Source organism: Marinobacter flavimaris (assembly GCF_002933295.1).
Classification (GTDB): Bacteria; Pseudomonadota; Gammaproteobacteria; order Pseudomonadales; family Oleiphilaceae; genus Marinobacter; species Marinobacter flavimaris.
Window position 1 is genome coordinate 338,256 of the sequence record NZ_PSSW01000005.1, and the last position, 56,100, is coordinate 394,355.

Consider the following 56,100-nt stretch of genomic DNA (forward strand, 5'->3'; position numbering starts at 1 on the left):
AGCACGTTGACGTTGCCATTCGTTTCTTCAAAGACCCAGCTGCCAACAAGATCGCCGGATTGGGAACTCTGGAAGTGATTAACCGCATCTTCCGTCGCGATCAGCGTCTTGCCGGTCGCGTTAATGGCAGTGTTGGCCTGGGTTTCGAAGTCTGTCTCGCTGACAGAGGGATCGAGATCAATGTCTTGCAAAGCGGTATGTACATCTTCCGTAATGGTGATGCCGTTGCTGGCATCGCCATCGGAATCCAGGGTCTGCAGCAGACGCAGAATGTTCACGACAGTCTGGTCGGAACTCCAGTCGGTAGCACCGCTGCCCATGTCGGCCGGGGTGATGCGGCCGGTGGCTTCGACGGCCGGCAGGTCGATGCCGCCGATGCTGAAGACCACGGTATCGCCGGCTTCGTAATTGTACTCGCCCAGTGCGTTGGTTTGGCCGGATGTACCGCTTGGAGAGGTGGTGTAATTGACGCCAGCAACTGCGGCATCCACGAACACGCCGGTTTCGGCTGTGGTGCTGGTGTCACCCGTGTCGTTGTTATCAACAGCATCAGAAGAACCACCGCTGCTACCACCGCAGCCGGTCAGAATGAATGCAGAGGAAATGGCTGTCGCTAGAGTCAACTTCTTGAATTTGCTCATAATCCTGCCTTTTTTAAGAATCGATTGATTTGGCAGTTCGAAACTAGCATCGGGTTTGCATCAAGACATGCCCCATTTTGGGGATAAGGATGCACGGAATGGCCGGTTCCATGGTGTTTGTCGAGTCGGAGCTTTGGTAAGTGCTTTGAACCAATAGCGTTTTTGTCATCTGTAATTGTTTGTTGATCAAGTGTAAAAGCATCAAAACACTTGCAGATTTCGACGGAGGCTCTCGTGTCAGGCCAATGCCCGGACCAGCATGGACACCAGTTCGGTCTGTTTGCGATAGCCGTTTTTCGCCAGCAGGCTCTTGATATGTTGGCGGGCGGTGTGGATGGAAATCTGCTTTCTCTCGGCGACATCGCTGGCGCTCAGGCCCTGGGCCAGAAGAGCGGCGACAGCGGCTTCTGTCGGTGTGCAGTGGAAAAGTGCCTGCAGTCGTTCCTGGTCCGGTTCCAGTGAGGGGTCAAAACTGAACAGCTCTGCCAATACGCCGTTATTCTCGGCACTATCGGCGATCAGTGGCGTCAGACAGACGGCGATAGGTTCTTGGCCGCGACTGGTAAAGACGGTTTGTGACGAAAGAATGCCCTTGTGAGAGAGGACAGTGCAGGTGGTGATGGCATCCTGAAGCTTGCGGGTCATCTGGCGGTCGGTGCTCTGCAGTCTCCCGGAATCGTTAATGGACATGCTCCCGCTGTTTTCCATAAGCGCATGGGCCGCGTCGTTTGCCTGCGCAACATTGCCCAGTGCATTGAAGACAATGAGCGGTTTTTTCACGTGGTTGAGTGCTGTCGCAAGGTTTTCATTGTCGCTGCGCGTCTCATACAGCTTCAGGTGCAGAGCAACAGCATTCTCGATATGAGGAGCCAACAGATTCATCTGCAGAAGTTCGTTATCGGTGTAGGGGCCGAACTCCTTGTGTCGGTTGGCCATGAACACCACGCTGTTCCCGTTTTCCTGTGTGACAAGCATCCCAGCACTATCGCCCATGCCGACCTGCTCGGCCCAGGCACGGCTTTCCGGGCCCAGAATATCGAGAATGGTGCGACTGGTATCACCGCGAAGAAATGAGTCGAACTGGCGTGGGGGAAGTTGGCGATAACGGGTCAGGGCTTCATCCCGTTCAGGCAGATCACTGTTGATATACCACTCTTCAAACCCTTCCGGATAGCCAAATGTCCAGCCATAAACCATACGCTGTGGATTGCTCGACAGGCCGAGAATTCCACCTTGCAGGGCTTTGAAATGGTGTTTGAAAGCATCAAAGAAAGGCTGGAAGCCGGTGTTGTCATGTAGGCAACGGTAAAGGGTGCTGACAAGCGTGTTATAGGCCTGAAGATCCTCACCTCCAAGCGAGGGGAAAGGGAAAGCGAGTTCTGTGTTGGAATCCGGAGAACCGGGAATACTGACGTTTGTCACAGCGACAAATTCCTTTTGAATAAATCACCAACGCCCTGCTAATGGGCGATATGGTGGGCGACATAAGTCTTGGCCAGTCCAGGAAGAAGTAAGGTTGCTCAGCGTTAGCTTAGCGGAGCAATGGAGCCAAAAATGTAAAATAAAGCAAAAGCTTTTGAGGTGCCAGGTACTGAAAAGCATTGGCTTGTTCGGAAGGGTAAATCAGTTCATCTGGCCAAGCAGTCGCCAGAACTGTCTCTGGAAAAACGCCGTCTCCTGTTTCAGTGAAAACAGCTTCGGCGCAAACAGCCAGGTCTGGGTAATCCCCATCAGATAGGTGTAACTCAGCAGCCCCAGATCCTCAGGATCTTCCTGCGTACTGATCAGACCCCGCTCAGCGGCCTGGCCCACCAGATCCCGGAACATCGTAATAATCGACCTGGTCAACGCCCGTTCCCGCTTCAGCGTCCGGCTCATGGCATCGGTCAGTTCGGTCTTGTTCAGCAGAATCTCGAACGACTGGCGATATTTACGATCATTGGCCAGCAGGCCCAGCCAGCGCTCGATGAAATGGTCCATGGCCTCAATGGGCGTTTCCCGCATGCCGGCACATTCCGCAACCAGCGCTTCCAGTGGTTCCTGGGAGTAAGCCAGCACGGCCTCGTACAAATCGTCCTTGTTCTCGAAATGCCAGTAGATTGGTCCACGACTACAACCGGCTTCTTTGGCGATACGACTCAAGGTTGTCAGTGAGTAACCGTCCCGGCTGAAGAGCTTCAGAGCAGCTTCCAGGACCGTTTGGCGTGTCTTTTCGGCATCTTCCTTGGTACGGCGCATAGGTCTTTTTCTCGACGCTTCACTCAGGGTATGGGGGTGTGGGCTGATGGCTTCTCCAAAACTGTGCGGAGCCATGGATGGCGGAGCCCAAGCGCCCCAGGGATGGGCCGAAGGAGCGTGTTTTGGAGAAGCCATCAGCCCACACCCATGCTCCGAAGCCCACAAAAAAGGGCACGACTAATCGTGCCCGATCCTAGCAGAGTTTTAGAAGACGATCGCTCAGATCTCCCCGTCTGCCGCCATCTGCATGTAGCTGTCGTTAAACCGAAGCTTCACATTACCGGTGTCACCCATGATCGACCCATCCGGAAACTCGATGCCGACAAAGTCCGGGCTCATGGCACCCTGACCCAGCAGCCCCTTCTCGAAGGAGAACTGGCGAACGCTGTCCATGGCGTCCAGGGCTTCATTGCTGTTAATGAAATCCACTGACATCTGCGGTTCCCAGAACATCTTCATACCGGCCAGTTGAGCCTCATAACCGGCCTGGTCGGTGCCGGAGAGCTCTCCGAGAAATGCTCGCGCTTCCTGACCTTCTTCACTATCGGAGGCGAGGATGTTCATGGTTTCGTACCAGGCACCTACAAGCGCCTTGCCCAGCTTCGGGTTGTCGGCCAGGGTTTCCGTGTTCACCAGCGTCAGATCCTTGATGTGACCCGGAATCTGACTGGAATCGAACAATTTGGTCGCGCCCGGGTAGGCTTCCACTTCCGCCAGCAGCGGGTTCCAGGTAGCCACATGGCGGACATCGTCGGTCTGGAACGCGGAAACCAGATCGGCATCGGAAATGTTCACCACGCTCAGATCACGCTCTTCGAGACCGACGCTTGCCAGTGCCCGTGCCAGAAGATAGTGCGATACGGAGAGCTCAACCAGGTGAACGGTTTCACCCTCCAGCTCTTCGATGGTCTTGGCATCCTTGGATACGAGGCCGTCGTTACCATTGGAGTAGTCGCCCACGATAAGCGCAGTCGTGTCCACGCCGGAGGCGGCCGGAATCGACAGGCCATCCATGCTAGTGGCTACCACACCGTCAAACTGGCCGGCGGTGTACTGGTTGATGGACTCGATGTAGTCGTTCACCTGCACGATATCCACCTCGATATCGTACTTGTCCGCCCACTTCTTCATGATTCCGTAGTCCTCGGCATACTGCCAGGGCACCCAGCCGGCATAGATGGTCCAGGCGATGCTGAAGGAATCCTTTTCCTGGGCCATTGCACCCATGGACAGGGAGGCCGTGAACAGACCGGCCGCCAGACGTTTGGTGATGTCGCGTGTATTCATGGTGTCTCTCCTCGGGCCTTGCCCGTGTTTGCAGGTTTGGTCTTTCTTCAGTTTTTTGGGGTTGCTGGCATTACTCGGTAATCTCTTCGACAATCACGACCGGCGTTCCGGGCGAGACCGCCTGTCCCGCTTCCCGGCGCACGTCTACCACGCGTCCGGTTACGGGGCTCAGTAATTCGATTTCCATTTTCATGGATTCAATAACCGCCACCGGCCGCTGGGCATCGATGGTGTCGCCTGGCTTGACCAGGCACTCCCAGAGGTTACCGGCTACGTGGCTTTCCACCGCGTGCTGGCCTGCTGGCAGGTTGGCAATGTCGTCTTCGCCGGTGTCCTCGATCGGTGCTTCGGAGCTGAAGTTGATTTGGCCCGACTCGATCCAGCGCTGCAGCTCCTCATCGAAGGCCCGTTTGCGCTTGGCTGTGAAGGTCTGAATTTCGTCGTCGTTGTTCGCCAGAAACTGCTCGTAGTCCTTCAGATTGAAGCGGGTTTCCTCGACCTTTATCGGGTAGTCGCCATTGGGAAAGTCCCGCCGGATTTGTTGCAGTTCTTCGGCACGGACCTCGTAGAAGCGCACCTGGTCAAAGAAACGGAGCAGCCAGGGCTTGCCGGGCTCGAACAGGTCGGTCGTGCGGTAGCGGTTCCACATCTGCAGGGTGCGACCAACAAACTGGTAACCGCCCGGGCCTTCCATGCCGTAGATGCACAGGTAGGCGCCGCCGATGCCTACGGAATTTTCCGCGGTCCAGGTCCGGGCCGGGTTGTATTTGGTGGTCACCAGCCGGTGCCGGGGATCCAGCGGGGTAGCGACCGGCGCGCCCAGATAAACGTCGCCCAGGCCCATCACCAGATAGGTTGCCTCGAAAAGCGTCTTTTTTACCTCATCGATGCCGTCCAGTCCGTTGATGCGGCGGATGAACTCCAGGTTGCTCGGGCACCAGGGGGCATCCTTGCGCACCGACTGCATGTATTTCGCGATGGCGGTCTGGCAGGCTTCGTCATCCCAGGACAGGGGCAAATGAACGATGCGCGCGGGCACATCCCACTCGGGCTGTTTTTCCAGTTCCTTTTCGGCGCCGATCAGCAGATCCAGCAGCGTGCGCTGGTTCAGTTTCTGGCTATCGTAATGCACCTGCAGGGATCGGATGCCGGGGGTCAGTTCCAGAATGGCATCGTGATTCTGCTCGCGCAGCCACAGCATCAGCGCATGGGCGCGGAAGCGCAATCGGATATCCAGCTCCATTGGGCCGTATTCCACCAGCACGTAGTTGTCGCCGGCGGCCCGATAAACCACGCCGGTTTCGTGTTCATCGTCACTGAGTGACGCCAGAATCGGAGAGGTTGGCGTGATCGGTTTGATATGGGCGGTCGCTGCGGTCAGGGTGGCGATGGACTCGTCGAGGGCTTCCCGCAGGGCCACAGCCTGGTCCTGACTTACCGGAACAAATCTAACCTTGTCACCGGCTTTCAGCTGGCCCAGTTTCCACAGGTCAGCGCTGATGACCGTCACCGGGCAGACAAAGCCGCCCAGGCTGGGGCCATCGGGACCGAGAATCACCGGCATATCGCCGGTGAAATCCACGGTGCCCACGGCGTAAGCGTTGTCGTGAATGTTGGACGGATGCATGCCGGCCTCTCCGCCGTCACTGCGTGCCCACTGCGGTTTCGGGCCAATAAGTCGTACGCCGGTGCGGCTCGAGTTGTAGTGAATCTCCCAATCGCTGGCGAAGAAGGTGTCAATATCTTCGTCAGTAAAATAATCCGGCGCGCCATGAGGCCCATAGGTAACGTGCAGTTTCCAGGTCTTGCCGATGGTCGGTTTAAGTTCTGCTGGCAACGTGGTCAGGGGGGCAGGTTCCGAATCTGCCAGCGCCAGCACATCGCCGGCCCGCAAGGCGCGACCACAGTGGCCGCCAAACTGGCCAAGGGTAAAGGTGCTGCAGGAGGTCAGATACTCGGGGCAGTCCAGCCCACCGCGGAACAGCATGTAGGCCCGGGCGCCGTCCGCCGTGGTGGCGCCCAGCTTCAGGGTAGCGCCGGCGGGCACGTCGATCACCTGCCAGGAAGCCATGGGCTGATCATCCAGTGTGGCGTCCAGCTGGGCGCCCGTCAGCGCAATCTGGGTGGCGCGGTTGAAAGTGAGCACCGGCCCCTTAAGGGTGATTTCCAGGCCTGGAGCCCCTTCCGGATTACCCAGCAGTCGATTGCCAAGCCGGAACGAATAATTGTCGAAAGGACCCGACGGTGGTACGCCAATTTCCCAGTAGCCGATGCGCCCGGGGTAGTCCTGGATGGTGGTCAGGGTGCCGCCACTGAGCACATCCACGGTGGCCGGCTGGTAATCGAATTCGTTCAGGGTTCGAGTAAACAGTCTGCCCTCGGCAAAGCGTGGGTCGTCCAGCACCTGGTGCACGTATTTCAGGTTGGTCTCGATGCCATAGAGCTGACTGTCGTCGAGTGCCTGCATCAACCGCTGACGGGCAGACTCGCGATCGGCCTCATGCACAATCACCTTGGCGAGCATGGGATCATAGAGCGGCGACACCTCTGTGCCCGGCTGAATCCAGGTATCGATTCGCAGGCCATCCTCGTCGGGCCAGGCCACGTTGGTGAGCAGACCGGCGCCGGGCTGGAAATCCTTGTTGGGGTCTTCCGCATAGATCCGGGCCTGGATGGCGTGGCCAGAAGGCGCAAGTTTGCTGCCCAGTTTCGCCAGGTCGGGCAGGGTGCCTGCGCCCAGTTCCACCATCCATCGGACCAGGTCTACGCCATAAACCTGCTCGGTCACACCGTGCTCCACCTGTAAGCGGGTATTCACTTCCAGGAAGTAGAACTCGGTGGTGTCCGGGTCGTAGATAAACTCCACGGTGCCGGCGCTGCGGTAGCCCATGCTTTCACCCAGCTGACGGGCTGTCGCGTGCATGCGGGAGCGGACGTCGTCAGATAGCCCTGGCGCCGGAGCTTCCTCGATCACTTTTTGGTTGCGACGCTGGGCCGAGCAGTCACGCTCGCCCAGTGCCAGCACCTGACCTTCGCCATTGCCAAACAGCTGCACTTCCACATGGCGGGCGTGTTCCACGAATTTTTCCAGGAACACGCCGCTGTTGCTAAAGTTGTTCTGGCTCAGGCGCTGGACCGACTCGAAGCTCTTGCTGAGATCGTCCGGGCCGTAGCAGCGGGACATGCCAATGCCGCCACCGCCGGCGGTGCTTTTCAGCATCACCGGGTAGCCGATGGTGTCGGCGGCTTTTAGCGCTTCCTCCAGATTAGTCAGCAAGCCGCTGCCTGGTAGCAGTGGTACGCCGGCGCTTTCAGCCAGTGACCGTGCCGTATGCTTGAGACCGAATTGCTCCATCTGCTCGGGTGTCGGGCCCAGGAAGACCACGCCTTCGGCGTCACAGCGTCGGGCAAAATCGGCGTTTTCGCTCAGGAAGCCGTAGCCGGGGTGGATGGCGCCGGCACCGCTCTTGCGGATTACCTCGAACAGTTTGTCCTGATCCAGGTAAGTGGTCGCTGCCGGGCCGTCTCCCAGGGAATACGCCTCGTCCGCCTGCCGTACGTGAAGCGAATCGGAATCCGCTTCGGCGTAGACGGCAACCGAGGTCAGCCCCATGTCACGCAGCGTGCGAATAACCCGGCAGGCGATGGCGCCGCGGTTGGCGATCAGGACCTTTGAGAATCTGCCGCTCAGCTCCATACCAGCACCTCAATCGGTGTCGGGTTCCAGCCGTTGCACGGATTGTTGAGCTGCGGGCAGTTGGAGATCATCACCAGAACGTCCATCTTCGCTTCCAGCTCCACGTATTTGCCGGCATCGGAAATCCCGTCCGCGAAGGTGAGTCCGCCGTCGGCCGTGACCGGGACATTCATGAAGAAGTTGATGTTGTGGGTGATGTCCCGTTTGCTCATGCCCAGTTCTTCGTGTTCGGTGACGGCCACCAGCCAGCTGTCCCGGCAGGCGTGCATGCACTTTTTCTCAAGGGCATAACGGGTTGTGTTGCTCTCGGCCGCACATGCACCGCCCAGGGTGTCGTGACGGCCGCAGGTGTCGGCGGTGATTTCCAGCATCACGTTGTTTTCAGAAGACATCAGCTTCGAGCCAGCCGTCAGGTAGACGTTGCCCTGCTCGCGGATGGTGTCGACGGCGCTGTAGCGTTCGGTCGGATTATGGGCGTTGTAGAACAGGGTGTCGGCGGCCTGGTTGCCCTCCAGATCCAGAATCCGGATGGTTTCGCCGGCGTTCACCACTTTCAGGAAATACTCGCCTGCCGGTACGGTTTCACGGAAGGCGGCGTCTTCAGGCTTCAATACGCTTTGCTTGATCATGTCCGGCCTCCGTTACTGGAACAGGTGGTACAGGGCGTTATTGGCGAAGGCCCGGGTGGCCTCGGGGGACGACGTCTTGCAGGGATCGGCATCGGTTACCGGGGCCGCCTTGAACAACTGGTACCGCAGCGGATGGCTGGGGTACTCGCTGGCCGGGTTCATCGGATGCGGGCAGGTGTGCAGCACTACGATGGTGTCCATCTCAAAGCGCAGGTCGACGGTGGCGCCGGCGTGGGAGTGGCCCTCGGAGAAGGCCATGTTGCCGTCGTCATCTGTTTTTACTTTGCTGAACCAGTTCAGGTTGGCGGTCAGGTCTTTCTTGCCAAGGCCGTACTTGGCCAGTTCGTTCAGAAAGCTGTTGAAACCGTTCCGGTGGTAGTGATTATGGGCTTCCTGATACGTCTTTTTGCCCCAGCGCTTTTCCACCAGATCTGCGTTGCAGGTGCCAGCGACGGTATCGTGCCAGCCAAGATCATCGCGGATGATGGAGGCAAACACCCGGCCCATGTCCGAGAGCAGCACGTGGCCTTTGGTGAGCAGGAAGGTGTGCTGGTTCTTCAGGGTGTCCGGCATGTTGTACCGCTCGAGCGGGTTCTCGGGGTTGTACATCAACATGCCGACGTTGGTCCCGCCGGTTTCGTCAATCAGGCGCAGCACATGGCCACGGCGCACGATAAAGGACCAGTGGGATCCGCCGGGAATCAGATCGTCGTAGAGGGGGGTTGCGGTTTGCAACATGGCCTTTTCCTCCTGGTTAGGGCATTTAAAAAGCGAGAGGCGTCAGTAACTGAGCGATCCTCCCGGGCTTTTGTCCCGCCGTGTAACCTTGGAAAAGGTCGTCAACTCTCGGACCAGCCGTCTGCACGGATTGATGGCAGACCGGAACCCTAGTTGACCATTGGTCAGATTGTGGCGCGTTGATTGTGGTTTCAGTAACCGACTTCTCGCTGCGTAATGGATACTCTGCAGAGTCCATGCCAATCGCTAAATTACTGTTTTTTATTGTGGTGGGATTTGAGGTGTCTGACAGGTCTGCTTCTTGCCTGGGCGAGCGCACTGTTTTTGTGCATCGAGCAGTGCCTTTCCTGTGCATTTATTTTCGGAGAGTGATTTCGGAGCCGCGCCAATGGTGGCATGGCCTTCGAGCCATCTACTACCAAGGGAGGAGTTTTTCGCCTCCATCGCACCATTCAACTTTCCGGGTTTGGCGTCTACATTGAATGGGTAAACGCGAAAGGCCGCGTTGCCCTGCGACAAACACAACAAGAGGTCGAGATCATGATCTACGCACAACCAGGAAAGGATGGCTCCGTCGTTTCTTTCAAATCCCGTTACGAGAACTACATCGGTGGGGAGTGGGTTGCCCCGGTAAAAGGCCAGTATTTCGAGAACATCACACCGGTCACTGGCAATGTGATCTGTGAAATTCCGCGCTCCAGTGCCGAAGATATTGATCTGGCCCTGGACGCAGCGCACAAGGCGGCACCTGCGTGGGGCAGGACCTCTCCCACCGAGCGTTCCAACATCCTGCTGAAAATTGCGGACCGCATCGAGGCCAACCTCGAGAAGCTCGCAGTCGCTGAAACCTGGGACAACGGCAAGGCCGTGCGCGAAACCCTGAACGCCGACATTCCCCTCGCGGCTGATCACTTCCGCTACTTCGCGGGTTGTCTTCGTGCCCAGGAAGGCCACATGGGCGAGATCGACCACAATACCGTGGCGTACCATTTCCATGAGCCGCTGGGTGTCGTTGGCCAGATCATTCCATGGAACTTCCCGATTCTGATGGCGGCCTGGAAACTGGGCCCCTGTCTGGCTGCGGGTAACTGCACCGTGCTGAAGCCTGCCGAGCAGACGCCTGCCAGCATCCTGGTACTGATGGAAATCATTGGTGACCTGCTGCCGCCGGGCGTGCTGAACATTGTTAACGGCTACGGCATCGAGGCCGGCCAGGCCCTGGCCACCAGCAAGCGTATTGCCAAGATTGCCTTCACCGGCTCCACCCCGGTTGGCTCCCACATCCTCAAGTGCGCGGCTGAAAACATCATCCCGTCCACAGTGGAGCTGGGTGGCAAATCCCCGAACATCTACTTCTCCGACGTGATGAAGGCCGAGCCGGAATTCATCGACAAGTGCGTGGAAGGTCTGGTTCTGGCGTTCTTCAACCAGGGCGAAGTCTGCACCTGTCCGTCACGGGCGCTGGTCCAGGAAGACATGTTCGAAGAGTTCATGCAGAAGGTGGTTCAGCGCACCAAGTCGATCAAGCGTGGCAACCCGCTGGACACCGATGTTCAGGTAGGTGCCCAGGCGTCGAAAGAACAGTTCGACAAGATCATGTCCTACCTGGCCATTGGTAAGGAAGAGGGCGCTGTGGTGCTGACTGGCGGCGACCGCGAGCATCTGGATGAAGAGTTCAACAATGGCTTCTACATCCAGCCCACCCTGTTCAAGGGTGACAACAAGATGCGCGTGTTCCAGGAAGAAATCTTCGGACCGGTCGTGGGCGTTACCACCTTCAAGACCGAGGAAGAAGCCCTGGCCATCGCCAACGACACCGAGTTTGGTCTGGGTGCCGGTGTATGGACCCGCGACACCAATCTCGCCTACCGGATGGGCCGCAACATCCAGGCCGGTCGGGTGTGGATGAACTGTTACCACGCCTACCCGGCTCACGCAGCCTTCGGTGGTTACAAGAAGTCTGGCGTTGGCCGTGAAACCCACAAGATGGCGCTCGAGCACTATCAGCAGACCAAGTGCATGCTGACCAGCTACGACACCAACCCGCTGGGTTTCTTCTGAATCAATGAGCGGTAAGCGGGCCTCCCACACGGGCCCGCCTGTGAGTCAGCACAGCGGATGTGCACCTTCATTCCCCGGTGTCTGGCCGGGGCGACTCTCTGACGAGAGTTCGGGTTTTTCTGTCACTCTCTTTTGGCCCTTCCCAGGGCCTTTTTTATTGGGGCGGATTTTGGTGTCAATGCGCTTTATCGCCCCAGTGAGTAGAACTCTGCGTTAGGCCGCATGTTTGTCACGTTTGCCATCCGATTGGAAAGCCCGAAGAACGCGGCGATGCCGGAGATGTCCCAGATATCCTCGTCGTTGAAACCATGACGTTTGAGTTCCTCAAAGTCCGCGTCACTCACTTCTTGGGCTTGTTGCGAAACCTTTATGGCGAAATCAAGCATGGCTTTCTGGCGTTCAGTGATGTCGGCCTTTCGGTAGTTCACGGCGACCTGGTCTGCGATCTCCGGGTTCTTTTCACGGATGCGCAGAATAGCGCCATGGGCCACCACGCAGTACTGGCACTGGTTCAGGTTGCTGGTAGCGACCACGATCATCTCGCGTTCGCCCTTGGTGAGGTTGCTGTCTTTTTCCATCAGGGCATCGTGGTAATCAAAGAAGGCACGAAACTCGGCGGGGCGATGTGCCAGTACCAGAAAGACATTGGGGATAAACCCCGACTTTCCCTGAACGGCAAGAATCTTCTCCCGGATGTCCGCCGGGAGTGATTCAAGCGACGGAACCGGGAATCGGCTTATTGGTTGTTCGTTGGACGAGCTCATAACAATTCCTTTAATGGCGGTTTTATGGTTCAAGAAGTTTCGGTTCAGCCTGCGACCGGTACGACGATACGCCCACGAACCTTGCCGTCCAGCAGTTGGCTCGCACCTTCGATGGCGTCTTCAAAGGGTATTTCCGTGATCATGCGCTCGAGCAGATCGATGTCGAGATCCTCCGACAGGCGCTTCCAGGCTTCGAGTCGCTCAGCTTTGGGCGCCATCACGCTGTCCACGCCACACAAGGTCACACCCCGAAGAATGAACGGGGCAACGGTGGACGGGAAGTCCATGCCGGCCGCCAGACCACAGGCTGCGACGACGCCACGGTATTTCATGCCGGCACAGACATTGGCCAGCACCTGTCCACCGGCCACATCAATGGCGCCGGCCCAGGTCTCGCGCACCAGGGGTTTGCCTGGTTCACTCAGCTCAGCGCGATCGAGGGTGTTTCCGGCCCCCAACGACTTCAGATAGTCTGCTTCCTCGGATCGGCCGGTCACCGCGGTCACGGAATAACCCCGCTTGGCCAACAGCGCCACCGCAATGCTTCCAACGCCGCCGGTTGCCCCGGTCACCAGGATGTCGCCGGAATCAGGTGTTACGCCATTCTTTTCCAGTGCCATGACACAAAGCATGGCGGTATAGCCGGCGGTGCCAATGGCCATGGCCTGTCGAGGAGAAAACGCCTTGGGCAGAGGAATCAGCCAGTCACCGGAAACACGGGCTTTCTCGGCCAGGCCGCCCCAGTGTTTCTCGCCAACGCCCCACCCGTTCAAGACAACCGGGTCGCCTGCCTTGAAGTCTGCATGCGTGGAGCTTGATACGGTGCCGGCAAAGTCGATGCCTGGAATCATCGGGTACTGTTTCACGATCGGTGACTTTCCGGTGATGGCCAGAGCATCCTTGTAGTTCAAGGTTGAGAAGGCTATATCCACGGTAACGTCGCCTTCCGGCAGTTCCGATTCTTCTATGGATGTCAGTGACACTTTTTGGTCGCCGCGTGATCCTTCAATGAGTATGCCTTTAAACATGTTGCCTCCGTGTTTGGGTAATGAGGATGGTTTTTCGTCCCGGGTCATGAGCCGCGAAGTAGCGACAAAAATCCCTGGGCGAACCGATCCAGTGGTTCTGGGGATTGATCCAGCTTTGCGCGCAACACCGCGCCCTCCCAACCAATCCAGAAGAAGTGCGCCATCTGATCGCACTTTAGATCCTTGGAAATCTCACCGGCCTGCTGGGCCTCTCTCAATACCCCAGCGGTGCGGCACTCCCAGTCCGTGAAAACGTCCTGTAACAGAACACGGAAACCCTCGGGCAGGGCGGTCATTTCCTGTCCCAGATTGCCGATCAGGCAGCCGCGGCGATACTCGAACCTGGCCATGCCCGTTTTGGCATCCTCAACAAACGCTTCGAGCCGCTGCAGGGGAGTGAGGGCGCGATCTTCAAACCAGCGATCAAGTTTGCGCGCAAAATAGCGGCCGTAGGCTTCGATCAGGATCCGGCCGAAGGCTTCTTTATTGTCGAAGTAGTGGTAGAAGGAGCCTTTCGGTACGCCGGCTTTGCGAAGTATTTCGTCGATGCCGGTGGAGGAGTAACCCTTCTCCGTCAGCACTGACAGGCCCACGGTGATGAGCGTTTCCCGGGTATCCCTGAAATCGGCATTTTCAGTCTTCGGGGGGCGGCCCCGTTTTCGCTTGATGTCTGCTGTCTGGTTCATCGTCTTGACTCAATTTAGACCGATCGTCTATTTAATTATCAGAATAAACTAGACTGGTCGTCTAATAAAATCAAGTGAAGTTGCTATGGGGTGCAGCCAGGGCGGAATGGGATTCGCTCTCCCAAGTGGGAGCGATGCTACTTTGTGGTGGCCAAAAACAGTTCCAAAGTACCATATTGGCCCCTTGCCCCGGCCGATAGGATGGGAACTGGGTTATCGGCAATGTCGTTGATTCACCCTCAATGCGCTAACAATCATGACAATAGAGGTGAGCATTATGTGGACCAAACCAGCCTACGAAGATCTCCGCATCGGTTTCGAAGTCACCATGTACTTCGCCAATCGCTGAGTGCTGAAGCGGCCAGCCTCGAGCTGGCCGTTTTGCTTGTGGAGTGACCCACCATGTTGATTCACGTTCTGGGCTCCGCTGCAGGCGGTGGCTTTCCCCAGTGGAACTGTAACTGCGCCAACTGCGACGGCTTCCGGAAGGGTACCCTGAACGCCCGGGCCCGTACCCAGTCTTCCATTGCCATCAGTGAAGACGGCGAGCACTGGATCCTGTTTAACGCGTCCCCCGACATTCGCGCCCAGTTGGCTTCCTTCGAAGCGATGCAGCCGGCACGTGCTTTAAGGGATACCGGCATTGATGCCATTGTGCTGATGGACAGCCAGGTGGACCACACCACCGGCCTGCTGTCCCTGCGCGAGGGTCTTCCGATGGATGTCTGGTGTACCGAACAGGTGCATGAAGACCTCAGCGGTGGTTTTCCGCTGTTCACCATGCTCAAGCACTGGAACGGTGGCCTGAACTGGCAGCGCATCGAGGCATCCGAGCAGACGCCTTTTGCCATTCCCTGCGCACCGTCCATCGAGCTGACCGCCATTCCGCTGCTGAGCAACGCACCCCCGTATTCACCGCGCCGGGACAACCCGCATCCGGGCGATAACATTGGCCTGTTCCTGAAAGACACCCGCACCGGTCAGACAGTCCTTTATGCCCCGGGCCTCGGCGAGCCGGACGACCGTATTCTCGGCTGGATGCGCCAGGCCGACGTGCTGATGGTGGACGGGACCGTCTGGCACGACGACGAGATGATCCGCCAGGAAGTAGGCACCAAGACCGGCCAGGCCATGGGTCATCTGGCCCAGAGCGGCCCGGGTGGCATGATCGAGGTGCTCGACACCATGCCGGCCCAGCGCAAGATCCTGATACACATCAACAACACCAACCCGATCCTGAACGAGGACTCCCCGGAGCGGGCGGAGCTGACCCGCCACGGCATCGAGGTGTCCTGGGATGGAATGCACATCGACCTTTCGGGGCAGCCATGAACGCCAAAGCCAACACCGCCATGAATCGGACGGATTTCGAGCAGGCCCTGCGCGCCAAGGGCCAGTACTACCACATCCACCACCCGTACCATAAAGCCATGTACGGCGGGCAGTGCACGCCCGAACAGATCCGCGGCTGGGTGGCCAACCGGTACTACTACCAGATCAAGATTCCCCAGAAAGACTCCGCCATCATGGCCAACTGCCCGGACGCTGGTGTGCGCCGGCTCTGGCTGCAGCGGATTCTGGATCACGATGGCCACGACGGCGATGTCGGCGGCATCGAAGCCTGGTTGTCCCTGGCCGAGGCGGTGGGCCTTAGCCGGGAAGAGGTGATTGACCAGCGCCACGTTTTGCCGGGTGTCCGCTTTGCCGTGGACGCCTACCTGAACTTCGCCCGCCGGGCGACCTGGCAGGAGGCGGCCTGTTCGTCACTGACCGAGCTGTTTGCCCCGGAAATCCACCAGTCCCGACTGGACAGCTGGCCCGCCCACTATCCGTGGATTGAAGAGAGCGGCTACAGCTACTTCCGCAAGCGTCTGTCCGAAGCCAGAAGAGACGTGGAACATGGCCTGACCATTACCCTCGACCACTTCACCACAGAGGCACAGCAGGCCCGGGCCCTGGAGATTCTTCAGTTCAAGCTGGACATCCTCTGGACCATGTTGGATGCCATGACCATGGCCTACGGCCATCGCACCCCGCCGTACCATACCGTGACCGACGAACAGGTCTGGCACCGGGGGCTGTAATGGAGGTGGGTATGAATGAGGTGCCGCGTTTTCGTCGAGGGTTCCGGTTCCAGTGGGAGCCGGCCCAGGAGAGTTATGTGCTGCTTTATCCGGAAGGAATGGTGAAGCTCAATGGCAGTGCCGGTGCCATTCTCAATCAAGTGGACGGCCAGCGTACCGTGGCCGACATCGTCGCCAGTCTGGAGCAGCAGTTCCCCGACGCCGGCCCGCTTGGCAAGGACGTCAGCGAATTTTTGCAGGACGCCCGGCACCAACACTGGATTGAACTGTCATGAGCACGACCAACCCCCACAACGCCGGGCCGCCCCTGTGGCTGCTGGCAGAGCTGACCTATCGCTGCCCGCTGCAATGCCCCTATTGCTCCAATCCGCTGGACTTTGCGCAAACCCAACAGGAGCTGACCACCGAGGAGTGGGTGAGTGTGCTTCGACAGGGCCGCACGATGGGGGCGGCGCAACTGGGTTTTTCCGGCGGCGAGCCCCTGGTCCGCCAGGACCTCGCGGAGCTGATCGCCGAGGCGCGGCACCTGGGGTATTACACCAACCTGATTACTTCAGGGCTGGGCCTGACGGAGGCCAAGGTGGATGCCTTTGCCGAGGCGGGGCTGGATCATATCCAGGTGAGCTTTCAGGCGTCCGATCCGGAACTGAACAACGCCGTGGCCGGCTCCCGAAAGGCCTTTGACCAGAAGCTGGCCATGGCCCGGGCGGTGAAGGAAGCCGGCTATCCCATGGTGCTCAACTTCGTGATCCACCGCCACAACATCCACCAGATGAACGACATCATGGATTTGTGCGAGCGCCTGGGGGCGGACTACGTCGAGCTGGCCACCTGCCAGTATTACGGCTGGGCCTTCGAAAACCGGGAAGGGTTGATGCCTTCCAAAGCGCAGCTGGTGAAGGCAGAGCAGGAAGTGAACCGGTACCGGGAACGGCTGCAGCAATCCGGTTCGGCCATGAATCTGATCTTTGTGACACCGGACTATTACGAAGAGCGCCCGAAAGCCTGTATGAACGGCTGGGGTAATCTGTTCCTGACCGTGGCCCCGGATGGCACCGCACTGCCGTGCCACAGCGCCCGTTTGCTGCCCATCGACTTTCCCAATGTCCGAGACATGGATCTGCAAAACATCTGGTACGACAGCCCGGGGTTCAACCACTACCGCGGCGACACCTGGATGCCCGAGCCTTGCCGTTCCTGCGATGAGAAGGAGAAGGACTTCGGTGGCTGTCGCTGTCAGGCCTATCTTTTGACGGGCAAAGCGGATAACGCAGATCCAGTATGCAGCAAATCGTCGTATCATGATCGAATACTGGCAGCGAGGAAAGCTGCCGATCATGCCACGGCCGGCCTGACTGAACTGGTATATCGAAATGCGGATAATTCACGGCTTTTCTTCCGGGGTTAACAACTCCGCCATCAAGCCTGCACTGGTCGGCCATCACCACGACAAAACGGTACTGAGTGCCTACGAGGCCTGCTCGGCGCATGTCCAGCGTGGGGAACTTGCGGTGGCCCCGGCGGGTGTGTTCTGGCTGGAGACGGATCCGGCACGCGGCTGCAATACGCTCTGGCACCTTTCCGATCAGGGGCCTGTTCGCCTTGGACCTGATGATCTTGGCATCCGCAGCCGGGTAAATGGCTATGGTGGTGGCGCCCTGGCGGCTGCCGACAGCGGTGTGTTCGTGGTTGGCGAGGATCAACAGATACGGTTTGTCAGTCTGCCCGACGGCCAGTGCCACAACCTGACCGATGACCCCGGAGCGGCCTATGGTGGGTTGGTCGCTGACCAGTCCCGTCGACGGGTGCTCGCGGTACGGGAAGCAGAGGGCAAGCAGCAGCTGGTTGCCGTCTCCATGCTGGGCGAGCGTTCGGTGCTTCATTCCGGCCTGGATTTTTACAGCGCGCCGGCGGTCTCGGCCGATGGCAGTCAGGTTGCCTGGACCAGCTGGCAGTTGCCGGATATGCCCTGGCTGCGTTCACGGCTGTGGACCGCAAATTGCTCTGAAGATGGATTGCTGGATCAAGGCCGGGAATGGCCCACACCTTCTGAGGCGTCGGTACAGCAGCCGGTGTTCGATGGCAACCAACTCTGGGTTTTGTCAGACCACGGGGGTTGGTGGCAACCCTGGCATATTGATACTTCGGGCGAGGGCGCTTGGCACGCCACCGAATCGCCAGCCCGGGATCATGGCAACGCGCCCTGGCAGTTGGGTGAATCCCACCACTGCCCGACAGGCAGTGGCAGTTGGGCCCGGGTTCGTTACTGCAATGGGACCGGCGAGCTCTGGCTAAGCTCCGGCGAAACGGGTGAAGCAATCCGGGTTGCCCGGGGCTTTGGCGACTTCCGATGTCTGCAGTCGGCTGGCGAGCATCTTTACTGCATCGGGCGAGCCGCCACCCGCCTGGACGCGGTCCTCCAGATTGATCTCGAGACCGGCCAGGCCCGCACCATTGCCGGGGGCGAGGAGGCCATGCCAGAGCCGCGGGCGGCACTGCCGCTGGATATCGAGATTCCGGCTCTGAACCCGGGTGAAGCTTCTATCCACGGATTTTTCTACACTCCGAAGCTGGCCACGCCAGACGTCCCTCCACTGATTCTGATTGCTCACGGAGGACCCACTTCGGCGGCCTATCCGGTGTTCAATCCCCAGGTTCAGTACTGGTGTCAGCGGGGCTTTGCCGTCGCTGAAATCAACTATCGAGGCAGCACCGGCTTTGGTCGTGAGTTCCGCCTGGCCCTGGAAGGTCGGTGGGGTGACGTGGATGTCGCGGATATGGAACGGGCGGCAGACCACCTTGCCTCCTTCGGCCTGGCTGATGGGAGACGGGTGTTTATCCAGGGTCGCAGCTCCGGGGGTTACACGGCCCTGATGGCGATGATCCGGAGCAGGCGTTTCACCGCTGGCGCGAGCATGTTCGGCGTAACGGATCCCATGCGTTTACGGGCCATGACCCATCGGTTTGAATCCGGTTATCTGGATTGGCTACTGGGGTCGCCAGAAAAATACCCGGAGCGGTGGCAGGAGAGAACGCCCCTGTTGCACGCCGAACGCATTACCGCGCCCATGATCTTTTTCCAGGGCGGACAGGACCGGGTTGTGGTGCCTGAGCAGACCCGGGCAATGACCGAGGCCATGAAAGCCGCGGGCAGGGCGCCGGAGCTGCACTGGTTTGAAGACGAGGGGCATGGTTTCCGGCGACAGGCCAATCAGGCCGGTATGCTCGAATGGATGTTCAGCTTCTACCGAAAGCATAGCCAAAAGGCCAATGATCAGGCGGAGAACTTGAGTTAAACTCTCGGCTATTCCTATAACAACAAACGGTCGAGTGCAGTCTGATGAGTCACGATATATCCAGCTTGCGAAAGTTTGTCTCACCGGAAATCGTATTTGGTGCCGGCTCCCGGAAGTCCGTGGCCAACTTCGCCAGTAATTTCGGTGCCCGGCATGTCTTTCTGGTGTCCGATCCGGGTGTGGCTGCCGCCGGTTGGGTCGATGAGATCGTGACGCTGCTGACCGATGCAGGTATCCGCTCCACCGTTTATACCGGTGTTTCACCAAACCCCAAGGTGGATGAGGTGATGACCGGGGCCGAGCTCTACAAATCCAGTGAATGTGATGTCATTGTCGCCATCGGTGGCGGCAGCCCCATGGACTGCGCCAAAGGCATCGGTATCGTCGCCACTCATGGTCGCAGCATCCTGGAGTTCGAGGGCGTCGACACCATCACCAATCCGTCACCGCCCCTGATCCTGATTCCGACCACGGCGGGCACCTCGGCGGATGTTTCCCAGTTCGCGATCATTTCCGACCCGAACCGCCGTTTCAAATTTTCTATCATCAGCAAGGCCGTTGTGCCAGATGTGTCCCTGATCGATCCGGAAGTTACCGAGACCATGGACGCCTACCTCACCGCCTGCACCGGCGTTGATGCCCTGGTGCACGCCATCGAGGCTTACGTATCCACGGGCAGCGGCCCGCTGACGGACACCCATGCGCTTGAAGCGATCCGGCTGATCAACCGGAATCTCGAGCCGCTGGTGGACAACACGGCAGATCCCTATCTCCGGGAGCAGATCATGCTGGCCTCCATGCAGGCAGGGCTGGCGTTCTCCAATGCCATTCTCGGGGCAGTACACGCCATGTCCCACAGCCTGGGTGGTTTCCTGGATTTGCCTCATGGTCTGTGTAATGCGCTGCTGCTGGAGCACGTGGTGGCTTACAACTTCCAGTCTGCCGAAGATCGTTTCCGCCGCGTTGCCGAAGCCATGGATATCGATACCCGTGGAATGGCCAAGCCGGAAATCAAAAAACGGTTAATGAACCGCATTGTAGAGCTCAAGCGTCGGGTTGGGCTGGAGGCGCGTCTCGCCCAGCTGGGTGTTTCGGTGTCCGACATTCCCCACCTGTCCGGCTTTGCGTTGCAGGACCCGTGCATTCTCACCAACCCCCGGAAGTCGTCGCTGCGGGATGTCCAGGTTGTCTATGAAGAAGCCCTCTGACAGCAAGGATGGCGAACAGGACAGTAGCTACGGAATTGGCGATCTTCTCGGGCTGGGCAGCCAGTCCGTCCGCAAGAACTATTACCCGGCTCTGCAGGAACGCATTGACGAGCTGGAGCAGGAACGCAACCGCTACAAATGGCTTTTCGAGAACGCGCTGCACGGTATCTTCCAGGCCAACCTGCGGGGCGGCTTTCTGGCCTGCAACCCGGCGATGGCGAGAATCTGCGGTTATGACAGCCCCGAGGCGCTCACGGAAAAGGTCATCCGGCTCCGTGAACAGTTGTTCTGCAGTTCCAGTGAATTCGATGCCATACGTCAGGAGCTTCTCGACGAGGGCAGTCTGAGTGCCCGGGAAACCCGTTTCCAGCGTGCTGATCGCACGCCGGTCCACGTTGCTGTCACCCTGCTGCGACGCCCGGACCTCGGACCGGAAGTGGTGGAAGCCTTCGTTGCCGACATAACCGAGCGAGTGTTGGCCCGGCAGAAACTGGAGCAGTTGAACGCCACCCTTGAGCGGCGCGTGGAAGAGCGGACCGAAGCACTGCAGAATGCCAATGTGGGCCTGCGCTACCAGATTGAGGAGCGCGAGAAGGTTGAGCGCGAGCTCTTTGTTGCCATGGAGGCCGCCAAAGAGGCCAACCGCAGCAAGGATAAATATCTCGCGGCGGCCAGCCATGACCTGCTTCAGCCGCTGAATGCAGCCCGGCTGATGATATCCGCGCTCCAGGACAGCACGCTGCCGGAACAGGAAACCCGCATGGTGCACCAGGTACATCGGGCTCTGGAGGGCGCCGAAGACCTGCTGGCGGACCTGCTGGATATCTCCAAGCTCGACCAGCAGGCAATGAAGCCTGATCTGGTTTATACCGATGTGGCCGCCCTGGCCAGATCCCTCGGGGAGGAGTTCGAGGCCGTTGCCAGCAATGCCGGCCTCGGGTTCCGGGTACGCACCATTCCGGCGATGGTGCGAACAGATCAGCGCATGCTGACCCGTATCCTCCGAAATCTGCTCAGCAACGCCTTCCGGTACACCCGCAAGGGCGGTGTTGTCATGGCGTTGAGATCCCGCGGCGACCGTCTGCGGATTGAAGTCTGGGATACCGGTGTTGGCATCGAGGAAGACAAGCTCCGGGACATTTTCACCGAGTTTCACCAGCTGTTGCCCCAGGGCACCGGCGGCCGGCAGGGTGTGGGCCTGGGGCTGGCCATCGTGGAACGGATGGTTCGGGTGCTGGGGTACGACATTGATGTGTCATCACGGCCCGGTCGTGGCTCCCGCTTCGTGCTGACCCTGCCGCTTGAACCCGCTCAGGCCAGACCGGATATGGCCCGTACAGATTCGCTCCAGAATTTCGCCGATGGCTTTGACGGTGTGCCGGTGCTGGTGATCGACAACGAGCCGGCGGTTCTGGAGAGCATGCAGTTGCTGCTGGAGCGTTGGGGCTGTGATGTGCTCACAGCCGCCAGCAAGGCAGAGGCCGTGGAGGCTCTCGAGCAAACCGGCCAGATACCGGCCCTTATCCTTGCGGACTATCACCTGAACAATGAGCGAACCGGTTACGATGCAGTTCACGGGGTTCGCCGCCACCTTGGTCGTGATATTCCCGCCGCCATCATTACCGCAGATCGCAGCGATGACACCCGCAAGATACTGCGCGCCCAGTACCTGCCAATACTGAACAAGCCGGTGAAACCGAACCGGCTCAGGGCCCTGATGACCAGCCTGCTGACCTCTGCCTCGGCCTGACCCCTTCTCGCCAGTCCTGTAAGACCTTCTTACATACACTCTGAAGCGCTTCGCGAAATACTCCCTCAACCGGTCTCCGATACCGGCAGGTTTCAAACATCTGAGGGAGTAACAGATGAAAACAACAACGATTGGCCGGAAAGCCGGCAGTGGATTTGGGCATTGGTGGCTGGCAATGATCGGCGCTGTGCTATTGGCCGGTTGCGGCGGTGGGGGCGGCGAGACGGAGGTGTCCAGCCCCTCGGATTTCGAACCCCCGGCGGAGCCCGTGAACATAGGGGGCGATGTCGAGCTTTATGATCCCGAGCGGCTGATTGATGTGTCGCTCACCATGAGCTCCGCCGATTTCAGCAAACTGAAATCGGAAGCCCGAACCCTGGCCAGCACCGACCGGGAATGTGTGCCCGAGTTCGAATACACGGAATTCACGGCCAGCGTCACCATCGACGGTGACCGCATGGACCGGGTGATCGTGCGCAAGAAGGGCTACATGGGCTCCCTGAGCCCCAGTATCCCCTCTCTCAAGCTGGACTTTAACGATCTCTGGCCTGGTCGCACCTATCAGAACATGACCCGGATGACCCTGAACAATAACCGCCAGGACCCCTCCAATGCCCGCCAGTGCATGGCCTATGACCAGTTCCGGCAGGCCGGGCTCGCGGCGCCGAAATGCAATTACGCCAGAGTGTCTGTCAATGGCGAGGATCTGGGTGTGTTTACCAATGTCGAGCCTATCAAGAAGCCCTTTCTGGCACGGGCATTCGGGGACGACGACGGTAACCAGTACGAAGCCCAAACGGCGGACTTCGGTACCTGGCTGAGCGAACGTTTTGAGAAAAAGACCAACGAAAAAGAAAACGACCGAACTGACCTGCAGGCCGTTACCGATGCTCTGGCCTTGCCCGATGAGCAGATGGTGAATGTATTGCCGCAGCTGGTGGATGTGGATGAATTCATCCGGTTCTGGGCGGTGGAAACCCTGTTGGGCGCCTGGGATTCCGCCACTGGCAACGCCAACAATTTCCACATCTATCGGGACCCCGGAGACGGCCTGTTCCATTTTATTCCCTGGGGCGCTGATACGGCCTTTCGTGGGGCGCATCCCCTGAGGCCGCTCACGGGGGTGCTATACCGCAACTTCTCGCTGGCGGACCGGCTTTTCAGCATTCCCGAGTACCGGGCGCGCTATGAGGCCGAGCTTGAAGACCTGCTGGCCACCCAGTGGGATGAGGCCGATTTGCTGGCGGAAGTGGAGCGGATACGTGAACTCACCGGCACCAGCGCGGAGGCGACGGCCAGCCTGAATGCCTTCATTGGTGGCCGCGGCGTGGCCGGTGATGACGATTTCCGGCCTGCGCGTCGAGCTGTTATTGAACAGGCCATCGCCGAGGAGACGCCCTCCGGGGAAGTGTACCGGCTTGCGGACACGCAACCGGATTGCAGCGTGCCGGCGACAACCAGCCTGACCGGCACCATCAAGTCCGAGGACGGTGCCGACACAGGTGCCTTCCGCTTCACGCTGCCCGGAGGTCGGGCGGTGAACGCGAGCCTGACTTTTGCCGCCTTCGAGGTGGACAGCCTGGTTTACTCGGTTGATCGCGAATCAAAGCCGGCGGTGATCAGCCTCCTGCTGATTGGCGCGGATATCAACGACAACTTCACGCCCTATGTGCTGCAACTGTTTATCGAGGCATCCGATTACGTGCCGGGCACACACGAGTTCCATGGCTTTGCCACCAACGCTCTGTTGTTTGAGGTGGATGAAAGCCAGCCCGGGGATGTGCGCACCCTGGCCCTTGGCGCAGAGGGCAGTATTACTGTCATCGGGGTGGGATCCGGGGCCAGTGAGGGCGACGTGGAACTGAGCCTGAACGCCACCCTGGAATACGATTCGGCGATTCGATGAACATGGCTGTCGCCAGCCCGCTGGAAGGATTCCGCGGGCATTGTCTGGCCGAACAGATGCAGGCCCGTTTGATGAATCGGGTCGACACCAAGTTTCTGGTGCCTGCATACCTGCTGGATGCCTGTCTGCGTGGATTGGAGCACCATTACTCCATCCTGGAGATCGACGGGCGCCGGCGGTTCACCTACGACACCCTGTATTTCGATACACCGGAACGCCAGCTTTACCTGGATCACCACAACGGCAAGTTGAACCGGTTCAAGCTCCGCATCCGGCACTACCGTGAAACCGGGGACAGCTTCCTGGAGGTCAAGAAAAAGAACAACAGGGAGAGAACCATCAAGAACCGTTTGCCGCTGACATCGCAAACCGTTGAGAGCAGCCGGGTGGTCCCTTTCCTTGAAGAGCAATTGGGCCGACCGGTGGCAGGGATGCTGCCGGCTCTTTTTGTCGGCTACCGCCGGATGACCTTCATGAGCGCACGGGGGACCGAGCGTATTACGGTGGATACAGGGCTGGGTTTTCACTCGGCCGACCGTCGCAGCGGTCTGTGCCTGCCTGATGTTGCCGTTTTCGAGGTCAAGTACGATCGCAAGGTCCCATATTCCCCTTTCCTGGAACGTCTTGGTCAGCTCGGCTGCCGCCCCGTGCAGTTCAGCAAATACTGCATCGGCACAAGCCTGTTGTTCGGCCACGAATGCAAAACCAATCGCTTCAAACCGCTGTTAAGGAGACTTCATGGAATCTGCAGTTGATGTCCATTTTGCGATCCGGCTTTTGATCAATACCGCCTCCGTGTTTGTGCTGATTCGCTGCTACTACGCGTTTTCCCGTCACCGGGAGAATGCCGCCTCGTTCATTCTTTTTGGTGTCGGCGTTTTCCTGGTGACCGCATTGCTACATTCGGTCACCGTCACCATGGGCTTTGCCTTCGGTCTGTTCGCCGTTTTCTCAATGCTCCGGTACCGAACCGAGGCCCTGGGCATAAAAGAGATGACCTACCTGTTTCTGGTGATCGCCATGGCCCTGCTGGCAGCAGTTGGCAACATGCACCACCTGGAGCTGGTGTTTCTGAACCTGCTGGTCATCGTTCTGGCGCTGGTGCTCGAAACCCATGTGCTTTTGCCGCGACACAGTGAGAGAGAGGTGGAGTACGAAAAGATAGAGAACGTTCACCGGGACCGCCGGGAGTTGCTCATTGCGGACCTGCGAGAGCGCACCGGTCTGGATGTGTTCCGGGTGGATGTGGTGTCTGTCAGCTATCTGAGGGACACCGCCATGCTACGTATGCACTTTCGTCAGGAGGCCGATCATGCTCGCTGAGCTGAAATGGGCGTGGCTGGTGATCGGTCTGACACTGGCGTTCATGTTACAGCCTCTGCTCGCTGTGGCTTCCCCTGTCGAGGCAGAAGTGGGCGGTTACGTCGCCGCCGGTGTTGACCATTACGGGTCATTTTATGATGAAGACGGTGAGCGCAGCACAGCCCGGGGCGTCCTGAGAAATGCGAAAATTGAACTGGAACTGGCCTTGGGCAAGCGCTGGGAGGCAGAGCTGGATGGCAGCTACAAGATTGAAGGCGACAAGAAAGAGCTGGATCTGGGCGATGCCTATCTCCTGTATGACGGGGAGAGCCGTTTCGAGGCTCAAATTGGGCGCTTCAAGGAGCCTTTTGGCCTGGAACGCCTCGCCAGCTACACCAGCCTGAACACCAGCGAACGTTCGCTGGTGACCTCGGCGTTCGCACCGGGGCGTTCCATCGGTGTTATGGCGGGGCAGTACCGCAAACGCGGCACCTGGTCCCTGGGTCTGTTCACCGATGAGCCCGATGGTGGCTCCACTCACGCTATAACCGCGAGACTGACCCGTGCCCCCATTCGTTCAGAAAACCAGACCCTACATCTGGGCGCCGCGGCCTCTTATCGTGATCTTGGCGACAGCCGCTTTCAGATCAAGGATGAGGGAGAGGTGTTCAGTGCCGATAATGTCATCCGCAGCCCACGATTCGAGGCTGGTGATGCTTGGCTGGCAGGTCTCGAGGCCGCCTGGCTTTATCATCGTCTGACCCTCGTGGCGGAGGCCATGGCTCAGAGCGTGCGTCGAACCGACGGGTCACGCTGGCAGTTCGGTGGCGCCTACCTCCAGGCCGGTGTGTTCCTGACCGATGATCGGCGCTATTACAGCCGGGGTGAGTTTGACTGGATAGAGCCCCGGCACCGGGCGGGCGCCCTGGAACTGGTGGCACGGCACAGTGCTGTGGACCTGAGAGACCGGAACCTGGGCGCCGAGGCGAGTGTGACGCTGCTGGGTCTTGCCTGGTATCTGGGCGAGCTGTTCCAGCTGCGCCTGAATTACCTGATGCCGGATATTCGCGGCAATACCCTGATGGCCGTGCCGGACGGAGACGCTGTTACCCTGCGTGCTGTGCTGCGGTTCTAGGCAGCGTGAGGGTCACCTGCGTCCACTGGCCGGGTTCGCTGGTAATCGACATGTTGCCCTTGTGATGGCGCATGATGGTCTGACAGATACTGAGGCCCAGCCCCAGGTTGTCCGGTGTATCACTGGTGGAATAGAACGGATCAGTGAGCCGCTTCATATCGTCTGGCGCGATGCCCTGGCCGTTGTCCCGAATTACGATTCGATGGGCACTGTCAGCGCTTTCGGCCGTTATCTCGATTTTGCCGGGCTGCCGGTTTTTGCTCACGGCAGAGACGCCATTGAGCAGCAGGTTAACGAACACCTGGGTCAGGGCAGATGGATAGCAGGGAACGGTCGTTCCCTCCGGGATGTCAGTCTGAAGCTCGACACCTCGTAGCTGATGCTGGCAGAAGCGGGTGGCGGTGGTCACCAGTTTGCCGAGGTCTGCCGTTTCCAGGCTGTGTTCAGGGACGGGGCGGGAAAACTCGATCAGGTCAGACACAATATCGGCAATGCGTTTCTGGTGGGTGCTAGCGTCGGTCAGGGCGTCTGCGACCTCGACATCCCGGTTTACCGAGTTGGCAAAATCCACGGCCTGGCTGGCGCAGTTCAACGGGTTCATGATCTCGTGGAGCAGCCCCTTAGCCATATGGCTAAGGGCCTGATGTTTCTGTTCCTGGGCCAGTCTTTCTTCCGTTGATTTCAGGGTTTCCAAAGTGCGGGAAAGTTGTCGATTCCGGTCTCGGAGCAGGAATTGGAGCGCCAGCAGGTTGCGCAGGAACTGCGACAGGAACCAGGCCGATAGCGGTGCGACCACCAGGCACATCAGAATCAGCCAGTTGGTCAGAATGCCGATCAGGGTGTCGCTTACCTGAGTGCTGTCGACCGCCACGAACGTGGCGAGTACCAGCAGTGTCAGGTTGATCAGGATAATCACGCTGGTGTGGAACAGGGACAGGGTAATGATGCCCACGGAGCTGATGAAAAAGAACAAGCCCACGATGGGAGCGAGCGACGCGCCCGTTGTCATGTATCCCAGGTAGCTGAACGCCGCCATGTTGAAAAACACCAGGTAGACAATCATCGGCGCTGACCGGCGCAGGCGCGTGAACCGGTGAGCGGCGATCAGACCGGTCAGAATCGCGGTGTAGATGAGGTAGATACCGAATACGTCCGGTGCATCCGGGTTCAGGGCCAGGCCCCCGAGAAACAGCAGGGTACCGATAAAGGCAATCACCAGGTAAACGTCGGCGAACAGGGGCAGCACCCGGTACCGATACTGGGTGTGGTAGAAGCGTTCGAAGCGTCGCTGTCGGTAGGCGGGCAGCTGGCGGATCTGATCCATCCCGGAAAGCAGTTTCACTCGGCGGCTCCGTGTTGGTGTCGTTGCATAAAGAGAATGAGCTCGGGCAGGCGCTCGAAGCCCAATTTCACGAAAATCCGGTCCTTGTAGGAATGCACCGTCTTGCAGGAAACGCCAAGCCTGCCTGCAATATCGCGTACCGGCAGCCGGCTGGCCATCAGCTGTGCCACTTCCCGCTCCCGTCCGGACAAGGCCTGATAGGCGAGCATGGCGGCCGGTGCTGGTTCCTGCTGCCAGTTACCGACATAAACCTGCCCGTTTCGAATGTAGAAGAGCGTCTTGATCAACTCCTGCACTGGCTGGTCCTTGGACACCACGGCCTTGATGCCTGCTTCCAGATAGATCGCCATCCGCCCGCTGCTGACCGGCGTGTCCGATATCAGCAGCACGGACAATGACGGATTCACCGCCAATGCATGCTCGGCGATGGTGAGCCCGTCGTTGTCCTGCAGGTTTTCCTCAATCAGCAGTACCGAAGGGGTGGCCCTCTTTAGCCGATTGAGCGTTGCCACTCCGGTCTCCGATTCGCCAACCAGCTCGACCTCATCGTGCAAGAGGATCTGGAATAGCAGGCTGTCACGGAGCAGTCGCTGCCCCATGGTGACGTACAACCTGAGCCTGCGCTGACCTGACGCCATCAGTCTGCCCTGGCCGGCAGATGGAGACTCAATCGAAGACACTGGTCGCCTCCGGTCACGTCGATATCGCCAGCAAGCAGTCGGGTGCTTACGAAGAGCATCAGAAGAGCGCTCTGCTGCTCCAGCAGGGGGCGGGAGAGGCGGGTGATTGGCGCCAGCAGATGGCTGTACATGTGAAGTGGGCTGGCGCTGGCGACCATGAGGCCGCTTTCGGTCCGGGTCAATTCCAGAGCAGAGCGCTCCAGCCCGGAGGCCTTCATCAGGGTTGCCAGTGCCTGGCAAAGGGCCATCAACGGTGTTTGTGTTTCGCTCGTGCCTGCCGGGTTCTCCAAGGCGTTCGCGAGAGCCTGGTCAAAGGCTTGCCGGTTCTGGATGCCGTGCACGTGGCCTGGCTGAAGGGTGCTGAGCTGCCTGCCCACCATTCCGGCAAAGTCTCTTACAAGATCATGCTCAAGCGCGGTTTCCCGGCTTGCGCGCAGATGGGGTGGCTGGGCAGGAAGTGTGCGAACGGTTGCCAGGGCATCCAGAAAGTCGGCGGTGATCGGTTCGCCGGTAAAACCGTCCACTCGCTCGTTTAGATGTTCAAGCAGTCTGGCTCGTCGTTGCTGGCGAAGCTCCGCGAACTGTTGTTCTGCAATTGAGCGTGAACGGTCTCTTGCAGAGACCAGGGTGCGATGTTGGACAAGAGCCTTGCGGAAGAGCGACAGCAATTCGGCTGCGTTCCATGGCTTCTTCTGATAGCGGAAGATCCGGCCCTCGTTAACTGCATCCATGGCCACATCAACCTCGCCCCAGGCTGACGTGAGAATTCGGACAATTGTCGGGTGCGACTGGCGTAGTTCGTCCAGCAGCTCTTTGCCATGCATCCCGGGCATTCTCTGGTCTGTCATCACCACCGCGACATCGCTGTCTTTCTGCAACACGAGCTGAGCCTCTTCTGCACTGATGGCGCTCAGCACGCGGAATTCGTCCTGCATGCGCTCCAACTGCCTCGACAGATAACGGGTGGCAGTCGGTTCGTCATCCACGATCAGAATCGCCGGTTTGGGGCCCTCGTGGGCCTCGCTGGTATCCGGAGAGAAGGTTTGTCCTTCGCGGGTAAGCGCGGCTGTGAGCACGTGCGACCGGATAACATCGGGATTGACCGGCTGTTCGAAGCAGCGATCGACCAGCTGATGGTCGAGCAGTTTCACGAGGAGGTTCAGCGCAATGGCATCTCCTATGAGGATCTTCAGAATCCGGGGGTGGTGGTCCCTGGCCCGTGCCAGTAGCGACGACTCAAGATAGTCATCAGCGCGGTTCGGAAGCAGAACGATGGCGGTGGGTATGGTGGCAGCCGAGGGCAGGTAGTCGAGTGCCCCCTGGTCAGTGGCGAACGCGTGAATAACGAAATCGCTGGCAAACAAGGTTTCGAAGTGCTGTCGGTCCTGGTCGTCGTCATACCGGAGAAGGATCTCCGCCGCTCCGCTGGTCGCCATGATTACTCTGTATCCTGTTAATGGGGTAGGGAAGAGATTAGCAACAACAGTGGCTTAGCGGTGTAGGAACTTCCTACAGCAGTGCCTTTGCCGGCAATGAAAACCTGGTTCTGTGACAGCCTTGGCACTATGGACTGTCCTGGCGTCAGGAGCGACTACACTTACCAGAGGCTCATCGAAAGGGAGATAACCATGACAGTTCCTGAGAATGGTCTGACGAATCACGAAGTCACCATCTGCCTGGCTGGCGGTGCCGTGCTGGGTCCGTTCAATGCGACCTGGAGCAAGGATTCCGGTGGGGATGTGCGTGAGCTGGTCCGCGAGTACGATGCGTTTCTGCAGGGTGAAAAGCAGCACCGTTACAAGTTTCACCTGCACGACACCTACACCAACACCGTTCATACCCTGATCCTCAATTTTGAACAGGTTACGGGCATCTGCGACCATGTCCGGCTCAGATCCCAGGGCGGCGGCTGAGCCATGGCCGGGCCCCTGGCGTACACGCCAAGAAGCCCACAGTGCAAATGCACGGACAGGAGGGAATATGAGCGAATTCAGAACGGAAACCGACAGCCTCGGGGACGTACAGGTACCTGCGGATGCGCTCTGGGGCGCTCAAACCCAGCGCGCGGTGGAAAACTTCCCGGTCAGTGGCCAGCTGATGCCTCAGCCGTTTATTGCCGCTGTTGCCCAGATCAAGCGCGCGGCCGCCGAGGCCAATACCAGCCTGGGGCTGCTCGACAACGATCTGCGGGATGCGATCTCCCAGGCTTGCGAAGATCTGGTTAAGGGCGAGTACGCGGATCAGTTTCCGGTAGACCGCTACCAGACCGGCTCCGGCACCAGCACCAATATGAATGTCAACGAGGTGATCGCCAGTATCGCCCGCAACGCAGGCTTCGAGGTGCATCCGAACGATCATGTGAACATGAGCCAGAGCTCCAACGACGTGATTCCAACGGCGATCCACGTGAGTGCCGTGATTGCAGCCAAGGAGAAGCTGCTGCCGGCGCTGTCGCATCTTTGCGGTGTGATCTACGAGCAGGAAGCGGCGTTTTCCAGCCAGGTAAAAACCGGCCGCACCCACCTGATGGATGCCATGCCCGTGACCCTCGGCCAGGAGTTGAAAACCTGGCGCGAACAGCTTCTGGCCGTGGAAAAGCGGGTAGAAGCCGCGGCTGATGAGCTGTTGGCCGTTCCCCAGGGCGGCACGGCGGTGGGTACCGGAATCAATGCGCTACCGGAATTTCCGGGCCAGTTCGTCAAGTTCCTGCGGGCCAACACCGGCTATCCTTTTACGTCGCTCGATCACAAATTCACCGGCCAGAGCGCGGTGGATGCCCCGGTGGCCCTCTCCGCACAATTGCGCGGAGCAGCCATCGTGCTGACCAAGATCGCCAACGATCTGCGCTGGATGAACAGCGGCCCTATTCACGGCCTGGCTGAAATCAGTCTTCCGGCATTGCAACCGGGCAGCAGTATCATGCCGGGCAAGGTCAATCCGGTCATCCCGGAGTCCGTGGCCATGGTCGGCGCCCAGGTGATGGGGCTGGACAGCGCCGTGGCCATTGCCGGTCAGTCCGGTAATTTCCAGCTCAACGTGATGCTCCCGCTGGTGGGCAGTAACCTGCTGGACATGACCGATTTGCTCGCCAATGCGGCCATCATGCTGGCGGACAAGGCGATCAAGGATTTCACGGTTAATGCCGACAACCTGAACGCAGGTGTGGGCAAGAATCCCGTACTGGTGACCGCGCTTAATCCCGAGATCGGCTACAGCCTGGCGGCAGACATCGCCAAGGAAGCGTATAAAACGGGCCGGCCAGTCATCGATGTGGCGGAGGAGCGCAGCGGCCTGAGCCGGGAGCGGCTCGAGGAGTTGATGGATCCGCTCAAGCTGACCCGGGGCGGTATCGCCTGATCGGTCGTTTCAGAGGGGCGCAAACGCTTGCTGATCATCCTGGAGTTGTTTGTGATGCTGGTGCTGGCCAACGGCACGCCGGTGGTTGCGGCCGGGCTGCTGAAAAACCGCTGGTCGGCCCCGGTGGACGGCGGTCGACTGCTGTCCGATGGTCGCCCCGTATTTGGTGAAAGCAAAACCTGGCGGGGTGTTGTATCCGGTGCACTGGCTTGCGGGCTTTTTGCGCTGTTTACCGGGCTGGGATTCGTGTTCGGGCTTCTGTTCGGCCTGCTGGGGCTGGGAGGAGATCTTCTGAGCAGCTTCATCAAACGTCGAATGGGTTTGGAATCGAGTGCCCGGGCTGTCGGGCTGGATCAGATCCCGGAAGCCCTCCTGCCCATGCTGCTGGCGATGTGGTGGCTTCCGGTGAGCCTGTGGGTAGTGTTGGTTGTCGTGGTGGTTTTTACCCTGTCCAACATCTATGGCTCACCGCTGCTCTACCGTCTCGGTATACGCCGGCAGCCCCACTAAACCGGGCCGCGAGTCAGGGTGTGAAGGGTTACTTCCGGCGGGCAGTTCAGGCGAACGTTTACCACGGACGTTCCGGAACCCGGTGAGGTGTAGCCCTGCATACCGTTCATCCGCCAGTAACCTCGACCGAGTGTGCGCGGGCAGTCAGAGTCGAGAGTCACCGGTATACCGCCGGGCAGGCAGATCTGGCCGCCGTGTGTGTGGCCGCAGAGAAAGACGTCGTAGCCGGCGTGGGCAGCCTCGCGCCAGATCTCCGGCGTATGGCTGAGCAGGATGCTGGTGCCTCCCGCAGGGATATTGTCCCCCGCCTGGTGCAGGTTGTGGACCTTGAAGAAGTGGGCGTCGTCCACACCCGCGAGGTACAGGGTCTGGCCTCCCCGTTCAATGGGCGCCATTTCGTTCATCAGCAGTTGGTAACCCATGTCTTCCAATGCCGGTACCATGCGAACGCTGTCGTGGTTACCCAGAACCGCATAGGGCTTGCTTTTTATACCGTCCCTCAGCCGCGCCATGCCGTCCAGGGCGCCCTCAATCGGGCCCCACGTGAGTTTCCGGTAGTCGCCGGTCAACACGCACAGATCGTAGTCTAACGGTTCGATCTGGCGCAGGACTGCCTGCAGGTTGGCTTCGTCCATGTCTACGTGCAGGTCGGTCAGATGCAGAATGCGAAAGCCCTCGAAGGCTTCCGGCAGGCCGGGAAGCTGGAAATGATTGTGCACGGTGTTCAGACGCCGGCTGTTGCTCTGGCCCCGGCCCCAAAGGCCAACCATGCGCAAACAGGTACGGATAAAGCCGGGCGCCGTGGCCCAGTTTTCCAGATGGAATGAGCTGTGATCCTGCCCGAATACCTTCGCTTCAGCTTCCCGTTCAATGCCGAGCCTCTGGCGGGCGTGAACAGGGCCGAGCCTCAGGCTCAGGCGGTATTCCAGGAGTTCATCCTGGTTCTCCGGTGTACGAGCCCTTGCCGTCATTTTTCTTCCCTTATATGCCGAGCCGGGCATGGCCGATGTACTGAGTGGCAAACCCTGTCTGTCATTATGGATGGCCTTCGAAGGTATGCAACCAAAACGACACAATGTTCATGTTTGATGACACACTGGCCGTGAAACCAGCGGAGCAACAGACTCAGGAGATTTATGACGGAACCATCGAGTGATGACAGGCTGTCGTTCAGCCAGATTTTCCTGCTGTTCCTTCGGCTGGGGCTGACGTCGTTTGGTGGTCCGGCAGCGCATCTCGGATTCTTTCACGATGAATTTGTCAAACGTCGGCGGTGGCTCTCAGACAGTGCCTACGCAGAAGTTGTGGCCCTCTGCCAGTTGCTGCCGGGACCGGCTTCCAGCCAGGTCGGTCTAACCATCGGGTTCCTGCGCGGTCATTACCGCGGCGCACTCGCAGCGTGGCTGGGGTTCACCCTGCCATCGGCGGTGATTATGATTGGTCTTGCGCTGGGATTGAGCGCCTGGCCAGAGGCCAGCAGTGGCGGCTGGATACAGGGTCTCAAGTTGTTTGTGGTGGCGGTGGTGGCCCAGGCGGTCTGGCAGATGGGAAAAACCCTGTGCCCGGACCGTCCCCGAATCGCCATGGCTTTGCTGGTAGCGGTGAGCCTTCTGGTGATGGGCGAAACCTGGATGCAGATACTGGCGTTGGTCATTGCCGGGGCTGTGGGTTCCTTTCTGGGGTTGGGGAGCGGAGAGGCATCTGAGCCGCTGCATGTGCCACTGCAATCCCGGAAACCTGCGCTTTTTGCAGGGGCCTTTTTGATTCTGTTGTTGGTTTCCTTCCTGCCTCAGGCCACCGGCAGTCTTGGCTGGATAGGCGCTGAAATGTACCGGGCCGGTGCCCTGGTGTTTGGCGGCGGACATGTAGTGCTGCCCTGGCTGCAGGAGGGCTTCGTGGCCTCCGGTGCCATGCCGGCGGACACTTTCCTGGCGGGGTATGGCGTTGCCCAGGCTATGCCGGGACCGCTGTTTTCCTTTTCAGGATTTCTGGGTGGTTCACAGGCCGGTGTTCTCGGTGGTGTGATTGCGGTACTGGCTGTGTTCCTCCCTGGAACCCTGCTTGTATTCGCCGGTCTTCCCCTATGGAGCTGGCTTCGGGAGCATCGTCGCGCCCGGTCAGCGCTGGCCGGCGTAAATGCAGGCGTGGTGGGGTTGTTGCTGGCGGCTCTCTACGATCCGGTCTGGGTCTCCGCCGTCCATGGTGCGCATGATCTGGCACTCGTGCTCGCCATTTGGGTCTGTCTCGCTGTCTGGCGGGTTCCGGTCTGGGTACTGGCGCCGCTGAGTGCGCTGGCTGGAGTGATCCTGCTGTCCTGATCAACGTACATATAATCCCCTCTTCCTGAGCCGGCACATGGGTTGTCAAATCAGCAGGTTTCCAGCCACAATCGAGCGGTTAAAGGCAGATAATTCGAACGCAGAGGTTACCATGACGACATCCTGCAGTATCCCGGGTCTCAACGTACCACGTAGCCGTTTTCCCGATCCTGAACAGGACCTGCCGGCGGCCGAGGGCGAACAGCGTGTCGTGCTGGCTGGCGGCTGTTTCTGGTGTGTGGAAGCCGTTTTCCTGGCCATCGATGGCGTAACCAGTGTTGAGTCCGGTTACGCTGGCGGTCACGCCAGCTCTGCCAATTATGAGGCCGTATGCTCAGGTACTACCGGTCACGCAGAAGTGGTGGATGTTCACTATGACCCTGCCAGGGTCAGTTTTGGCGAACTGCTAAAGGTGTTCTTCTCGGTTGCTCACGATCCCACCCAGTTGAACCGCCAGGGCAACGACCGGGGCACCCAGTACCGCTCGGCTGTGTTCTACGAGACTGCCGAACAGCGGCGGGTAGCCGAGGCCTACATCCACCAGCTCAATCAGGCCGAAGTGTACCCGGATCCGATAGTGACCACGCTGGAGCCGCTGGAGGCATTTTACCCGGCAGAAGAGTACCACCAGAATTTTGCTGCCCGTAATCCCTACCAGCCATACATCATGGCCGTGGCCGCCCCGAAAATGGAAAAGCTTGTAGACAGCTATCCTGATCGCCTGAAGCCGGAATTTACAGACAACGACGCAGGCAGCACCGCCTGAGGAGGCAGACTATGGGAGTTTCCGCTGCAGGTTATGACCTGACACCACTAAACGAAGCACAGGTTGAGGAGAAAGCTGCGGATCTGACATCGGAAGAGCGGCGCGTACTGCTCGACCATGGCACCGAGCATCCGTTCTGCGGAACCTTGCTGGATAACAAAAAAGCCGGTGTTTACCACTGCCGGCTTTGCGATCTGCCTTTGTTCAGCTCGGACTCGAAGTTTGACTCGGGAACCGGCTGGCCGAGTTTCTTCCAGCCCTTTGATCCGGAGCATATCCGCTACATTGAGGACACGAGTCTTGGCATGACCCGCACCGAAATCCGCTGTCCCCGTTGCGACAGCCATCTCGGCCATGTCTTTCCTGACGGCCCGCCGCCAACCGGGCAGCGCTACTGCCTGAACTCGGTTGCCATGGTGTTTCAGGAAAACGCCTGAGACGAAAAAAAGGGGGCCGCAGGGCCCCCGATTCTATTTATTGCCGCCTGTCACAGTCGCCACGTAGTGGGCCACAGCATTTATCTGTTCCTCAGACAGCGACTCGTTGAACGCCGGCATGACACCCACCCCGCTGGTTACGGCATTGACCACCTGTTCCATCGTGGGTTTGAGTTCATCGAGATCCGGGCCGATGGCACCAGCCGAACCGGCGTCCGCCAGGGTATGGCATATGGTGCAGGAAGGTTGTGCCTCCTGAGTGAATACCTGTTTCCCCTTGTCAAAGTCGCTGGCGATCGTCAGGGGCGACAGTCCTATCAGGGCTATGGCGCCCAGTACTGCAGTTTTTCTCATATCATTGCTTTCCGGATAGGTCGGAGCCGCCGTACTCCCGGGTCGGCTCCGCCAATGATCAACTGATGGCAACCGTGACTCCGTGGTCGCTCCAGCCATTGTGACCGTAGCCACGTTCGTTCTCGATCCGACCCTCAGGCTGGGTGTTGCCCTGCACGTCGGTCGCCCGGCTGACAATCCGGTGCTCTCCGGCCGCTAGATCCGCTGCCAGGACAAACGGCCTCCAGGCATAGGGACCAAGGTCCGGTCCCAGGAAACGAGCCTGTTTCCAGGTTTTACCACCATCCACTGAAACGTCGACTTTTTCGAGCGGAACAGTGCCACCGAAAGCGACGCCATAGATCATATTGCGACCGCTCTGACCGCTTTCCAGAGGCGATGTTACCCAGGATTTGACGTTCATTTCCCACATGGAAGGCTGATCCGGGGCGCCTTTCACGCCGACATCACGAACCCGGTAGCCTGAAGCCTGGATCTTGGCGTCCGTCTGGTTTTCGGTGAAGGCAACGTTCTTGACGTACTTCACGTTATTCACGCCGTAGTAACCCGGCACAACCATTCTTAGCGGGCCACCGTGCGTGTGGGTCAGAGGCTCGTCATTCATTTCCCAGGCCAGCAATGCGGTTTCCATGGCACGGGTGGGAACGGAACGTTCCACGATAATCGTTTTCGGGTCCAGGCCGTCGGGAAGTGTCTCGCCGCCGGTGCTGGTGATGTACCGGGTACCGTCAACAGGGCCGCCAAGAGCCTCCACAACATCTTTCAGCGGTACACCGGTCCACATGATGCAGCCCGCAGCGCCAACAGACCATTGGGTACCACTGGCGCCATGGGGGAAGAAGGCGCGACCGTTACCGGAACACTGTAATACGGAGGCAACGGTGGTAACCCCCATCTGTTTCAGGTCGCCGACCGTCAGGGTTCGGGGGTTTTTCACGCCCTCCATCCGCACCTCCCAGGCATCCGGGTTATCGGTTACCGAGGCTGGTGGCGCGGGCAGGTTATTACGAACGAACAAGCGGTCACTTGAGGTGATAACGCCATTGCCGATTGCCCCCCGTTGGGTTTCCATCGTGTTTGCGCTGTGAACAATCAGGGCGTTGCGTTCTTTCCAGGCGGCGTAATCCGGGAGTGATTTTGGTTCATCGGCTTTGGCAAGGGGCGTAAATCCCAGCACGCTTACCGCGGCCATGGCGCCGGCACTGCCAAGTAGCAGGGTGCGGCGGGAGGGGTTCTGAAGGCCCGGGTCATTCGGGCCGCGCATCAGCGCTGATTCCTGCTTCATTATCCGTCTCCTTCTTAGGGTTGTCGTCGGACGGTGGGACTGCTTTTTCAATTCTTCGCGGTTATATCCTTATACCTTATAGGTAATGGTCAAAAATTAAGCAATACTTTTGTGTGTTATTCAACGGGTTTTTCAGTCGCTATAATTCGCCCCCTATTGAACGCGCAGCAACGAGGCCGCGAACGAACCCGGGAAACAGAGAAGGGTCGCTGAGATGATTCGATTGAAGATGAATCCGCTAACGGAGTCAGCAACGCTTCTTCGGCGGGCGGGTGTGGTTCTGGGCAGTGTCGGATTGACAGCACTCTTTTCCCTGTTGGTTTTGCTCAGGGCGCTGTTCGGGAGGTTGAACCGGCCCATCGTCGACAAATACTGCCGCGAGTGGTCGGCCTCGCTGTTACGACTGGTTCGTGCCAGCCTCACCGTACGCGGGCAAGTGCCTGATTTCGGCGACGGGCGCCGGTACATCATCATGTGCACTCATGCCAGCCACTATGATATTCCGGTTACCTTCGTATCGTTGCCGGGATCGATCCGTATGCTGGCAAAAAAGGAGCTGTTCAGTATCCCGCTGCTGGGGCAGGCCATGCGTGCAGCGGAATTCCCCTCAGTAGACCGCTCCAATCGGCAACGTGCAGTCAGGGATCTGGAGAAGGCGCGGGCGATGATGGAAAGTGGAATCGTGCTCTGGGCCGCGCCCGAGGGAACCCGCTCGCCGGACGGAAAACTTCTGCCTTTCAAGAAAGGCTGTTTTCACCTGGCGCTGGATACTGAGGCGGTGATCGTGCCGGTGGCCGTGCGGGGTATCCACCGTGTTTTACCGGCCCGCACCTGGCAGATCAACCTCGGGCAGCCGGTGGATGTGAGGGTAGGAGAACCGCTGGATACGGCAGGAAAGACCAAAGCCGACCTGGACGAAGTCATGACCGAGGTGCGCGCAAGGCTGACGGAGCTGTTGGGAGACGGTGAAGCCGGTTAGCACCGGCCTCACATCGGCACGCAGATCAGGCCGTACCGGCAGCCACCACCGTGGAGAGCAGATAGCCGGTATAGGCCACGTACACCAGCACCAGGATGCCACCATCCACACGGCTCACCAGTTTTCGCCATCCGGTAAGCCCGTAACCCATCAGGAACAGACCCACCGTGAGCGCCAGCATCAGCGTCCAGTCACGGTAGAGCACTTCCGGGTCCACCGCGAGGGGTTCGATAACAGCCGCGAGACCCACCACGGCGAGGGTGTTGAAAATGCCCGACCCCAGAATATTGCCCAGGATCAGGTCGTGTTCGTTCTTTTTGACCGCGGCCAGAGCCGAGGCGAGTTCGGGCAGGGAAGTGCCGATGGCAACGATGGTGAGACCGATCACCAGATCGCTGACTCCAAGGCTCTGGGCAATCGTGACGGCACCCCAGACCAGCATCCGGGAGCTGACGATCAGCAGTACCAGGCCAATTACCAGCCAGATCACGGCGGTTTTCAGGGGCATGGGGTGCGCAATGATCTCGGCGTCGGCATCACCGGCCAGAGGGTCCGCCTTGCCTTTCAGGCCCTGGTAGATTGACCATCCCATAACCAGAGCAAATACCGCCAGCAACACCCAGCCATCCATGCGTGAGAGTTGCCCGTCGATCAGCTGGGCGCCGGCAATGAGGGTGAGTACGATCAGCAGTGGCAACTCCTTGCGGATCACCTGGGAGTGCACTGCAATGGGCGCGATGATGGCTGTCAGGCCGACAATAAGCGCAATGTTGGTAATGTTGGAGCCATAGCCGTTACCCAGGGCCAGGCCAGGGTTGCCATCAGACGCAGCCATGGCTGAGACGGCGAGTTCCGGTGCCGAGGTGCCGAAACCGATAATCACCATGCCGATCAGCAGGGTGGGCATGCCGAGATGTTTGGCGGTCGCCGCGGCGCCCTCCACAAATTTATCGGCACTCCAGACCAGCAGGATCAGGCCGGCGATGATTGCGCCAAATGCCATTAGCATAGATAGACCTCAGTTGATGAAACGCCCGAGCATGTAGACACCGGCATAGCCCAGGGTATAAGCCGCCAGAAGGTGTGCAAGATACCGCATATAGGCGGCAAAGGTCAGCCCCGGAATCTTGCTCATTGCCACTATACCGGCGGCTGAGCCAATCACCAGGAGCGATCCACCCACACCCACGGCATAGGTCAGGCCCATCCACTCGCCGGGGCTCATGTCGATGCCGGCCTTCAGCAGGGCCGCCGTCAGAGGCACGTTATCGATAACGGCCGAGAAGATGCCCATCAGGTAATTGGCGTACAGCGGCGGCAGGATGTCGTAAATCGCCACCAGCGAATCCAGCGCATGGATCTCCTTGAGCATGCCCACCAGCAGAAGGATGCCGAGAAAGAACAGCAGCGTTTCAAACTCGATGATGCGGATGTACTCGAGAATCGGGTCCAGATCGGAGTCGTCACTCATGAATCGAGACACCAGGAACATGATGGACAGGCCGAACAGAAAGGTCAGTACCGGTGGAATCCCGAACAGGGCATTACCGGCAATGGTGCTCAGGATTGTTAACAAAAACAGCCCGCTGATGATCGCGTCCACCCGTCGCACAGGGGTATTGTTGGAGCGCAGGGTCACGGTTCCTGTGAGCCCTCGAGACAGGAAAACCGCAAGGATGAAAACGGTGATCGAGGCCGGAATGGCCAGGGTCAGAAGGGTCAGTATTTCAACCTTTTTCGCCAGGAAAATCATCAACGTAGTGACGTCGCCGGTGATCAGCGAAACGCCTCCCGAGTTGACCGCAAACACAACCAGCGTGACGAACTGGATACGTTTTTTCAGCTCCAGATCCAGAGACAGAATCAGCGAGCATGAGACTAAAGTGGCGGTGATATTGTCTGCTAAAGAGGAGAAAATGAAACAAAAAAGACCGGTCAGGAACAGTAGCCGTCGCTCGCTTACCTGCTTCGGCATGATCAGGTAAATCACGTTTTCGATCATACCCTTCTTGTTCAGGTAGGCGACAAACGTCATGGCTGCGACCAGAAACAGCCACAGCCCGGCGATTTCGGCGATGCTCTCGGACAGACCATCGGAAATGGCAGACGTTTCACCAGCGTTATCACTGAACAGGAACAGCAGCATCCAGCTCATGGTGCCAAAGAACAGCGTTACCTTGGCCTTGTTGATGTGGATGACCTCTTCAAATATGACGCCTAGCAGCGCCAGAACCGCGAGAATAATCAGAAACGCATCAAGGGCAGACATTGGGGAAATCCCGTCCTGGTTTGTCAAAGTGGAGGCCTGAGCCGGCCAGACAGATCACGCGGGCGGATTTTAGACCTTTGACCCGTAGCAAACCACTGTTCGTAAGTGCACGTATCGGCCCCTGAAGCAAATAGATGCCGAAGAAAGACGCAACGATTGACAATCGCAATTTATTCTCCCGGCAAAAATCGGGATAATTGCGCGCACATTCAGACCGGAAGCAGACGGCGGCGCCGTTTACCTCGCGCCCGACCGGCTTCCGACAGGCTCTCTTGCTGATCGTGAGAGGGCAAAAAGGCTCAACACTAGCTAGGGTGAAAACCAATGGCCGTTAGACAGGCAGACGTAGTGCTGGTCGGCGGTGGCGTCATGAGCGCCACTCTCGGCATGATGCTCAGGCAGCTTGATCCGTCCCTGGACATCGTCATGGTGGAGCGTCTCGATCACGTTGCCCATGAGAGCACAGACGGATGGAACAACGCAGGTACCGGGCATGCCGGGTACTGTGAGCTTAACTACACTCCCGAGACCGGTGATGGCGATGTCACCATCGATCGGGCCCTGCAGATCAACGCCCAGTTCGAGGTGTCACTGCAGCTGTGGTCCTACCTTGTGGAGCAGGGCATCCTGCCCGAACCCTCCAGCTTTATTAACCGCACACCGCATCAGAGCTTTGTCTGGGGCGAGAAGGATGTGGCCTTCCTCAAGCGTCGTTATGAACGCCTGAGTGCCCATCACCTGTTCCGCGACATGGAATACACCGAGTCTCCGAAGGATCTCGAGGAATGGATGCCGCTGATCGTCAATAACCGGGACCCCATGCAGCGGGTTGCCGCGACCCGGATCAAGCACGGTTCCGATGTGGATTTCGGCTCGCTCACCCGCAGCATGGTGAGCTGGCTGGAAACCCAGCCGAATTTCGAGCTGATGCTCAGCTCACCGGTGCACTACATCGACCAGCGGGACAACGGCCGTTGGAAGATCCGCGTCAAGAACCAGAAGACCGGCGAGCTGACCAAGCTCGAGACCGGCTTCGTGTTCCTCGGCGCCGGCGGTGGCGCGTTGCCGCTGCTGCAGAAATCCGGTATCGACGAAGCCCGGGGCTACGGTGGCTTCCCGGTGAGCGGTCAGTGGCTGGTGTGTGGCAAGCCCGACATCGTCAAGCAGCACAACTCCAAGGTATACGGCAAGGCGCCGATCGGGGCACCGCCCATGTCGGTACCGCACCTCGACACCCGCATCATTAATGGCGAGCCGGCCCTTCTGTTTGGCCCCTTCGCCGGTTTCACCACCCGCTTCCTGAAACAGGGCTCGATCTTTGATCTGATTGGTTCGGTGAAGCCCACCAACCTGAAGCCCATGCTCTCGGTGAGCAAGAGCAACATGGACCTGACACGCTATCTCATCGGTGAAGTGTTCCAGTCCCACGGTGACCGGGTGGCATCGCTGCGCAATTTCTTCCCGGACGCCATGGAAGAGGATTGGCAGCTGCGCATGGCCGGCCAGCGCGTCCAGATCATCAAGCAGGTCGATGGTGGCGGTGGCAAGCTTGAGTTCGGCACCGAAATTGTGGCGGCAAAAGATGGAACGCTGGCGGCGCTGCTGGGTGCTTCGCCCGGAGCCTCCACCGCAGCCAATGCGATGATCAATGTTATCGAGCGCTGTTTCCCGGAGAAGATCAAGACGCCGGAGTGGCAGGAACGGATGAAAGAGCTTGTTCCGTCCTATGGCCAGTCCCTGGTAGAGGACGAAGCACTGCTTACCAAAGTTCGCGAGAGGACCCTGTCGACCCTGAAACTGGGCTGATATTCCCAATCGATCTAAGAAAGCCTAAGGCACTGCGATTGCTGGATTCACTCCCGGCTGTCGTAGTGCTTTTTGCGTTTCAAATGGGGGCGAAATTTGCGATTTCACAGCTAATGCGTAGGGTTAGAAGTCAACCCTTATGAAAGGAGAGAGCCTGTGAGTGAGCAAAAGTACAATCCTGAGAAAGGGTATATTGCATTACTGGGCTGGAGCCTGAATGCGGTTGAAGCGGCCGACAAATTCGACCGTCGGTATGTTGTCGTGGCACCGGACTGGGCCGAAGCCTATTGCGAAGAGCATGACATTCCCTACGTGCCCTGGAATTTTGAGCGCCTGAATGACCGTTCGGTAGAAATTGCGCAGACCCTCAAGGAGATGGGCGTAGACGTTGCCATCCCGTTGTTTGAGGAGACTGTGGAGTGGGCGGGCGCCATTAACTCGGTGTTGATGGACAAGCCTCGTCTGTTCGGCCAGGCCATGCTGCTGCGTGACAAGGCCCTGATGAAACGCCGTGCCCAGCTCGGTGGTATCCGGGTGGGTATCTTCGAGGAAGCGCACGACAAGGGTGATGTTATCCGGTTCCTCAAGCGGGTTAACCAGACTCTGCTGAAACTGGATGGTGACCCCAACGATCCGATTCACCTCAAGGCCTTTGATAAGGCCGGCTGCCTTGGCCACCGGGTGATCCGTACGCCTGATGAAGTCGATACCATCCCGGAAGAAGAATTCCCGGTCTTGATGGAGTCGCACCTGGATGGCTGGGAGTTTGCGGTCGAGGCCTGGATTCACAACGGCAAGATCGCCTTCCTGAACATTTCCGAGTACGTGACGCTGGGCTATTCGGTATTTGTGCCCGCAACACCGGACCTGGAGAAGTATCGCGACCAGATTCGCGGCGAAATCGAGAAGCTGATCAAGACCTTCGATATCGAATTCGGGTTTATCCACCCGGAGTACTTCGTGACCAGCGACCGGACCATGTACTTTGGCGAGGTGGCCTATCGTCCACCGGGCTTCAAGGTATTCGAGCTGCTTGAGCGTGCCTATGGTTTCAACGCGTATCAGGGCATGATCCTGGCCTTTGACCCGAAGACCACGGAAGAGGAAATCAAGGCCTTCTTCCCGAAGGAAGTGGTGGATGCGAAGGGTTACGCCGGTTGTTTCGGTGTGTATCCGCGCCGCCGGGTTGTCAGCAAGCTGGAAATCCCGGAGGAGACCGAAAATCACGAGTATTTCGAGTCTCACGAGCTGACTGCGCCGCTTGAAGAAACGGTCACCAAGCGTACCGCTTTCGGTACCCACTGGGGGCTGGTGTATTTCTTCGGTGAAGACCCCTATGTCATGCGGGACCTCCTGAAACATCAGGAAGACCTCGATTTCTATGTATAATCAGGAGAAGCATTAACAACAACCGGGTTTGGTGCCAGGCCCTGAGGATTATCGTTTGAACGATCACCAATCGGGCAGCGCAGCGCCAGCTGTAAACATTGACAAGCTGGCTCAACGCCTGGATGACGCCATTCAGGCTTTGGAAGAAAGCCGGTCTTTTACCAAGGCCGGCAAACTGCCGCGTGTGCTGGATATTGCCCGCCGGGTCCTGCTGCAGCCGGATGGCTGCCGGATCATCGAGGAGCGCGCTGAGCGCCTTGAGCTGGCGGGCGTCTTTGCCGGCACCGACTGGGCCGAACCCGGTATTCTCCTTCCCACGCTGACAACCTATTCGCTGCAGAGCCAGAATGCCGATACCGTCGTCATTGAGGCCTTCAGCGAATTGCGGCTGCTTGCCGTCGCCCGGGGCAGCTATCTGCACCCTTCGGTGTCGGCTGAACAGGCCCACCACTATCTGACCCAGGTTCTTGCCATCAACCTCGGCCTGCTGTTTGGCATGACCGGCGAGGCTGAGCGGGAGCAGGGCAAGCTCGCGCTGATCAGCCAGAACCTTGTGCAGTACGTGGCCCACCACATCGGCTACGAACATGTCATTGATAGTCTGATCGAGGAGATCTGGCGCATCCTTGAACAGCGACCGATCCAGGTATCGGACGTACGCAAGATGATTACCCAGATTGCCCTTTGCCGGGCCGATCCGCAGGCCGATCTGGGCAGTGCCGGGCGCGGTGCCGACCGGTTGATCTCCAGCCTCTATGGGCCCACCCGGGCCTGCAGTGAAGACCCCGGAACCGTGGTCTACGAGCAGCGGCTGGAAACCATGGACGCCCAGGCCCTGCAGAACGAAGCCACCGGGTTTGCGCGTTCCATGCACGATACCGGCCTGGTCTCGCCTTACCATGCCTCGTTCATACGTTTCATCCTGTTGGACCAGGACACCTTGCTGAGCGAGGCGCTGGGGCTGTCCAGTACCGGCCGGGATTGCCTGATGTGCTATCGGGAGCTGGTCCACACCCTGATTAAAGAAGGTATCTATCCGGAAACGGCACAGGGCATCTACGGCCTGGCGCTACTGCTGGAGCGGGGTATTCTTTATCAACCTCCTGTTGCGCCGGGTCTGTGGCGCCAGGCACGGCTCTCTCTGTGCCCCCATGCGCGGGAGCGACTTGAACTGGCCTATGGCTACCAACCGCAACCCAATGCCTGGCTGATTCAGGGCGTATTGAATATGTTGGGCCAGCCTTTGGGCGTGGGGCAGGGCAACAATCCTACCTGCCAGTCGGCCCGTGCTCTTTCGATGTGGGCCTATAACGATCCGGATTATCTCTTGCAGATGGTGGCCTGGGCTGCCCGAGACAATGAAATCGTCATTCACTTTGAAGGCCAGCCGGTGTCGTCGGCCCGCAGTGTCGGCGGTGTCGCGTCCGAGGTTACCCTCGATCTGGATCCTGTCTCCCTGGTTGTAGTGCCGCATCTGGACCGCATTTATGTGGAGATGGGCCGGTTGTGCGTCGGCCGCGAGGGCGATCCCCACAAATGGGTGAACCCGGAGTTCCACGGCTGGTCTGCCGGGCGCGGATTTGCCATCAACGTGGATGTGGCCACCGGCAAGCTGCATGATCTGGAAGGCTTTATCCGGCATTTCTATGCCAGCTATCACCCCTACTACAACGGCAATCAGCCGCTGATCCACCCGCAGCCCGCGGGTATTGCAGTGACCGACAGTGCCGCCCGGTTTATCGGCTGGCACGCCATTACCATTCTCCGGGCCGCGCTCGATCCGGAAGGCGAGATGCGGATTTATTTCTTCAATCCCAATAACGACAGCGGCCAGAACTGGGGCGATGGAGTCAAAGTCAGTACCTCTGGCAACGGAGAGCGTTTTGGCGAGTCGTCGCTGCCTTTCGAACAGTTCACATCGCGACTGTACATCTTCCATTACGATCCCCTGGAGCGGGGGGAACCTGCGGAAGTGAACGAGGATGCCCTTCGGCGCGTAACAGAGGGTGTGTATCGCAGTTGGGGTCTGGATCGCGTGCCGGCGGATGCTTTGCAGGCGGAGCCGCCCATAACCGATTGATCCCGGAACCTGCCGATCACCCGGAATCCACAGATCAAGAGGAAGGCCATGGCCAACGAACAGACCCCGGCCCGTAATGGGGCCGAGTTGTTTATCCGGGCGCTGGAAAACGAAGGCGTTGAATACATTTTCGCGGTGCCCGGTGAGGAGAATCTTGCCTTCCTTGAGGCTTTGAGGACCTCCAGTATTCAGCTGGTCCTCAACCGCCATGAACAGGCTGCCGGGTTCATGGCCGCCACCTACGGCCGCCTGACGGGGCGCGTGGGAGTCTGCCTTTCCACGCTCGGGCCCGGCGCCACCAACTTCGTGACTGCCGCCGCCTACGCCCAGCTGGGCGGCATGCCCATGATGATGATCTCGGGCCAGAAACCCATCAAGTCCTCCAAGCAGGGGCTATTCCAGATTCTGGATGTGGTGGACCTGATGCGTCCGCTCACCAAGTACACCCGGCAAATCAGCAATGCCAACACCATTCCTGCCAAGGTTCGGGAAGCTTTCCGCCTGGCCTCTGAAGAGCGCCCGGGTGCCGTGCATCTGGAGCTGCCGGAGGACATCGCCGATGAGGCGCCCGAATCCGATACCCACATCTTCAAACCCAGTGACGCCCGGCGGCCCTCGGCCAGCCCGAAAAGCCTGGAGATGGCGTGCGAAATGCTGCGCGAGGCTCGGCATCCGCTGATCATGATCGGTGCCGGCGCCAACCGGAAACGGGTTTCCCAGGCGTTGCTGCATCTTGTGAATGTTACCGGCATCCCGTTCTTCACCACCCAGATGGGCAAGGGCGTGGTGGATGAGCGACATCCGCGCTACCTGGGCAACGCTGCCCTGTCGGCCGGGGACTTCGTTCACTGTGCAATCGACCGCGCCGACCTGGTGATCAACGTGGGCCATGATGTGGTGGAAAAGCCACCTTTCTTCATGACCCCCGGCGGCAAGAAGGTCATTCATGTGAATTTCAGTGCGGCCGACGTGGACCCGGTGTACTTCCCCCAGCACGAGGTTGTCGGGGATATCGCCAACAGCGTGGAATACATGGCCGAGAACTGCGGCCAGTGCGCCAACCATGATTTCACCCGTCTGATGGAGGTGAAGGAGGCGGTGGATGCGCACCTACAGGAACGAGCTGAAGACGATCGTTTCCCGGTGATCCCCCAGCGGATCGTTCATGATGTGCGCCAGGTAATGCCCGATGACGGGATCATCACGCTCGACAACGGCATGTACAAACTCTGGTTTGCCCGCAATTACCGCGCCTACGACAACAATACGGTACTGCTCGACAACGCCCTGGCCTCCATGGGCGCCGGCTTGCCCAGCGGGATGATGGCCTCCATGTTGTATCCGGATCTGAAAGTGATGGCGATCTGTGGCGACGGCGGCTTCATGATGAACAGCCAGGAGCTGGAAACCGCGGTTCGACTGAACCTCAACCTGGTGGTGCTGATTATCAACGACAGTGCCTACGGCATGATCAAGTGGAAGCAGGGCCAGGAAGGCTACAGCGATTTCGGCCTGGATTATCGCAACCCGGATTTTGTTACCTATGCCCAATCCTATGGCGCCAAGGGTCACCGCGTGACCCGCACGGAGGACCTGCGGCCGACCCTGGAAGGTGCCCTGGCTGAAGGCGGTGTTCATGTGGTGGACGTGCCCGTGGATTACAGTGAAAACCGCCGGGTGTTTGATGAGGAGCTGGCGGAACTGACCTGCAAACTCTGAGGGGTGTATTATGCGTCCATGGATGATGAGCCCGAGGTAGCACTGCAATGATCCGTTCCTTTTTTCGCGGCCTGGTGGCCGTCGCGACGCTGACGTTCCTCGCAGGTTGTAGCAACCCCGAGACACCCCAGGAAGTGGCGGCGGCCTTCTGGCAGGCCATGGCCGAGAACGACGCCGGTGACGTGATGGAATACTCCACCCTGGCGGAATCCGCCGCGTTCGATGGTTACAAGCGCAGCTGGACCGACGCCGTGCCATCCTTCGGCCGGGTCGTTATTGAAGATCGCGAAGCCACTATCGTAACCCGCCTGCCGGCCGAAGCCGGAACCGAAGGTGAGCGGCTGGAGCTGGTCACCTATCTCGTACGGTTCCAGGAGCAGTGGCTGGTGGATTACGACCGTACTGGCGAGGCCATCCTTAATCCTTCCCCGTTCAGCAGCATCATGGGCGAGCTCAGCCGGCTCGGTGACGAGCTCAGCGCCCGTTTCTCATCGTCTTCGGATGACTTTGAACAGCAGATGGAGCAGCTGGCGCGGGATCTGGAAGCCTACTCCGAGGAAATCGGGCGTGAGGCAGAGGGCGCCATGGAGGCGTTCGGCAAGAAGTTGCAGGAAGCCATGCGGGAGCTTGAGCGCTCGGTGGAAGACGCCCTGAAAGACAGTGAGCCGACACCGGAGGAAGACCGGGTGATTCTGGAGCAGGCTGCCCGGGATCTGGATCGCCAGGCTAATGAGCTGAACGAGCCCACCATGGAATCGATCGCCAGTGCCAGCCGCACCGTGGCCGAAACCGGCGAACGCTTCACGCGCCTGAGTGAGGAAACGCTGAATCGTCACCGGGAGGAGTGGCAGCAGAGGCTGGCTGAGATGCGCGCTGATGCGGACGAATTTATCGAGCAGCTCAGGCTTTAGCGGGCCTGCTCGGCGCCTCGCAGCATGGCCTGAAGCAGCTCCTCGGCATCGAATTTCGTCAGCGCTTCGTTGGCGCCCACCTGATTGGCATAGCTCAGGCTCATCTCACTGTTCAGTGATGTATGCAGGATGATGTAAGGCTGCTTCAGCGCTGAATTGTCCCGCACATTGAACGCCAGCTCGTACCCATCGAGCCCCGGCATTTCGATATCGCTGACCAGAATGTCCGTGGGCCGGCCCAGTTCATGGTCGCGCAGCAGAATCTGCAGCGCGTCATCACCGTTGGACGTCACCTGGTAGGGGATGTCCTTGCTGTCCAGCACGTCCGAGAGTTGCTTACGGGCCACCTGGGAATCGTCGACCATCAGAATGTTCAGGGACTTGAGCGTCTCACTCTGCACATCCGTGAGAACGACCTCCTGGGTGTCCAGTGATTCCGGATACACCTTCGCCAACAGCAATTCCACATCCAGCAGCTGGATGATATCGCCATCCACGTCCAGCAGACCTGTGATAAACGCCTTGCTGCCCAGGGCTTTGGGTGGCGGCATCACCGATTTCCAGTCAGTCTCGATGATCTGTTGCACGCTGCGCACCAGAAAACCGATCTCCTGGCGCTGGATATCCGTGACAATAATCGAGGCTTTTTCCCGTTCTTCCTGTGTCAGCGGCGGATAGCCGACCGCGGCAGCCATATCAATCACCGGAACGGCGGAACCCCGGAAGGTGGCCGTGCCGATGACGGCGTGATGGCTGTGGGGCAGTTTCGTCAGCCGCATGAAAGGCAGGATTTCCCGGATCTTCAGGGTTCCGATCCCGAACAGACGCTCGCCGGAAAGCCGGAACAGCAGAAGTTTCTGGGTCTGCTTCGCTTTGCTGGACATACAACCGGGTCCTTTCAAACGCAAAAGCCCCTGACGCAGGAGCTTTTCAAGAATTGGATTCAGCAGGCTGTCTGGCGGGCGCTGCCAAGCCCATAAGCCTGAGGTATGTAGCAATAGTAGCAGCTTTACCGCGAATCGGGATTCAGAAGGATTGTTTCAAATGGTGACAGAAACACTCCGCGCGAGGACTTGTGTTGCCATATCAGTGTGCCCTCAGAACGCCATGTCCTTGCCGTCCCAGGCCTTGAAGCAGCCGGTTTCGGCGAGAGTGAGGCTATCAATCTGCCGCCTGAGGCCATCAACGGATTGTTCAACCGATACCTCGGCGTCGCTACCGCCCATGTCCGTGGCCACCCAGCCCGGGTGGTAGATGCCCACGGCTATGCCCTGCTCACGCAGGTCCACGGCCAGATTTCGTCCGAGATTGAGCGCCGCCGCTTTCGAAGCACGATAAATGTACCGGCCGCCACCGGCAGAAGCCTGGGATCCAAGCTTGCTGGATATGATGGCGATTTTCGGGGTGCCGACCCCGGCCAATGCCAGTCTGAGATTGGGTAGCAGCGCCTGTATGGTGAGGAATACGCCGGTCACATTGACCTGGAAGTGCTCCGCCCAGAGTTCTGGCGGATAGCCGCCTTCCAGCTGTTCATGGCGATCAAGCAGAATGCCGGCGTTACAGACCAGGGTTGAGATCGGTTGATTTTCGAGGCGCTCGCCCAGCGCGGTCACGCTGGCGGGGTCGGCGACATCCAGCACCTCCATGCCCGGTTCGCTGCGGGCCGTACCGATGACATGCTCGCCCGCCTCTCTCCACTCATCGGCCAGGCCCTTGCCGATGCCGCGATTGGCCCCCGTGATAAGAATGGTCATGTTTGTATTCCTTGTGGCTGAGGCTCAACATTAGCACAGGTCTCTGGCGATCCCTGCCGGAAGTGCTGCCTACCAGGGGAGGTTATTCAGGATGAACCAGGCGGTGCCGCCGGTCGCCAGGATTGCCACCAGGGCAAGCAGACCGTCCCGCGCCACGATAGCCAGGCCAAACGCCATCAGGGCGATTCCGGCACCGTTGGCGCTGAATGGAATCACCTCCATCAGTGGCATGGCAGCGGCCACAACCATACAGATGATGGCGATAACGTATTGCCCCGGCCCGCGAACCAGCCAGAGCAGCCTTTGTTTTGTCCATCGATCCACAAACCGGGCGGGCTTGTTCATCCAGTCCAGCCCCCTGGCAAGCTTTTCTCTTTCGATGTTCCGGCGCGCCAGCTTTGAGGGAATCCAGATCGAGTGGCGCTGGAAAATCAGTTGCCCCAGGGTGAGTAGCACCATAAGACCAAGCAGCGTCGGTACTCCCGGAATATCACCTATCAGCGGGGCCAGGGTGATTACGCCGGCGATCAAAACCATCGGCCCGAAGGAACGTTCACCAACAGCTGCCAGTACATCGCCCACAGACACCTGAACCTGACCCTCGGTGTTTGCGCGAAGGCGTTCCAGAAGTTCTGTCAGGCTGGCCGGATCGTCTGGCTGGTTCATGGTGGTGCTCGTGGTCTCCTATTGAACAGGTTTTGCAGACACTACCTTGATTGCGCAACGAGTGCATGAACACAAGATGACAGGGAGTTAGCCCGGGCGTTGCTACTCAGAATATTGAGTGCCTGATCAATTAGTCTATATTAATTAGACCTTCCTTCATCGACGGCATCAAAGATGTATCCAGGCAAGAGCAACGGGTTGCCGTTCTCAAAGTTGTTGCACTCGCGTTTTTTGACGCCCGCCCTGTGCAGACCTGCTTTGGTGTTCGCGTTCATTCTCTGTTTTTCGGCCCCGAGCTATGGGGGCTGCGACATCACCCTGCGCTGGGACGATGATCCGCCCTATTTCATGGTTCAGGAGGGCAAGGTGGTCGGCATTGATGCCGACCTGGTCCGTGAGGCCATGGGGCGCCTGAATTGCGGGCTTTCTTTTCAGAAGATGCCATGGGCCAGGGCGCTCCGGGAGTTGCGTGACGGGCATGTGGATATGCTCTCCGGCGCCTACCGGACTCCGGAGCGGGAGGAGTATGCCCATTACTCCGAAGTGGTCGGTCTGGTATCACCCAATATCCTGTTTATTCGGCGATCTGACGAGTCCAGGTTCGAGCTGAATGGCTTGCGGCAGCTGCTGGAATCGGGTTTCAGGCTTGGTGCCCAGATTCATGTGTCCTACAGCGATGAGTACAGCGCCCTCATCCAGAATCCCGACTACGACAAAAACATCGAGTACCTCTCCCGGAGGGAGCCGCTATGGCTCATGCTGGCCCGGGATCGGGTCGATGGTGTGGTGGCCAGTCAGTTAACCGGGCTCTATGAGATTCAGGAGCTGGGGCTGACCGGAATGGTTATTCCCAGCTCCCTGGTCGTGTCCAACAAGCCTGCGTACTTTGTTTTTTCCAAAGCAACCATTGGCTCCGGGTTCGTCGAAGATTTTGATCGCGCACTGCAGTCGATGCTGGATGATGGCACCTTCACGGCTATCGTAAATCGGTACGTTTGCGTGGCTGCATGCGCTGGGCTGTCAGAAAATGAAGATGACCCAGAGGCTTGTTCTTTGGCAGGTCTTTCGGGGGTAGCAAATCTGGCAAAAGCGAATGAAAAAAGCCGGAGGGTTGCTCCGGCTTTTTCGTCTTCAGGATTGGGTCATCACTCGCCAGTTTCAGTGGCGCCGACACCACCCTGGTAGTTGGCAGGAATGAATTCATAGCCCTGGTCTGCGCTTTTCAGGTGCCCCAGGCCGGGAAAAGACAGGTGGGCAGAGCCTACCCAGTACCCGGTTTCCTGGGCGTCGGCAAAGGCCTGTGCACGAGACTCCACTGCCTGTTCACTGTTCACATCGAACTGGATGGCAATGTCCGGCTGCGGGAACTGAACCGCTGCCACGTGAATCAGGTCGCCCCAAAGCATCAGCGTGTTGTCCCCGCTTTCCACCTTGTAAAGGCTGTGGCCCGGGGTGTGCCCGCTGGCGGACACTGCAGAAATACCCGGCACAAGCTCCTGGTCTTTGTCGAAAGGCTTGAACTGGCCGGACTCGACATACGGATTCAAAGAGGCCATCGCGCCTTTGAAAAAGCCCTTGGAACCTTCATCAGCGGCCTTCAGGTTGTCTTCGTTCAGCCAGAAATTCTGGTCTTCCACGTTGGCGCGAACAATGGCATTGGGGAACACAATCTCACCGTCAGATACCAGCCCGCCAACATGGTCCGGATGCATGTGCGTGATGTAGATCTCGTCGACATCTGCGGGCTCGTAACCGGACGCTTTCAGATGCTCAACGAGTTTTCCTAGTGTCGGCCCGAACAGACTGCCGGCACCGGTATCCACCAGCACCAGATGGTTGCCGGTGTTGATCAGATAGCCGTTAACGGACGTGTCGAGCGGGGCAGAGAGGAAGTTGTCTGCCAGGGTGTTATGCACGTGTTCTTCGGTGGTGTTCAGCAATAGTTTGTCCACCGGCAGCTTGACGGTGCCATCGGACAGGGCGGTGATTTCGAAGTTGCCGAGCATGGTGCGGTAATAGCCCGGAGCCTGCTCTTTTACCATCGGGGCCTCCGCCTGGGCGGCGGCCGCAAACAGAACACCGGCTGTCAGGCCGGTAATGCGAGTCAGCATGGTAGGCATAACTAATCCCTCTTCCGTCTTGTAAACAGAATGAATGTTTGGGTGTGGGGGTAATCTTCGTTGAGGGAACCAGTTTAGACCACTCTGGCAGGGCACAAAAAAAGGCCTCGTCGTGGGACGAGGCCTTTTGGTTGTTTGGTGGAGACGGCGGGAATTGACCCCGATGTCGCACCCTTCCAATGAAACACAGTGAACCACTATTAACAGAAAATCAGTCACTTCCGAAAACCCCGACCCACTCAAGGCCACTCTGGAGCACAAAGCCGTGGACACTTTGTTGACACCTTAGTTAAGCTTCCTAACGGTGTTTCAATGGAGTGAACGATGTCCTGGTTTAAAATTTTCTCTGCTGTGGTCGTCGGTAATATTGTTTCTTGGGCAATTATCGGCGTCATGGGATTCTTCCTTTCGTTTCTGATTATGGAAGCCACTATGGAGGAACTGTTAGGCGGTCGCCCAACATTCAATGCTCATTCCAATCCAGTCCAAAAACCGTCTACCAACCCCCACGTTTCGCCTCGTGATTACTTAGCCGAGCAAGCGAGGCAGGAACAACAGCGTCTGGAACAAAGCCGCCGTCAACAAGCTCATGATCGCACCGACCCAACGGTGATTCGCACCAACAGGCAAATGTGTGAGTTCTGGACGGAAGAGTTCAAAAAAGATGGCGCTGAGCAAAGCCGAAAATACCGTGACGCAGCTTGTTCACGTTATAGAGCGAGCCTTAACTAAGCGCTACTCAGCTTACTAAATGGCTGATTCCGGCGGTCAATATCATCTTCCTGGTCTGAATTAGGCCGCGCAGTATTCGCCGAAGGCAGGAAATCAAAGAATAAAATCATACGAATGGAGTCGAATCATGAAAGCTGAGAGTTCTGACGTAATGAACTTTATACGCAGGGATGGACGAGCCGGCGCTCCTGTTGCTTTTCTTACAATCGAGGACGGTGGTGAAAATGGTTCAGAGGAAGAGTTCCTAAAATACATTGGGGGCACTGGTGTTTGGGAACCCGGCGTTAAGCGACGGATTGAGTTAGGTCGGCCTGGCGACTGCATCTCAAAGATCATGTCTGGGCTTCTATTTGGTAGCTTGGAAAACTCCGCTAACTACCGAGACTATACGATCTACCTTTCCAATGAATGGAACCTAAAGTTCTATCCGATAGGTCGGCCTGGCCAGCACGATTGGCAAGATTATTACTCTACCGTTTCAGGATTAACTAAATCAGAGTATGCATCGGAATGTCAGAAGCTTCGGCCAACTCTAATCTGGAACCGGTACGGTGATTTTCTTGAACAAAGTGAATTGGTAGTGATCCTGGCGTCACGGCCTGAGTGGTTGAGCGTGCTCAAGCATTCGGAAAAGTTTCAATACGAAGTTTACCACGTAGAAAAACAGCCAAATGGTCCATGGAAGTGGGCATTCTTTTTCAAGTCAGATGGAATACTGGCTTTTGCCTATTTCGGAATGTTTGTTAGAGGGGTGTCCAATAGGGATTACCTAGAATTCGCTGAGCTCCTGCGAAAATACTCAGGAAACGCATTGGCGGACCAAATCCCAAATATGGTGGGTGAGTTCAAGAGATCGATCGTTCCTTAACCGTTCGCGTATGGACAAAATAGAGCGGTTTGAGGTCTTGCTTTCTGTTCTTTGTGCGAGATCGCCCACAAGATTCACTGATAAATTACGGTTTCGGTTTTGACTAAGTTCGGTAGACTTTGCTCTGAGCCATTCGGTTAGGACGATTAGGGCTCATCGCCGGCAAGGATGCCTGGCAAGCGCGACACCTGCAGAGTGGTGTGATTCCAGGGAGAGATCTGGTTTTGTTGAATCCGAAAGGGTAAATAACCTTTAGTGGGTATTAATCCGGCTTGAGACGAGCCTGTAAATAAATCTGTGTAACTGCCCACCCCATTACAGGTGGCCGTCCAGGCGGTCACCGAATTCGATAATAAAGCGATTCAATGCCGGCTTCCAATCACGGATCGGCATGGTCCATTTCTTTGATGCCTGCTGGATCGCCAGGAAGGCCACTTTTAGTGCCGAGTCATCGGTAGGGAACAGCTTGCGACGTTTGGTCGCTTTGCGGATAACGCTGTTCAGTGACTCAATGGCATTGGTGGTGTAGATGACCTTCCGGATCGCCGGAGGGTACTCGAAGAGCGTGATCATATTGTCCCAATGGCTGTGCCAGGAGCGAGAGATCTGAGGGTACTGGCTATCCCAGCGTTCGCCAAAGGCCTCCAGCGCCTGCCGGGCTTCGTGTTCCGTAGCAGACTGGTAGATCTGCTTCAGGTCCGCAGTAACCGCCCTGTAGTCCTTCCAGGACACGTAGCGCAGCGAGTTCCGAACCATATGCACGATGCAGAGCTGAACCTTGGTTTGGGGGTATTCAGCCGCAATGGCATCCGGGAAGCCCTTGAGACCGTCCACACAGGCGATCAGAATATCCTCCAGACCACGGTTCTTCAGTTCCGTCAGTACCGATAGCCAGAACTTCGCACCTTCGGTCTCGGCCAGCCAGAGGCCCAGCAACTCTTTCTGGCCCTCCATGTTGATGCCCAGGGCAAGATATAGGGACTTGTTGATCACCCTCTTGTCCTGACGAATTTTCAGAACGATGCAGTCCAGATAGACGATGGGGTAGATCGGATCAACAGGGCGATTCTGCCACTCGTGAACCTGATCGATCACACGCTCCGTCACCTTGGAAACCAGTGTTGCCGAGATGTCCGCGTCGTACATCTCCTTGAAGGCGTCCACGATATCCCGGGTGCTCAGGCCTGTCAGCAACAGTGCTAAAAGTCCGTAAATTGTCAGGATAGATTGTCCTCCCGACCCGCATGGCCTTTTCTTGAAGGTGACGAAACCTGAAAGGAAAAGACTCATGCAAAGCCGAGAGGACTT

At 58.4% G+C, this 56,100-nt stretch carries 50 protein-coding genes, 1 pseudogene and 1 riboswitch (1 of these 52 cut by a window edge); of the genes and pseudogenes, 28 read left to right on the top strand and 23 right to left on the bottom strand.

Annotated elements, in window-relative coordinates; translation table 11 throughout:
• The 7 genes from MDHKLMBL_RS11915 to MDHKLMBL_RS11945 all read right to left on the bottom strand — a co-directional run.
• Positions 1-641 carry the beginning of a hypothetical protein gene (locus tag MDHKLMBL_RS11915; protein WP_104270866.1) on the bottom strand. It extends 1,072 nt beyond the left edge of the window, so only the first 641 of its 1,713 coding nucleotides appear in the window; its start codon is at positions 639-641; its stop codon lies off the left edge, out of view.
• Between the two features lie 237 nt (positions 642-878).
• On the bottom strand, positions 879-2,063 hold the full coding sequence (locus tag MDHKLMBL_RS11920; protein WP_104270867.1) for a helix-turn-helix transcriptional regulator: 1,185 nt from the start codon (positions 2,061-2,063) through the stop codon (positions 879-881).
• A gap of 201 nt (positions 2,064-2,264) precedes the next feature.
• The gene (locus MDHKLMBL_RS11925; protein WP_104270868.1) at positions 2,265-2,879 is read right to left on the bottom strand and encodes a TetR family transcriptional regulator; all 615 of its coding nucleotides are present in this window, start codon (positions 2,877-2,879) and stop codon (positions 2,265-2,267) included.
• A gap of 219 nt (positions 2,880-3,098) precedes the next feature.
• Entirely contained in the window at positions 3,099-4,166 is a 1,068-nt protein-coding gene (locus tag MDHKLMBL_RS11930; RefSeq protein ID WP_104270869.1) for a putative urea ABC transporter substrate-binding protein, read from the bottom strand.
• Positions 4,167-4,236: 70 nt separating this feature from the next.
• Entirely contained in the window at positions 4,237-7,863 is a 3,627-nt protein-coding gene (gene uca, locus MDHKLMBL_RS11935; RefSeq protein ID WP_104270870.1) for an urea carboxylase, read from the bottom strand.
• A complete protein-coding gene (locus MDHKLMBL_RS11940; RefSeq protein ID WP_104270871.1) occupies positions 7,854-8,492 on the bottom strand; it encodes an urea amidolyase associated protein UAAP2 in 639 nt (212 codons plus the stop codon). Before MDHKLMBL_RS11940 ends, uca begins: the two co-directional genes overlap by 10 nt.
• Positions 8,493-8,504: 12 nt before the next feature.
• A complete protein-coding gene (locus MDHKLMBL_RS11945) occupies positions 8,505-9,230 on the bottom strand; it encodes an urea amidolyase associated protein UAAP1 (RefSeq protein WP_104270872.1) in 726 nt (241 codons plus the stop codon).
• A gap of 57 nt (positions 9,231-9,287) precedes the next feature.
• Positions 9,288-9,394, bottom strand: a riboswitch (guanidine-I (ykkC/yxkD leader).
• A 376-nt stretch (positions 9,395-9,770) separates the two neighbouring features.
• On the opposite strand from MDHKLMBL_RS11945, the gene exaC reads away from it, so the two are divergent.
• Positions 9,771-11,291, top strand: coding sequence for an acetaldehyde dehydrogenase ExaC (gene exaC / locus MDHKLMBL_RS11950; protein WP_008171025.1), 1,521 nt, complete (start codon positions 9,771-9,773; stop codon positions 11,289-11,291).
• A 185-nt stretch (positions 11,292-11,476) separates the two neighbouring features.
• Here the strand turns inward: exaC and MDHKLMBL_RS11955 are convergent, their stop codons facing one another.
• The 3 genes from MDHKLMBL_RS11955 to acuR are packed head-to-tail and all read right to left on the bottom strand — an operon-like array spanning position 11,477 to position 13,769.
• Positions 11,477-12,055, bottom strand: coding sequence for a peroxidase-related enzyme (locus MDHKLMBL_RS11955; RefSeq protein ID WP_092030402.1), 579 nt, complete (start codon positions 12,053-12,055; stop codon positions 11,477-11,479).
• A gap of 44 nt (positions 12,056-12,099) precedes the next feature.
• Positions 12,100-13,083 carry an acrylyl-CoA reductase (NADPH) gene (acuI, locus tag MDHKLMBL_RS11960; RefSeq protein ID WP_008171033.1) on the bottom strand — a complete coding sequence of 328 codons (984 nt, stop codon included), beginning with the start codon at positions 13,081-13,083 and terminating at the stop codon, positions 12,100-12,102.
• Between the two features lie 44 nt (positions 13,084-13,127).
• On the bottom strand, positions 13,128-13,769 hold the full coding sequence (acuR, locus tag MDHKLMBL_RS11965; protein ID WP_014578351.1) for an acrylate utilization transcriptional regulator AcuR: 642 nt from the start codon (positions 13,767-13,769) through the stop codon (positions 13,128-13,130).
• Between the two features lie 277 nt (positions 13,770-14,046).
• Between acuR and pqqA the strand changes: the two genes are divergently transcribed.
• The 12 genes from pqqA to MDHKLMBL_RS12025 all read left to right on the top strand — a co-directional run bounded on the left by pqqA (position 14,047) and on the right by MDHKLMBL_RS12025 (position 26,450).
• Complete coding sequence (gene pqqA / locus MDHKLMBL_RS11970) at positions 14,047-14,118, top strand: pyrroloquinoline quinone precursor peptide PqqA (RefSeq protein WP_007153157.1); 72 nt, start codon at positions 14,047-14,049, stop codon at positions 14,116-14,118.
• 53 nt (positions 14,119-14,171) lie between these two features.
• Positions 14,172-15,101 (top strand): pyrroloquinoline quinone biosynthesis protein PqqB, encoded by a 930-nt coding sequence (gene pqqB / locus MDHKLMBL_RS11975; RefSeq protein WP_053113099.1) that lies wholly within the window; start codon positions 14,172-14,174, stop codon positions 15,099-15,101.
• Positions 15,098-15,853 (top strand): pyrroloquinoline-quinone synthase PqqC, encoded by a 756-nt coding sequence (gene pqqC / locus MDHKLMBL_RS11980; RefSeq protein WP_008171038.1) that lies wholly within the window; start codon positions 15,098-15,100, stop codon positions 15,851-15,853. The genes pqqB and pqqC overlap by 4 nt, the downstream gene beginning before the upstream one ends.
• The gene (gene pqqD, locus MDHKLMBL_RS11985; RefSeq protein WP_008171040.1) at positions 15,853-16,128 is read left to right on the top strand and encodes a pyrroloquinoline quinone biosynthesis peptide chaperone PqqD; all 276 of its coding nucleotides are present in this window, start codon (positions 15,853-15,855) and stop codon (positions 16,126-16,128) included. The genes pqqC and pqqD overlap by 1 nt, the downstream gene beginning before the upstream one ends.
• A complete protein-coding gene (gene pqqE / locus MDHKLMBL_RS11990; protein ID WP_104270873.1) occupies positions 16,125-17,261 on the top strand; it encodes a pyrroloquinoline quinone biosynthesis protein PqqE in 1,137 nt (378 codons plus the stop codon). The genes pqqD and pqqE overlap by 4 nt, the downstream gene beginning before the upstream one ends.
• The gene (locus MDHKLMBL_RS11995; RefSeq protein ID WP_008171043.1) at positions 17,227-19,149 is read left to right on the top strand and encodes a S9 family peptidase; all 1,923 of its coding nucleotides are present in this window, start codon (positions 17,227-17,229) and stop codon (positions 19,147-19,149) included. Before pqqE ends, MDHKLMBL_RS11995 begins: the two co-directional genes overlap by 35 nt.
• 44 nt (positions 19,150-19,193) lie before the next feature.
• Positions 19,194-20,357: an alcohol dehydrogenase-like regulatory protein ErcA gene (gene ercA / locus MDHKLMBL_RS12000; RefSeq protein WP_008171044.1), complete on the top strand. Its 1,164-nt coding sequence runs from the start codon at positions 19,194-19,196 to the stop codon at positions 20,355-20,357.
• A complete protein-coding gene (locus MDHKLMBL_RS12005) occupies positions 20,341-22,107 on the top strand; it encodes a PAS domain-containing hybrid sensor histidine kinase/response regulator (RefSeq protein ID WP_008171045.1) in 1,767 nt (588 codons plus the stop codon). Before ercA ends, MDHKLMBL_RS12005 begins: the two co-directional genes overlap by 17 nt.
• Before the next feature lie 115 nt (positions 22,108-22,222).
• Positions 22,223-24,013: a CotH kinase family protein gene (locus MDHKLMBL_RS12010; RefSeq protein ID WP_104270874.1), complete on the top strand. Its 1,791-nt coding sequence runs from the start codon at positions 22,223-22,225 to the stop codon at positions 24,011-24,013.
• Positions 24,010-24,768 carry a polyphosphate polymerase domain-containing protein gene (locus tag MDHKLMBL_RS12015; protein ID WP_104270875.1) on the top strand — a complete coding sequence of 253 codons (759 nt, stop codon included), beginning with the start codon at positions 24,010-24,012 and terminating at the stop codon, positions 24,766-24,768. The genes MDHKLMBL_RS12010 and MDHKLMBL_RS12015 overlap by 4 nt, the downstream gene beginning before the upstream one ends.
• Positions 24,752-25,336 carry a DUF4956 domain-containing protein gene (locus tag MDHKLMBL_RS12020; protein WP_104270876.1) on the top strand — a complete coding sequence of 195 codons (585 nt, stop codon included), beginning with the start codon at positions 24,752-24,754 and terminating at the stop codon, positions 25,334-25,336. Before MDHKLMBL_RS12015 ends, MDHKLMBL_RS12020 begins: the two co-directional genes overlap by 17 nt.
• Positions 25,326-26,450 carry an OprO/OprP family phosphate-selective porin gene (locus MDHKLMBL_RS12025; protein WP_053113090.1) on the top strand — a complete coding sequence of 375 codons (1,125 nt, stop codon included), beginning with the start codon at positions 25,326-25,328 and terminating at the stop codon, positions 26,448-26,450. Before MDHKLMBL_RS12020 ends, MDHKLMBL_RS12025 begins: the two co-directional genes overlap by 11 nt.
• On the opposite strand, the gene MDHKLMBL_RS12030 is transcribed toward MDHKLMBL_RS12025, so the two are convergent.
• From MDHKLMBL_RS12030 to MDHKLMBL_RS12040, 3 genes are read right to left on the bottom strand one after another with little or no spacing between them, the layout of a single operon-like run.
• Positions 26,422-27,792 carry a sensor histidine kinase gene (locus MDHKLMBL_RS12030; RefSeq protein WP_008171053.1) on the bottom strand — a complete coding sequence of 457 codons (1,371 nt, stop codon included), beginning with the start codon at positions 27,790-27,792 and terminating at the stop codon, positions 26,422-26,424. The two genes, MDHKLMBL_RS12025 and MDHKLMBL_RS12030, sit on opposite strands and share 29 nt — an antisense overlap.
• Positions 27,789-28,430: a helix-turn-helix transcriptional regulator gene (locus tag MDHKLMBL_RS12035; RefSeq protein ID WP_039881850.1), complete on the bottom strand. Its 642-nt coding sequence runs from the start codon at positions 28,428-28,430 to the stop codon at positions 27,789-27,791. The genes MDHKLMBL_RS12030 and MDHKLMBL_RS12035 overlap by 4 nt, the downstream gene beginning before the upstream one ends.
• A complete protein-coding gene (locus MDHKLMBL_RS12040; protein ID WP_104270877.1) occupies positions 28,430-29,908 on the bottom strand; it encodes a response regulator in 1,479 nt (492 codons plus the stop codon). The genes MDHKLMBL_RS12035 and MDHKLMBL_RS12040 overlap by 1 nt, the downstream gene beginning before the upstream one ends.
• A gap of 192 nt (positions 29,909-30,100) precedes the next feature.
• Between MDHKLMBL_RS12040 and MDHKLMBL_RS12045 the strand changes: the two genes are divergently transcribed.
• The 3 genes from MDHKLMBL_RS12045 (at position 30,101) to MDHKLMBL_RS12055 (ending at position 32,339) form a co-directional block, all read left to right on the top strand.
• Complete coding sequence (locus MDHKLMBL_RS12045; protein WP_008171059.1) at positions 30,101-30,385, top strand: hypothetical protein; 285 nt, start codon at positions 30,101-30,103, stop codon at positions 30,383-30,385.
• Positions 30,386-30,452: 67 nt separating this feature from the next.
• Positions 30,453-31,829: a class II fumarate hydratase gene (locus MDHKLMBL_RS12050; protein WP_104270878.1), complete on the top strand. Its 1,377-nt coding sequence runs from the start codon at positions 30,453-30,455 to the stop codon at positions 31,827-31,829.
• 27 nt (positions 31,830-31,856) lie between these two features.
• Positions 31,857-32,339: a CDP-archaeol synthase gene (locus MDHKLMBL_RS12055; protein WP_104270879.1), complete on the top strand. Its 483-nt coding sequence runs from the start codon at positions 31,857-31,859 to the stop codon at positions 32,337-32,339.
• On the opposite strand, the gene MDHKLMBL_RS12060 is transcribed toward MDHKLMBL_RS12055, so the two are convergent.
• Positions 32,336-33,310, bottom strand: a complete 975-nt coding sequence (locus MDHKLMBL_RS12060) for a metallophosphoesterase (protein WP_008171065.1) — start codon at positions 33,308-33,310, stop codon at positions 32,336-32,338. The two genes, MDHKLMBL_RS12055 and MDHKLMBL_RS12060, sit on opposite strands and share 4 nt — an antisense overlap.
• Positions 33,311-33,475: 165 nt before the next feature.
• On the opposite strand from MDHKLMBL_RS12060, the gene chrA reads away from it, so the two are divergent.
• The 3 genes from chrA to msrB all read left to right on the top strand — a co-directional run bounded on the left by chrA (position 33,476) and on the right by msrB (position 35,860).
• On the top strand, positions 33,476-34,657 hold the full coding sequence (chrA, locus tag MDHKLMBL_RS12065; RefSeq protein ID WP_104270880.1) for a chromate efflux transporter: 1,182 nt from the start codon (positions 33,476-33,478) through the stop codon (positions 34,655-34,657).
• Positions 34,658-34,769: 112 nt separating this feature from the next.
• On the top strand, positions 34,770-35,423 hold the full coding sequence (msrA, locus tag MDHKLMBL_RS12070; protein ID WP_008171069.1) for a peptide-methionine (S)-S-oxide reductase MsrA: 654 nt from the start codon (positions 34,770-34,772) through the stop codon (positions 35,421-35,423).
• A gap of 11 nt (positions 35,424-35,434) precedes the next feature.
• Positions 35,435-35,860 carry a peptide-methionine (R)-S-oxide reductase MsrB gene (gene msrB, locus MDHKLMBL_RS12075; protein ID WP_008171070.1) on the top strand — a complete coding sequence of 142 codons (426 nt, stop codon included), beginning with the start codon at positions 35,435-35,437 and terminating at the stop codon, positions 35,858-35,860.
• Positions 35,861-35,893: 33 nt separating this feature from the next.
• On the opposite strand, the gene sorU is transcribed toward msrB, so the two are convergent.
• Together sorU and sorT are read right to left on the bottom strand one after the other, a co-directional pair.
• On the bottom strand, positions 35,894-36,214 hold the full coding sequence (gene sorU, locus MDHKLMBL_RS12080; RefSeq protein WP_014578339.1) for a SorU family sulfite dehydrogenase c-type cytochrome subunit: 321 nt from the start codon (positions 36,212-36,214) through the stop codon (positions 35,894-35,896).
• A gap of 58 nt (positions 36,215-36,272) precedes the next feature.
• Positions 36,273-37,499: a SorT family sulfite dehydrogenase catalytic subunit gene (sorT, locus tag MDHKLMBL_RS12085; RefSeq protein ID WP_104270881.1), complete on the bottom strand. Its 1,227-nt coding sequence runs from the start codon at positions 37,497-37,499 to the stop codon at positions 36,273-36,275.
• Between the two features lie 214 nt (positions 37,500-37,713).
• On the opposite strand from sorT, the gene MDHKLMBL_RS12090 reads away from it, so the two are divergent.
• Positions 37,714-38,478: a lysophospholipid acyltransferase family protein gene (locus MDHKLMBL_RS12090; RefSeq protein WP_092030392.1), complete on the top strand. Its 765-nt coding sequence runs from the start codon at positions 37,714-37,716 to the stop codon at positions 38,476-38,478.
• A 25-nt stretch (positions 38,479-38,503) separates the two neighbouring features.
• Here the strand turns inward: MDHKLMBL_RS12090 and MDHKLMBL_RS12095 are convergent, their stop codons facing one another.
• Entirely contained in the window at positions 38,504-39,487 is a 984-nt protein-coding gene (locus MDHKLMBL_RS12095; protein WP_199185506.1) for a calcium/sodium antiporter, read from the bottom strand.
• A gap of 9 nt (positions 39,488-39,496) precedes the next feature.
• On the bottom strand, positions 39,497-40,747 hold the full coding sequence (nhaD, locus tag MDHKLMBL_RS12100) for a sodium:proton antiporter NhaD (RefSeq protein WP_008171080.1): 1,251 nt from the start codon (positions 40,745-40,747) through the stop codon (positions 39,497-39,499).
• 324 nt (positions 40,748-41,071) lie between these two features.
• On the opposite strand from nhaD, the gene mqo reads away from it, so the two are divergent.
• The 5 genes from mqo to MDHKLMBL_RS12125 all read left to right on the top strand — a co-directional run bounded on the left by mqo (position 41,072) and on the right by MDHKLMBL_RS12125 (position 48,652).
• Positions 41,072-42,553 carry a malate dehydrogenase (quinone) gene (gene mqo, locus MDHKLMBL_RS12105; protein ID WP_008171082.1) on the top strand — a complete coding sequence of 494 codons (1,482 nt, stop codon included), beginning with the start codon at positions 41,072-41,074 and terminating at the stop codon, positions 42,551-42,553.
• Positions 42,554-42,709: 156 nt separating this feature from the next.
• Positions 42,710-43,942 carry an ATP-grasp domain-containing protein gene (locus MDHKLMBL_RS12110; protein ID WP_008171084.1) on the top strand — a complete coding sequence of 411 codons (1,233 nt, stop codon included), beginning with the start codon at positions 42,710-42,712 and terminating at the stop codon, positions 43,940-43,942.
• Positions 43,943-43,997: 55 nt separating this feature from the next.
• Positions 43,998-46,022, top strand: coding sequence for a hypothetical protein (locus MDHKLMBL_RS12115; protein WP_104270897.1), 2,025 nt, complete (start codon positions 43,998-44,000; stop codon positions 46,020-46,022).
• Between the two features lie 48 nt (positions 46,023-46,070).
• Positions 46,071-47,741, top strand: a complete 1,671-nt coding sequence (locus MDHKLMBL_RS12120) for an acetolactate synthase large subunit (RefSeq protein ID WP_008171088.1) — start codon at positions 46,071-46,073, stop codon at positions 47,739-47,741.
• A 47-nt stretch (positions 47,742-47,788) separates the two neighbouring features.
• Complete coding sequence (locus tag MDHKLMBL_RS12125; protein ID WP_104270882.1) at positions 47,789-48,652, top strand: hypothetical protein; 864 nt, start codon at positions 47,789-47,791, stop codon at positions 48,650-48,652.
• Here the strand turns inward: MDHKLMBL_RS12125 and MDHKLMBL_RS12130 are convergent.
• The 3 genes from MDHKLMBL_RS12130 to MDHKLMBL_RS12140 all read right to left on the bottom strand — a co-directional run bounded on the left by MDHKLMBL_RS12130 (position 48,649) and on the right by MDHKLMBL_RS12140 (position 51,072).
• Entirely contained in the window at positions 48,649-49,536 is an 888-nt protein-coding gene (locus tag MDHKLMBL_RS12130) for a chemotaxis protein (protein WP_014578332.1), read from the bottom strand. The genes MDHKLMBL_RS12125 and MDHKLMBL_RS12130 overlap by 4 nt on opposite strands.
• A gap of 213 nt (positions 49,537-49,749) precedes the next feature.
• On the bottom strand, positions 49,750-50,406 hold the full coding sequence (locus MDHKLMBL_RS12135) for an SDR family oxidoreductase (RefSeq protein WP_008171094.1): 657 nt from the start codon (positions 50,404-50,406) through the stop codon (positions 49,750-49,752).
• A 69-nt stretch (positions 50,407-50,475) separates the two neighbouring features.
• On the bottom strand, positions 50,476-51,072 hold the full coding sequence (locus MDHKLMBL_RS12140) for an exopolysaccharide biosynthesis protein (protein WP_062786351.1): 597 nt from the start codon (positions 51,070-51,072) through the stop codon (positions 50,476-50,478).
• A 261-nt stretch (positions 51,073-51,333) separates the two neighbouring features.
• Between MDHKLMBL_RS12140 and MDHKLMBL_RS12145 the strand changes: the two genes are divergently transcribed.
• Positions 51,334-52,257 (top strand): substrate-binding periplasmic protein, encoded by a 924-nt coding sequence (locus tag MDHKLMBL_RS12145; RefSeq protein WP_158254283.1) that lies wholly within the window; start codon positions 51,334-51,336, stop codon positions 52,255-52,257.
• On the opposite strand, the gene MDHKLMBL_RS12150 is transcribed toward MDHKLMBL_RS12145, so the two are convergent.
• The gene (locus MDHKLMBL_RS12150; protein WP_241956223.1) at positions 52,218-53,192 is read right to left on the bottom strand and encodes an MBL fold metallo-hydrolase; all 975 of its coding nucleotides are present in this window, start codon (positions 53,190-53,192) and stop codon (positions 52,218-52,220) included. The two genes, MDHKLMBL_RS12145 and MDHKLMBL_RS12150, sit on opposite strands and share 40 nt — an antisense overlap.
• A gap of 324 nt (positions 53,193-53,516) precedes the next feature.
• Between MDHKLMBL_RS12150 and MDHKLMBL_RS12155 the strand changes: the two genes are divergently transcribed.
• Both MDHKLMBL_RS12155 and MDHKLMBL_RS12160 read left to right on the top strand, forming a co-directional pair.
• Positions 53,517-53,924, top strand: a complete 408-nt coding sequence (locus MDHKLMBL_RS12155) for a hypothetical protein (protein ID WP_104270884.1) — start codon at positions 53,517-53,519, stop codon at positions 53,922-53,924.
• 127 nt (positions 53,925-54,051) lie between these two features.
• Entirely contained in the window at positions 54,052-54,792 is a 741-nt protein-coding gene (locus MDHKLMBL_RS12160; RefSeq protein WP_104270885.1) for a hypothetical protein, read from the top strand.
• A gap of 315 nt (positions 54,793-55,107) precedes the next feature.
• On the opposite strand, the pseudogene MDHKLMBL_RS12165 reads toward MDHKLMBL_RS12160, so the two are convergent.
• Positions 55,108-55,977, bottom strand: a pseudogene (locus MDHKLMBL_RS12165) (IS256 family transposase); the annotation flags it as partial.
• Positions 55,978-56,100 lie beyond the last annotated feature (123 nt).

What these genes read in the sequence shown, in the direction of transcription:
- nhaD (WP_008171080.1), bottom strand. Translation starts at nt 40,747, where the DNA reads ATGTCTGCCCTTGATGCGTTTCTGATTATTCTCGCGGTTCTGGCGCTG.
- pqqB (WP_053113099.1), top strand. Translation starts at nt 14,172, where the DNA reads ATGTTGATTCACGTTCTGGGCTCCGCTGCAGGCGGTGGCTTTCCCCAG.
- ercA (WP_008171044.1), top strand. Translation starts at nt 19,194, where the DNA reads ATGAGTCACGATATATCCAGCTTGCGAAAGTTTGTCTCACCGGAAATC.
- acuR (WP_014578351.1), bottom strand. Translation starts at nt 13,769, where the DNA reads ATGAACCAGACAGCAGACATCAAGCGAAAACGGGGCCGCCCCCCGAAG.
- MDHKLMBL_RS11995 (WP_008171043.1), top strand. Translation starts at nt 17,227, where the DNA reads ATGCGGATAATTCACGGCTTTTCTTCCGGGGTTAACAACTCCGCCATC.
- mqo (WP_008171082.1), top strand. Translation starts at nt 41,072, where the DNA reads ATGGCCGTTAGACAGGCAGACGTAGTGCTGGTCGGCGGTGGCGTCATG.
- MDHKLMBL_RS11940 (WP_104270871.1), bottom strand. Translation starts at nt 8,492, where the DNA reads ATGATCAAGCAAAGCGTATTGAAGCCTGAAGACGCCGCCTTCCGTGAA.
- MDHKLMBL_RS12015 (WP_104270875.1), top strand. Translation starts at nt 24,010, where the DNA reads ATGAACATGGCTGTCGCCAGCCCGCTGGAAGGATTCCGCGGGCATTGT.
- MDHKLMBL_RS12050 (WP_104270878.1), top strand. Translation starts at nt 30,453, where the DNA reads ATGAGCGAATTCAGAACGGAAACCGACAGCCTCGGGGACGTACAGGTA.
- MDHKLMBL_RS12130 (WP_014578332.1), bottom strand. Translation starts at nt 49,536, where the DNA reads ATGTCCAGCAAAGCGAAGCAGACCCAGAAACTTCTGCTGTTCCGGCTT.
- MDHKLMBL_RS12045 (WP_008171059.1), top strand. Translation starts at nt 30,101, where the DNA reads ATGACAGTTCCTGAGAATGGTCTGACGAATCACGAAGTCACCATCTGC.
- MDHKLMBL_RS12090 (WP_092030392.1), top strand. Translation starts at nt 37,714, where the DNA reads ATGATTCGATTGAAGATGAATCCGCTAACGGAGTCAGCAACGCTTCTT.
- MDHKLMBL_RS12125 (WP_104270882.1), top strand. Translation starts at nt 47,789, where the DNA reads ATGATCCGTTCCTTTTTTCGCGGCCTGGTGGCCGTCGCGACGCTGACG.
- MDHKLMBL_RS11955 (WP_092030402.1), bottom strand. Translation starts at nt 12,055, where the DNA reads ATGAGCTCGTCCAACGAACAACCAATAAGCCGATTCCCGGTTCCGTCG.
- MDHKLMBL_RS12060 (WP_008171065.1), bottom strand. Translation starts at nt 33,310, where the DNA reads ATGACGGCAAGGGCTCGTACACCGGAGAACCAGGATGAACTCCTGGAA.
- pqqC (WP_008171038.1), top strand. Translation starts at nt 15,098, where the DNA reads ATGAACGCCAAAGCCAACACCGCCATGAATCGGACGGATTTCGAGCAG.
- MDHKLMBL_RS11925 (WP_104270868.1), bottom strand. Translation starts at nt 2,879, where the DNA reads ATGCGCCGTACCAAGGAAGATGCCGAAAAGACACGCCAAACGGTCCTG.
- msrA (WP_008171069.1), top strand. Translation starts at nt 34,770, where the DNA reads ATGACGACATCCTGCAGTATCCCGGGTCTCAACGTACCACGTAGCCGT.
- MDHKLMBL_RS12025 (WP_053113090.1), top strand. Translation starts at nt 25,326, where the DNA reads ATGCTCGCTGAGCTGAAATGGGCGTGGCTGGTGATCGGTCTGACACTG.
- chrA (WP_104270880.1), top strand. Translation starts at nt 33,476, where the DNA reads ATGACGGAACCATCGAGTGATGACAGGCTGTCGTTCAGCCAGATTTTC.
- MDHKLMBL_RS12120 (WP_008171088.1), top strand. Translation starts at nt 46,071, where the DNA reads ATGGCCAACGAACAGACCCCGGCCCGTAATGGGGCCGAGTTGTTTATC.
- MDHKLMBL_RS12160 (WP_104270885.1), top strand. Translation starts at nt 54,052, where the DNA reads ATGAAAGCTGAGAGTTCTGACGTAATGAACTTTATACGCAGGGATGGA.
- pqqD (WP_008171040.1), top strand. Translation starts at nt 15,853, where the DNA reads ATGGAGGTGGGTATGAATGAGGTGCCGCGTTTTCGTCGAGGGTTCCGG.
- MDHKLMBL_RS11930 (WP_104270869.1), bottom strand. Translation starts at nt 4,166, where the DNA reads ATGAATACACGCGACATCACCAAACGTCTGGCGGCCGGTCTGTTCACG.
- MDHKLMBL_RS12005 (WP_008171045.1), top strand. Translation starts at nt 20,341, where the DNA reads ATGAAGAAGCCCTCTGACAGCAAGGATGGCGAACAGGACAGTAGCTAC.
- MDHKLMBL_RS12095 (WP_199185506.1), bottom strand. Translation starts at nt 39,487, where the DNA reads ATGCTAATGGCATTTGGCGCAATCATCGCCGGCCTGATCCTGCTGGTC.
- exaC (WP_008171025.1), top strand. Translation starts at nt 9,771, where the DNA reads ATGATCTACGCACAACCAGGAAAGGATGGCTCCGTCGTTTCTTTCAAA.
- MDHKLMBL_RS12155 (WP_104270884.1), top strand. Translation starts at nt 53,517, where the DNA reads ATGTCCTGGTTTAAAATTTTCTCTGCTGTGGTCGTCGGTAATATTGTT.
- pqqE (WP_104270873.1), top strand. Translation starts at nt 16,125, where the DNA reads ATGAGCACGACCAACCCCCACAACGCCGGGCCGCCCCTGTGGCTGCTG.
- MDHKLMBL_RS12035 (WP_039881850.1), bottom strand. Translation starts at nt 28,430, where the DNA reads ATGGCGTCAGGTCAGCGCAGGCTCAGGTTGTACGTCACCATGGGGCAG.
- MDHKLMBL_RS12020 (WP_104270876.1), top strand. Translation starts at nt 24,752, where the DNA reads ATGGAATCTGCAGTTGATGTCCATTTTGCGATCCGGCTTTTGATCAAT.
- MDHKLMBL_RS12010 (WP_104270874.1), top strand. Translation starts at nt 22,223, where the DNA reads ATGAAAACAACAACGATTGGCCGGAAAGCCGGCAGTGGATTTGGGCAT.
- MDHKLMBL_RS12140 (WP_062786351.1), bottom strand. Translation starts at nt 51,072, where the DNA reads ATGAACCAGCCAGACGATCCGGCCAGCCTGACAGAACTTCTGGAACGC.
- sorU (WP_014578339.1), bottom strand. Translation starts at nt 36,214, where the DNA reads ATGAGAAAAACTGCAGTACTGGGCGCCATAGCCCTGATAGGACTGTCG.
- MDHKLMBL_RS12135 (WP_008171094.1), bottom strand. Translation starts at nt 50,406, where the DNA reads ATGACCATTCTTATCACGGGGGCCAATCGCGGCATCGGCAAGGGCCTG.
- sorT (WP_104270881.1), bottom strand. Translation starts at nt 37,499, where the DNA reads ATGAAGCAGGAATCAGCGCTGATGCGCGGCCCGAATGACCCGGGCCTT.
- acuI (WP_008171033.1), bottom strand. Translation starts at nt 13,083, where the DNA reads ATGTTTAAAGGCATACTCATTGAAGGATCACGCGGCGACCAAAAAGTG.
- MDHKLMBL_RS12150 (WP_241956223.1), bottom strand. Translation starts at nt 53,192, where the DNA reads ATGCCTACCATGCTGACTCGCATTACCGGCCTGACAGCCGGTGTTCTG.
- MDHKLMBL_RS11945 (WP_104270872.1), bottom strand. Translation starts at nt 9,230, where the DNA reads ATGTTGCAAACCGCAACCCCCCTCTACGACGATCTGATTCCCGGCGGA.
- MDHKLMBL_RS12040 (WP_104270877.1), bottom strand. Translation starts at nt 29,908, where the DNA reads ATGGCGACCAGCGGAGCGGCGGAGATCCTTCTCCGGTATGACGACGAC.
- msrB (WP_008171070.1), top strand. Translation starts at nt 35,435, where the DNA reads ATGGGAGTTTCCGCTGCAGGTTATGACCTGACACCACTAAACGAAGCA.
- uca (WP_104270870.1), bottom strand. Translation starts at nt 7,863, where the DNA reads ATGGAGCTGAGCGGCAGATTCTCAAAGGTCCTGATCGCCAACCGCGGC.